56 protein-coding genes and 3 pseudogenes (1 of these 59 cut by a window edge) are annotated in these 55,801 nt (G+C 57.0%); 22 read left to right on the top strand and 37 right to left on the bottom strand.

The features are described from left to right. Positions 1-860 carry the 5' portion of a LysR family transcriptional regulator gene (locus KGB23_RS23580; RefSeq protein ID WP_223432801.1) on the bottom strand. The gene continues 34 nt to the left of window position 1, outside the view, so only the first 860 of its 894 coding nucleotides appear in the window; its start codon is at positions 858-860; the stop codon falls past the left edge of the window. A 102-nt stretch (positions 861-962) separates the two neighbouring features. Between KGB23_RS23580 and KGB23_RS23575 the strand changes: the two genes are divergently transcribed. Then, the gene (locus KGB23_RS23575; protein WP_223432800.1) at positions 963-2,054 is read left to right on the top strand and encodes a polyamine ABC transporter substrate-binding protein; all 1,092 of its coding nucleotides are present in this window, start codon (positions 963-965) and stop codon (positions 2,052-2,054) included. A gap of 13 nt (positions 2,055-2,067) precedes the next feature. Then, complete coding sequence (speB, locus tag KGB23_RS23570; protein ID WP_223432799.1) at positions 2,068-3,027, top strand: agmatinase; 960 nt, start codon at positions 2,068-2,070, stop codon at positions 3,025-3,027. 115 nt (positions 3,028-3,142) lie between these two features. Here the strand turns inward: speB and KGB23_RS23565 are convergent, their stop codons facing one another. Further along, positions 3,143-4,195, bottom strand: coding sequence for an aldo/keto reductase (locus tag KGB23_RS23565; RefSeq protein WP_223432798.1), 1,053 nt, complete (start codon positions 4,193-4,195; stop codon positions 3,143-3,145). Positions 4,196-4,399: 204 nt separating this feature from the next. On the opposite strand from KGB23_RS23565, the gene KGB23_RS23560 reads away from it, so the two are divergent. The 5 genes from KGB23_RS23560 (at position 4,400) to KGB23_RS23540 (ending at position 7,858) form a co-directional block, all read left to right on the top strand. Continuing rightward, complete coding sequence (locus tag KGB23_RS23560; protein ID WP_223432797.1) at positions 4,400-5,116, top strand: helix-turn-helix transcriptional regulator; 717 nt, start codon at positions 4,400-4,402, stop codon at positions 5,114-5,116. A 52-nt stretch (positions 5,117-5,168) separates the two neighbouring features. Continuing rightward, positions 5,169-5,510: a nuclear transport factor 2 family protein gene (locus tag KGB23_RS23555; protein WP_008069241.1), complete on the top strand. Its 342-nt coding sequence runs from the start codon at positions 5,169-5,171 to the stop codon at positions 5,508-5,510. A gap of 26 nt (positions 5,511-5,536) precedes the next feature. After that, a complete protein-coding gene (zapE, locus tag KGB23_RS23550) occupies positions 5,537-6,655 on the top strand; it encodes a cell division protein ZapE (RefSeq protein WP_223432796.1) in 1,119 nt (372 codons plus the stop codon). A 16-nt stretch (positions 6,656-6,671) separates the two neighbouring features. After that, positions 6,672-7,253, top strand: a complete 582-nt coding sequence (locus KGB23_RS23545) for a DinB family protein (RefSeq protein WP_223432795.1) — start codon at positions 6,672-6,674, stop codon at positions 7,251-7,253. A gap of 113 nt (positions 7,254-7,366) precedes the next feature. Then, on the top strand, positions 7,367-7,858 hold the full coding sequence (locus KGB23_RS23540) for a GNAT family N-acetyltransferase (protein ID WP_223432794.1): 492 nt from the start codon (positions 7,367-7,369) through the stop codon (positions 7,856-7,858). A 48-nt stretch (positions 7,859-7,906) separates the two neighbouring features. On the opposite strand, the gene KGB23_RS23535 is transcribed toward KGB23_RS23540, so the two are convergent. The 4 genes from KGB23_RS23535 to KGB23_RS23520 all read right to left on the bottom strand — a co-directional run bounded on the left by KGB23_RS23535 (position 7,907) and on the right by KGB23_RS23520 (position 12,731). Next, positions 7,907-8,113 carry a hypothetical protein gene (locus tag KGB23_RS23535; RefSeq protein ID WP_223432793.1) on the bottom strand — a complete coding sequence of 69 codons (207 nt, stop codon included), beginning with the start codon at positions 8,111-8,113 and terminating at the stop codon, positions 7,907-7,909. A gap of 94 nt (positions 8,114-8,207) precedes the next feature. Continuing rightward, a complete protein-coding gene (locus KGB23_RS23530; RefSeq protein WP_223432792.1) occupies positions 8,208-10,445 on the bottom strand; it encodes a TonB-dependent siderophore receptor in 2,238 nt (745 codons plus the stop codon). Positions 10,446-10,613: 168 nt separating this feature from the next. Continuing rightward, complete coding sequence (locus tag KGB23_RS23525) at positions 10,614-12,347, bottom strand: phosphoethanolamine transferase CptA (RefSeq protein ID WP_223432791.1); 1,734 nt, start codon at positions 12,345-12,347, stop codon at positions 10,614-10,616. A 201-nt stretch (positions 12,348-12,548) separates the two neighbouring features. Further along, on the bottom strand, positions 12,549-12,731 hold the full coding sequence (locus KGB23_RS23520) for a DUF6026 family protein (protein ID WP_033055075.1): 183 nt from the start codon (positions 12,729-12,731) through the stop codon (positions 12,549-12,551). A gap of 272 nt (positions 12,732-13,003) precedes the next feature. Between KGB23_RS23520 and gnd the strand changes: the two genes are divergently transcribed. From gnd to KGB23_RS23505, 3 genes are read left to right on the top strand one after another with little or no spacing between them, the layout of a single operon-like run. Continuing rightward, complete coding sequence (gene gnd / locus KGB23_RS23515) at positions 13,004-13,984, top strand: phosphogluconate dehydrogenase (NAD(+)-dependent, decarboxylating) (RefSeq protein ID WP_223432790.1); 981 nt, start codon at positions 13,004-13,006, stop codon at positions 13,982-13,984. Further along, positions 13,981-15,504: a glucose-6-phosphate dehydrogenase gene (zwf, locus tag KGB23_RS23510; protein ID WP_223432789.1), complete on the top strand. Its 1,524-nt coding sequence runs from the start codon at positions 13,981-13,983 to the stop codon at positions 15,502-15,504. Before gnd ends, zwf begins: the two co-directional genes overlap by 4 nt. Beyond that, entirely contained in the window at positions 15,501-16,322 is an 822-nt protein-coding gene (locus tag KGB23_RS23505) for an HAD family hydrolase (RefSeq protein ID WP_223432788.1), read from the top strand. Before zwf ends, KGB23_RS23505 begins: the two co-directional genes overlap by 4 nt. Positions 16,323-16,360: 38 nt before the next feature. On the opposite strand, the gene nhaB is transcribed toward KGB23_RS23505, so the two are convergent. From nhaB to KGB23_RS23490, 3 genes are all read right to left on the bottom strand, one after another. Beyond that, entirely contained in the window at positions 16,361-17,863 is a 1,503-nt protein-coding gene (nhaB, locus tag KGB23_RS23500; RefSeq protein WP_223432787.1) for a sodium/proton antiporter NhaB, read from the bottom strand. Positions 17,864-17,941: 78 nt separating this feature from the next. After that, positions 17,942-19,231 carry a hypothetical protein gene (locus KGB23_RS23495; protein WP_223432786.1) on the bottom strand — a complete coding sequence of 430 codons (1,290 nt, stop codon included), beginning with the start codon at positions 19,229-19,231 and terminating at the stop codon, positions 17,942-17,944. A 237-nt stretch (positions 19,232-19,468) separates the two neighbouring features. Next, positions 19,469-19,738, bottom strand: coding sequence for a hypothetical protein (locus tag KGB23_RS23490; RefSeq protein ID WP_223432785.1), 270 nt, complete (start codon positions 19,736-19,738; stop codon positions 19,469-19,471). Between the two features lie 342 nt (positions 19,739-20,080). Here KGB23_RS23490 and KGB23_RS23485 point away from each other — a divergent pair, with 342 nt between their 5' ends. After that, entirely contained in the window at positions 20,081-21,406 is a 1,326-nt protein-coding gene (locus KGB23_RS23485) for a sigma-54 dependent transcriptional regulator (protein ID WP_223432784.1), read from the top strand. Between the two features lie 67 nt (positions 21,407-21,473). On the opposite strand, the gene KGB23_RS23480 is transcribed toward KGB23_RS23485, so the two are convergent. From KGB23_RS23480 to KGB23_RS23440, 9 genes are all read right to left on the bottom strand, one after another. Beyond that, entirely contained in the window at positions 21,474-22,754 is a 1,281-nt protein-coding gene (locus tag KGB23_RS23480) for a hypothetical protein (protein ID WP_223432783.1), read from the bottom strand. 46 nt (positions 22,755-22,800) lie between these two features. Further along, positions 22,801-23,541 carry a hypothetical protein gene (locus tag KGB23_RS23475; RefSeq protein WP_223432782.1) on the bottom strand — a complete coding sequence of 247 codons (741 nt, stop codon included), beginning with the start codon at positions 23,539-23,541 and terminating at the stop codon, positions 22,801-22,803. 34 nt (positions 23,542-23,575) lie between these two features. Continuing rightward, positions 23,576-24,256 (bottom strand): C39 family peptidase, encoded by a 681-nt coding sequence (locus KGB23_RS23470; RefSeq protein WP_223432781.1) that lies wholly within the window; start codon positions 24,254-24,256, stop codon positions 23,576-23,578. Positions 24,257-24,318: 62 nt separating this feature from the next. Further along, entirely contained in the window at positions 24,319-25,644 is a 1,326-nt protein-coding gene (locus KGB23_RS23465) for a heme utilization protein (protein WP_223432780.1), read from the bottom strand. Between the two features lie 51 nt (positions 25,645-25,695). Further along, the gene (locus KGB23_RS23460) at positions 25,696-26,268 is read right to left on the bottom strand and encodes an adhesin (protein ID WP_223432779.1); all 573 of its coding nucleotides are present in this window, start codon (positions 26,266-26,268) and stop codon (positions 25,696-25,698) included. Between the two features lies 1 nt (position 26,269). Continuing rightward, positions 26,270-26,707, bottom strand: coding sequence for a hypothetical protein (locus KGB23_RS23455; protein WP_223432778.1), 438 nt, complete (start codon positions 26,705-26,707; stop codon positions 26,270-26,272). Positions 26,708-27,039: 332 nt separating this feature from the next. After that, a complete protein-coding gene (locus KGB23_RS23450) occupies positions 27,040-27,564 on the bottom strand; it encodes an AAA family ATPase (protein ID WP_223432777.1) in 525 nt (174 codons plus the stop codon). Beyond that, on the bottom strand, positions 27,561-28,124 hold the full coding sequence (gene pnuC, locus KGB23_RS23445) for a nicotinamide riboside transporter PnuC (protein WP_223432776.1): 564 nt from the start codon (positions 28,122-28,124) through the stop codon (positions 27,561-27,563). Before pnuC ends, KGB23_RS23450 begins: the two co-directional genes overlap by 4 nt. A 236-nt stretch (positions 28,125-28,360) precedes the next feature. After that, complete coding sequence (locus tag KGB23_RS23440; protein WP_223432775.1) at positions 28,361-29,995, bottom strand: methyl-accepting chemotaxis protein; 1,635 nt, start codon at positions 29,993-29,995, stop codon at positions 28,361-28,363. Between the two features lie 295 nt (positions 29,996-30,290). Between KGB23_RS23440 and KGB23_RS23435 the strand changes: the two genes are divergently transcribed. Both KGB23_RS23435 and KGB23_RS23430 read left to right on the top strand, forming a co-directional pair. After that, positions 30,291-31,121, top strand: a complete 831-nt coding sequence (locus KGB23_RS23435) for an undecaprenyl-diphosphate phosphatase (protein WP_223432774.1) — start codon at positions 30,291-30,293, stop codon at positions 31,119-31,121. Beyond that, a complete protein-coding gene (locus tag KGB23_RS23430) occupies positions 31,118-31,546 on the top strand; it encodes a DUF1294 domain-containing protein (RefSeq protein WP_223432773.1) in 429 nt (142 codons plus the stop codon). The genes KGB23_RS23435 and KGB23_RS23430 overlap by 4 nt, the downstream gene beginning before the upstream one ends. Here the strand turns inward: KGB23_RS23430 and KGB23_RS23425 are convergent. Both KGB23_RS23425 and KGB23_RS23420 read right to left on the bottom strand, forming a co-directional pair. Further along, entirely contained in the window at positions 31,543-31,902 is a 360-nt protein-coding gene (locus tag KGB23_RS23425) for an MmcQ/YjbR family DNA-binding protein (RefSeq protein ID WP_008149946.1), read from the bottom strand. The genes KGB23_RS23430 and KGB23_RS23425 overlap by 4 nt on opposite strands. Continuing rightward, positions 31,899-32,807, bottom strand: coding sequence for a LysR substrate-binding domain-containing protein (locus KGB23_RS23420; RefSeq protein WP_223432772.1), 909 nt, complete (start codon positions 32,805-32,807; stop codon positions 31,899-31,901). The genes KGB23_RS23425 and KGB23_RS23420 overlap by 4 nt, the downstream gene beginning before the upstream one ends. A gap of 129 nt (positions 32,808-32,936) precedes the next feature. Between KGB23_RS23420 and KGB23_RS23415 the strand changes: the two genes are divergently transcribed. After that, a complete protein-coding gene (locus KGB23_RS23415) occupies positions 32,937-33,548 on the top strand; it encodes an FMN-dependent NADH-azoreductase (RefSeq protein ID WP_223432771.1) in 612 nt (203 codons plus the stop codon). 179 nt (positions 33,549-33,727) lie between these two features. Further along, entirely contained in the window at positions 33,728-34,765 is a 1,038-nt protein-coding gene (locus KGB23_RS23410; RefSeq protein WP_150655937.1) for an alpha/beta hydrolase family protein, read from the top strand. A 22-nt stretch (positions 34,766-34,787) separates the two neighbouring features. Here KGB23_RS23410 and KGB23_RS23405 read toward each other — a convergent pair whose 3' ends face one another. Both KGB23_RS23405 and KGB23_RS23400 read right to left on the bottom strand, forming a co-directional pair. Continuing rightward, on the bottom strand, positions 34,788-35,975 hold the full coding sequence (locus tag KGB23_RS23405; RefSeq protein WP_223432770.1) for an MFS transporter: 1,188 nt from the start codon (positions 35,973-35,975) through the stop codon (positions 34,788-34,790). A 247-nt stretch (positions 35,976-36,222) separates the two neighbouring features. Continuing rightward, entirely contained in the window at positions 36,223-37,812 is a 1,590-nt protein-coding gene (locus tag KGB23_RS23400) for an ABC-F family ATPase (RefSeq protein WP_008149954.1), read from the bottom strand. A gap of 496 nt (positions 37,813-38,308) precedes the next feature. On the opposite strand from KGB23_RS23400, the gene lpxO reads away from it, so the two are divergent. Further along, on the top strand, positions 38,309-39,208 hold the full coding sequence (gene lpxO, locus KGB23_RS23395) for a lipid A hydroxylase LpxO (protein ID WP_223432769.1): 900 nt from the start codon (positions 38,309-38,311) through the stop codon (positions 39,206-39,208). 119 nt (positions 39,209-39,327) lie between these two features. Here lpxO and KGB23_RS23390 read toward each other — a convergent pair whose 3' ends face one another. Beyond that, a complete protein-coding gene (locus tag KGB23_RS23390; RefSeq protein ID WP_223432768.1) occupies positions 39,328-40,188 on the bottom strand; it encodes a Ku protein in 861 nt (286 codons plus the stop codon). Between the two features lie 203 nt (positions 40,189-40,391). Between KGB23_RS23390 and KGB23_RS23385 the strand changes: the two genes are divergently transcribed. Together KGB23_RS23385 and KGB23_RS23380 are read left to right on the top strand one after the other, a co-directional pair. Next, positions 40,392-40,748 (top strand): hypothetical protein, encoded by a 357-nt coding sequence (locus KGB23_RS23385; protein WP_223432767.1) that lies wholly within the window; start codon positions 40,392-40,394, stop codon positions 40,746-40,748. Positions 40,749-40,799: 51 nt separating this feature from the next. Next, on the top strand, positions 40,800-41,951 hold the full coding sequence (locus KGB23_RS23380; protein WP_223432766.1) for a PQQ-dependent sugar dehydrogenase: 1,152 nt from the start codon (positions 40,800-40,802) through the stop codon (positions 41,949-41,951). A 164-nt stretch (positions 41,952-42,115) separates the two neighbouring features. Here KGB23_RS23380 and KGB23_RS23375 read toward each other — a convergent pair whose 3' ends face one another. Then, positions 42,116-42,448 carry a DUF2834 domain-containing protein gene (locus KGB23_RS23375; RefSeq protein ID WP_223432765.1) on the bottom strand — a complete coding sequence of 111 codons (333 nt, stop codon included), beginning with the start codon at positions 42,446-42,448 and terminating at the stop codon, positions 42,116-42,118. Positions 42,449-42,696: 248 nt separating this feature from the next. On the opposite strand from KGB23_RS23375, the pseudogene ilvA reads away from it, so the two are divergent. Beyond that, positions 42,697-43,692, top strand: a pseudogene (gene ilvA, locus KGB23_RS23370) (threonine ammonia-lyase, biosynthetic); the annotation flags it as partial. 24 nt (positions 43,693-43,716) lie between these two features. On the opposite strand, the gene KGB23_RS23365 reads toward ilvA, so the two are convergent. Next, positions 43,717-44,022, bottom strand: a complete 306-nt coding sequence (locus tag KGB23_RS23365) for an NIPSNAP family protein (RefSeq protein WP_149631950.1) — start codon at positions 44,020-44,022, stop codon at positions 43,717-43,719. A 29-nt stretch (positions 44,023-44,051) separates the two neighbouring features. Then, positions 44,052-44,534 carry a serine protease inhibitor ecotin gene (gene eco, locus KGB23_RS23360; RefSeq protein ID WP_223432763.1) on the bottom strand — a complete coding sequence of 161 codons (483 nt, stop codon included), beginning with the start codon at positions 44,532-44,534 and terminating at the stop codon, positions 44,052-44,054. A gap of 306 nt (positions 44,535-44,840) precedes the next feature. Between eco and KGB23_RS23355 the strand changes: the two genes are divergently transcribed. Beyond that, entirely contained in the window at positions 44,841-45,110 is a 270-nt protein-coding gene (locus tag KGB23_RS23355) for a DUF1652 domain-containing protein (protein ID WP_223432762.1), read from the top strand. Here the strand turns inward: KGB23_RS23355 and KGB23_RS23350 are convergent. After that, positions 45,107-45,502, bottom strand: a complete 396-nt coding sequence (locus KGB23_RS23350; protein ID WP_150655948.1) for a hypothetical protein — start codon at positions 45,500-45,502, stop codon at positions 45,107-45,109. The genes KGB23_RS23355 and KGB23_RS23350 overlap by 4 nt on opposite strands. A gap of 91 nt (positions 45,503-45,593) precedes the next feature. Further along, positions 45,594-45,863, bottom strand: coding sequence for a DUF2790 domain-containing protein (locus KGB23_RS23345; RefSeq protein WP_046047138.1), 270 nt, complete (start codon positions 45,861-45,863; stop codon positions 45,594-45,596). A gap of 505 nt (positions 45,864-46,368) precedes the next feature. Between KGB23_RS23345 and KGB23_RS23340 the strand changes: the two genes are divergently transcribed. Next, the gene (locus KGB23_RS23340; RefSeq protein ID WP_223432761.1) at positions 46,369-46,665 is read left to right on the top strand and encodes a hypothetical protein; all 297 of its coding nucleotides are present in this window, start codon (positions 46,369-46,371) and stop codon (positions 46,663-46,665) included. 186 nt (positions 46,666-46,851) lie between these two features. Here KGB23_RS23340 and KGB23_RS23335 read toward each other — a convergent pair whose 3' ends face one another. The 9 genes and pseudogenes from KGB23_RS23335 to KGB23_RS30265 all read right to left on the bottom strand — a co-directional run. Beyond that, positions 46,852-47,730 (bottom strand): tetratricopeptide repeat protein, encoded by an 879-nt coding sequence (locus tag KGB23_RS23335; RefSeq protein WP_223432760.1) that lies wholly within the window; start codon positions 47,728-47,730, stop codon positions 46,852-46,854. Between the two features lie 102 nt (positions 47,731-47,832). Then, positions 47,833-48,801 carry a tetratricopeptide repeat protein gene (locus KGB23_RS23330; RefSeq protein WP_223432759.1) on the bottom strand — a complete coding sequence of 323 codons (969 nt, stop codon included), beginning with the start codon at positions 48,799-48,801 and terminating at the stop codon, positions 47,833-47,835. Between the two features lie 5 nt (positions 48,802-48,806). After that, positions 48,807-49,265 (bottom strand): sel1 repeat family protein, encoded by a 459-nt coding sequence (locus tag KGB23_RS23325; RefSeq protein WP_223432758.1) that lies wholly within the window; start codon positions 49,263-49,265, stop codon positions 48,807-48,809. Further along, positions 49,258-49,653 carry a tetratricopeptide repeat protein gene (locus KGB23_RS23320; RefSeq protein ID WP_223432757.1) on the bottom strand — a complete coding sequence of 132 codons (396 nt, stop codon included), beginning with the start codon at positions 49,651-49,653 and terminating at the stop codon, positions 49,258-49,260. Before KGB23_RS23320 ends, KGB23_RS23325 begins: the two co-directional genes overlap by 8 nt. Next, entirely contained in the window at positions 49,635-50,114 is a 480-nt protein-coding gene (locus KGB23_RS23315; protein ID WP_223432756.1) for a hypothetical protein, read from the bottom strand. The genes KGB23_RS23320 and KGB23_RS23315 overlap by 19 nt, the downstream gene beginning before the upstream one ends. A gap of 2 nt (positions 50,115-50,116) precedes the next feature. After that, entirely contained in the window at positions 50,117-51,094 is a 978-nt protein-coding gene (locus tag KGB23_RS23310) for a sel1 repeat family protein (RefSeq protein ID WP_317851630.1), read from the bottom strand. Between the two features lie 19 nt (positions 51,095-51,113). After that, on the bottom strand, positions 51,114-54,659 hold the full coding sequence (locus KGB23_RS23305; RefSeq protein WP_223432755.1) for a LysM peptidoglycan-binding domain-containing protein: 3,546 nt from the start codon (positions 54,657-54,659) through the stop codon (positions 51,114-51,116). Positions 54,660-54,688: 29 nt separating this feature from the next. Continuing rightward, positions 54,689-55,555 carry a DUF4123 domain-containing protein gene (locus tag KGB23_RS23300; RefSeq protein ID WP_223432754.1) on the bottom strand — a complete coding sequence of 289 codons (867 nt, stop codon included), beginning with the start codon at positions 55,553-55,555 and terminating at the stop codon, positions 54,689-54,691. Next, positions 55,546-55,725 (bottom strand): annotated as a pseudogene (locus KGB23_RS30265) (type VI secretion system tip protein VgrG); the annotation flags it as partial. The pseudogene KGB23_RS30265 and the gene KGB23_RS23300, both read right to left, overlap by 10 nt. Between KGB23_RS30265 and KGB23_RS30505 the strand changes: the two are divergent. After that, positions 55,712-55,801, top strand: a pseudogene (locus KGB23_RS30505) (hypothetical protein); the annotation flags it as partial. The pseudogenes KGB23_RS30265 and KGB23_RS30505 sit on opposite strands and share 14 nt — an antisense overlap.

The raw sequence follows: 55,801 nt of genomic DNA, 5'->3' as shown, positions 1-55,801 counted from the left end.
GCTTTCTGCGCATCCCCCGGCACTTGCGCGCGATGCCGGGCCAGGTGGAATGCCACGTCGAAACTCATGTCCTCTCGACGCACGGCGCGCAGCAATCCTTTGTCTTCCCAGCTGCGGGCAAAGTGGCTGGGCAAATAACCGACATGCTTACCGGAAAGAATGAAGGCGAGGGTGCCTTCAACCTGCTCCGAGCGCGCCGAACACATCTTCCCCTGGAAGGGTTCGTCGCTGCGCAGGAAGCGGTAAGGGTGATCGACCCGATCGCAAGCCTGTAGCGCTTGATCGTCAGGCGCATCATTGGTGAACAACGGATGGCCGGCGGCGCAATACAGGTGCTGGGTTTCGGTAAACAGTTCGCGGTAGTCAAAAGCGCTTTGCACTTGTGAGAAATAGCCGATCGCCAGGTCCAGTCGTTGTTGCAGCAGCAAGCGTTCCATTTCGCCGGGCATGGCGCTGATCAATTCGATGCGGACCGATTCGTCCCGTTCACGAAAGCGCCGGATCGCATCGGCCACCCGTTGCAGCACGGATTGATCGAGTGCTTCGGACAGCCCCAGACGAACCTCGCCGATCAAACGCCCGGCCACACCATTGGATTGGTGGCGGAAGGCTTCGATGGACTCGAACAGGCTGCGAGTCGCACTCAGCAGTTGCTCGCCCTTGGGCGTGATCTTGAAACCACCCTTGCCACGACTGCACAGGCGATAGCCGAGTCGGGTTTCCAGTTTGGCCATTTGCTGGCTGATGCTCGACTGGCTCAGGCCCAGCTCGCCCTGAGCCGCGCTGAAGCCGCCGCACTCCACCACGTTGACGAACAGGCGCAGCAGTTGCAGATCGAGATCGTGGAGTTGGCCGAGCATCAAACATTACTCCGGGATAAAGTCAGGATAACTAACTTGGTATTTTTCCAATGTATCCGACGACGCATTCTGCATCCACTTCATCTGGTCAGGTGTTTCGTCATGGCTCCCATGTTCAAGCTGTGTTTACCCGCACTGTTCCTCGCCATGGCCGTATCGGCCCAGGCCGAGGAAAAAGTCCTGAATCTCTACAGTTGGTCCGATTACGTAGCGCCTGAAACCTTGCAGCGTTTCGAGCAGGAAACCGGTATCCACGTGCGCTACGACACCTTCGATTCTTCGGAAGTGCTCGAAACCAAATTGCTCACTGGTGGCAGCGGTTATGACGTGGTCGTGCCGTCTTCCAGCGTGCTGGCCCGCGGACTGGCAGCCGGTGCGTTGAAAGAGATTCCCCACGAAGGCCTCAAGGGTTACGCCAACCTCGATCCTGATTTGCTGGAAAAACTCGCCGCCGTCGACCCCGGTAACCGTTATGGCGTGCCTTACACGTGGGGCACCCTGGGATTGGGGATGAATGTGGAAGCGGTAAAACAGCGCTTGCCAGACGTGCCGCTCAACAGCCTGGACCTGCTGTTCAAGCCTGAGTACGCCAGCAAACTGAAAGATTGCGGCATCGCCATTCTTGATTCGCCTCAGGAAGTGATCGGCCTGGCGCTGCATTACCTGGGCAAAAATCCCTACAGCACTGACAAGGCTGATCTGTCAGCCGCCGAGGCGCTGTTGCATCAGCTGCAACCCCATGTGCTGTACGTCGCGACCGGTCGGCAGATCAGCGATCTGGCCAACGGCAGCGTATGCCTGGCGTTGACCTACAACGGCGATGCCAGCATGGCCGCCGATCAGGCGCGCAAGGCCAACAAGCCGTTTGACGTGGCGTACCGGATTCCGAAAGAGGGCACGCTGGTCTGGCAGGACAATCTGGCGATCCCCAAGGACGCGCCTCACCCCGAAGCGGCTCGCGCCTTTATCGAGTTCATGTTGCGCCCGGAATCCGTCGCGGCACTGACTAACGAACTGTTCTTCGCGACGGCCAACCAGGCCGCAACACCGCTGGTGGATGAGGCGGTGCGTACCGACCCGGACATCTACCCGCTGGCTGATGTGCGTAGCCGGTTGTACGCCGACCGCAGCATGAGCCTCAAGGACCTGCGTCAACGCACGCGCTTGTGGACCACTTTCCGTAGCCGCCAATAATAAGGAACCCGAGATGGACGTCCCGATGCAAAACGATCAGGCCATGACCCGCGACAGCCTCTACGGCACTGCCGCCGAAAGTACCTACGCCGGTATCACCAGTTTCATGCGTCGACGCTACAGTCGCGACTTGCGCGGCGTCGACGTAGCGGTCAGCGGTGTCCCGTTCGACACCGCCACCAGCAACCGCCCCGGTGCGCGTTTCGGACCACGGGGCATTCGTGCCGCATCCACCGGGATTGCCTGGGAACGCCATTGGCCATGGGCCTTCGACCCGTTCGACCATCTGGCGGTCATCGACTTCGGCGATTGCGACTTCGATTACGGCACACCGCAGTCGGTGCCGGAAAGCATCGAAGCCCATGCCGAACACATACTCAATGCCGGTAGCGCGATGCTGACCTTCGGCGGGGATCACTTCATCACGTATCCGCTGCTCAAGGCTCATGCGCGTAAACATGGTCCGCTGTCGTTGATCCACTTCGACGCCCACAGCGACACCTGGCCGGACGAAGACGGCAAGCGCGTCGATCACGGCACGATGTTCTGGCACGCGGCCAAGGAAGGTTTGGTGGATCCGTCGCGTTCGGTGCAGATCGGCTTGCGCACCACCAATGACGATCACCAGGGTTTCCAGGTGCTGGATGCGCGACAAGTGCATCGACGTGGTGTTGATGAGATTGTCGAGGCCATTCGGGCACGGGTCGGTGATCACTCGGTGTACCTGACTTTCGACATCGACTGCCTCGATCCGGCCTTCGCTCCAGGCACCGGAACACCGGTGTGCGGTGGCTTGAGCACGGTGCAGGCGCTGGAAATTCTCGGCGGCTTGCGCGGGATTAATCTGGTGGGGATGGACGTCGTGGAAGTGGCGCCGGCCTACGACAGTGCGGACATTACCTCGCTGGCAGCGGCGACGTTGGCGATGGAAATGCTGTGCCTCTATGCGGCTAAACACAAAGTCGACCGGTAACACACGGTCAAAACTGTGGGAGCGGGCTTGCTCGCGAAGGCGCCGTGTCAGCCAACATCAATGTCAAATGATACACCGCTTTCGCGAGCAAGCCCGCTCCCACACTCGATCTGTGTCAGGCGACGGGGATGATCGGCAGATCCAGGGTTTCAGCCCCGGTGAATCGCGCCATCGACCCGGCAATGGATTCATGGGGCACGCCCATCTCCACACCACTGACCCCATCAAGCCGCGACAGTTGATCCCCACTCAATTGCACATCCAAAGCACCCAAGCTCGCATCCAGTTGTTCACGGGTGCGCGAGCCGAGAATCGGAATCAGCGCCGTGGTCGAACGCTTGGCTTTTTCCCGCAGCCAGGCAATGGCCACGTGCGTCGGGCTGGCGCCCAGTTCTGCGGCGACGGCCAGCAAGGTGTCGAGCAGGGCGGTTTCACGGGCGCTTTTCTCGGCGTGAATCAGCATGCCAAGTTTGGCGGCGCGGTTGTCGCCATCGTTGGTGCGGTACTTGCCGGTGAGGAACCCGCCACCCAACGGTGACCATAACGTAGCGGCCAGGCCCAAGGCTTCGGCCATCGGCAGCTGTTCACGTTCGGCCGTGCGTTCGGCGAGGCTGTATTCCACCTGAATCGCAGCAATCGGAGAGAACCCGCGAATCTCGGCCAGCAAATCGGCCCGAGCGATGCGCCACGCCGGGAAGTTCGAAAGCCCGGCGTAATGAATCTTGCCGGCGCGCACCAAATCGTCAAAACCACGCAGGATTTCTTCCATCGGCGTCACGCCATCGCTCATGTGGGCCCAGAACAGGTCGATGTGGTCGGTGTTGAGTCGTTTCAGGCTTTCTTCCACGGCGCGAACCATGTTCTTGCGGTTGTTGCCCGTGTGGGAAATGCCCGCAGCCGGCGTGGTCCCCAGGGTGTATTTGGTGGCGATGACCAGGCGATCCCGTTCCGCTGCGATGAACTCGCCGAGCATGGTTTCCGACTGGCCCGCCTGGTAGCCGTTGGCGGTGTCGATGAAATTGCCGCCGGCCTCCAGGTAGCCATCAAAGATGCGTTTGGCTTCGTCGCGTTCGGCACCATGGCCCCAACCGGTGCCGAAGTTACCGGCGCCCAGCGCCAGTTCCGAGACCCGCAAGCCGGTTTTGCGGCCGAAGACTTTGTAATGCATGGGATGACTCCTGAAGGAAAAGACGTTGGGGGCGAATATAAATGTCTAGCGACATGTATTTAATATGATGTCGGTAATATTGAGCGTCAAGGTACTTTTCCATTCGCAAGAAAAGGGCCGACCACCGGCCATAACGCTACTGCCACTTTCTGACAGGGTCCTCTGCTAAGCTCCGACAACTTTTACGGACAGAGCCTGCCGATCGTGTCGCGTACCACTCGTTTACTGACCTTGTTGCAAGTGCTGCGCGGCAAAAGTCGTCCGGTGACCGCGGCGACGCTTGCCGGCGAATTGGAGATTTCCGAACGCACGCTGTACCGCGACATCGCCGAACTCACCGCCCTTGGCGCGCCAATCTACGGCGAAGCGGGGGTCGGCTATGTACTGCGCAGCGGTTTGTTTCTGCCGCCGTTGATGCTCAACGCCGATGAAACCGAAGCCATCGTGCTCGGGTTGCGCTATGTGGATCAGCGCGGGGATGAGGTGTTGAGCAAGGCGGCGGCGGATGCGCTGGCCAAGATTGCGGCGGTGTTGGCGCCTGAAGCACTGGACGCGTTACGCAACCCGACGGTGTTGCCGGGGCCGCCCGGTTATGGCTTCGCGCCCAACGCCGTGCCACTGAATGTGTTTCGCCAGGCCATCCGCGATCAGGTCAAGCTGCACATCGATTACGCGGACGCCAACCAGGTGCCGAGTCAGCGGCTGATCTGGCCGCTGGCCCTGGGGTTTCTGAACGAGGTGCGAATCATCGTCGCCTGGTGTGAATTGCGCAGCGCCTATCGCACCTTTCGCACTGACCGGATCTCGGCTGCCAGCGAGCAGGGCGAGCGTTATCCGGGGCGGCGCAGCGACCTGTTGCGCACCTGGCGCAAACAGATGCAACTGGATGAAGCAGGGCGCTTCACTCCTGACAAGAACTGACACAGGCTTGTTTTAGCATGGCTCCAGAATCAACAAACAAGGAGCCGTAACCATGTCCAATCCCGCCTCTTCACTGGCACCCGCTATCGCCGCCTACATTGCTGCCGCCAATGCCCGCGACACCTCGCGGGTCGCCAGTTTTTTCGCTGAGGATGCCAATGTGTTCGATGAAGGCCAGCACCAGGTCGGTACTCACGCCATCGCGCAATGGATGCAAGACACTGCCCAGCGTTACCAGCCACGGGTTGAAGTGCTCGACGTGCAACTGCGCACCGGCAAAGTGTTGGTGCATAACCTGATCTCCGGAACGTTTCCCGGCAGCCCGCTGGAATTGCGCTACATGTTTCGCCTGAATGAACAGGGCAAGATTGCCCGGCTAGACATCTCGCTCTAACCATGACGCATGGCATACTGCCGCGCATGAATGTCGACTCCCCCTTAAGCGCCTGGCAACACGCCATCGAACAGAAGGGCTTCGTCCAGGACGAAGCCCAGGAACATGCCGTGTGGGCGCTGCAGAAATGCTACGAAGCGCTGCATGAAGGGCGCACGCCGATCACTGGCGTGTACCTCTGGGGGCCGGTCGGGCGCGGCAAAACCTGGTTGATGGACCAGTTTTACCAAAGCCTGAAGGTCCCGGCCCGTCGCCAACATTTCCACCACTTTATGGGCTGGGTCCATCAGCGTTCGTTTCAGCTGACCGGCACCGCCGACCCGTTGAAGGCGCTGGCTCGCGAATTGAGCGAGGAAGTGCGGGTCCTGTGCTTCGACGAACTGTTCGTCAACGACATTGGCGACGCCATCATTCTCGGGCGTTTGTTTCAGGTGATGTTTGAGCAGGGCGTGGTGGTGGTTTGCACCTCTAATCAACCACCGGATCAGCTGTACGCCGATGGCTTCAACCGCGACCGGTTCGTGCCCGCCATCGAAGCCATCAAGAAACATATGCAGGTGATTGCGGTGGATGGCGGCGAAGATCATCGCCTGCACCCAGGCAAAGGTTTGCAACGTTACTGGGTGGCCGCGCCCGGGCAGCCCAGCGCTCTGGGTGAAGTGTTCAAGGCATTGACCGTCGGCCAGTCGGTGTCCAGTGACCCGATCAAGGTGGGCTACCGCTCACTCGATGTCGTGCAGGCCAGTCAAACCGTACTCTGGACTCGTTACGCCGACCTCTGCGAACAGCCTTTTGCCGCCATGGATTTCATCGTCCTGTGCGACACCTTCAGCGCTATTCTGTTGAGTGACGTGCCCAACCTCAGCGCGCAAAAGCGCGAAGGGCGCATCGCACGAGGCACTGAAGACGGCGTCGAACGGGTGGTGGCGGGCGATCGCGAGTTGCCGCAATTGTCGGTGCATGACGACGGCGTACGGCGTTTCATCGCCTTGGTGGACGAGTGCTACGACCGCAAGGTGCCGCTGTGCCTCGAAGCGCAGGTGCCCATGGAATCGTTGTACACCGAGGGTTATCTGGAGTTTCCGTTCCGCCGCACCCTCAGCCGTTTACAGGAAATGCAGCTGCAACGTTTCGCCGAAGCTTGAACAAGGAGCCGCGAACATGAATCAGCCTCTGTCGCACCATTTGCTGACCATGGCCTATCAGAACGCCTGGGCCAATCATCGCCTCGCCAAAGCCTGGAGCCAGTTGAGCCCGGTCGATCTGGCGGCGCCGCGGGTCAGCTTCTTTCCCAGTCTGCGCGCTACCCTCAATCACATCCTGACCTGCGACTGGTTTTACCTGGATGCACTGGAGCGAGAGTTGCGCAGCGACGATCCGCATCCCGATTGCTACGTGTTTTTCAATCAGGACGAGCCGTTTACGCACGCAGTAGACCTCAAGCGCGAACAAGCACTGGTGGACCTCCGACTGATCGCCTATTGCGAGCAAATGCGCGATGCAGACCTCGGGAAGACCGTGACCATCGCCCGGGACACGCCGCAACATGACAGCCGCTTGCGCCTGCTGTCCCATCTGTTCGAGCACCAGATCCATCATCGCGGGCAGGTTCACGCCATGCTCAGCGGCACCCCGGTCAAACCACCGCAACTGGACGAGTTTTTCTGTGCCGGTGAGTCAGGCCTGAGGGCCGAGGATTTTGCCGAACTGGGGTGGACCGAGGCGCTGATCTGGGGCGCTTGAGCGAAAAATTACAGCAGGATCCGGTTGTCGACACGGCTGTGCCCGCGATATTGTCGGTCGGCCTTTCAGTGCGAGATGCGCTGGGGCAACTTAATGTGCGAACGAGGGTGGAAATGGAATCCGCAGAAATTCTTGTACTTCAGGCCAGCTATACCAATCCGGTGCATGCCGAGGCTATTGGACTGGTGCTAAATGCTTACGCCGAAGACCCGATGGGTGGAGGCCACTCGTTGCCCGCCGACTTGTTGAAGCAACTGCCGGCGGAACTGGCCAAACGTCCCCACGCGTTTAGCGTTCTGGCCTTTGTCGGTGGCGAGCCGGCCGGGCTGGTCAATTGCTTTGAAGGTTTCTCGACCTTCGCCTGTCGGCCGTTGGTCAACGTGCACGATGTGTGTGTGGTGTCGAAATTCCGTGGCTTGGGGTTGAGCCAGAAGTTGCTGCAAAAGGTCGAGGACATCGCTCGCCAACGCGGATGCTGCAAAATCACGCTGGAGGTGCTGGAAGGTAATGCAGTCGCCCAGGCTTCCTATGGCAAGTTCGGTTTTGCCGCAGGCATGTTCGACCCGGCGCACGGTCGGATGCTGTTCTGGACCAAAGCGCTTTAAGGTATTACGAGCAAAGAAAAAGGGCGTCCATCAGGACGCCCTTTGTCGTTACGGTTTGTAGTGCTCTGTCACTTGCGCGGTTTGATCATTCGGAACCCTGATTTCATTGGTGTTGCTGGCGATACTTTGATTCGCCTCCTGGCTCAGCCGCAGGCTCTCAAAGTAGTACCGCATGCGTTCAGCACCACCTTCGGCAAATGCAGCTGTTGAACTGAACATCATCAGGCCGGCGAGGATCATGGTTGTACGTTTCATGGTGTGCCCCTACGAGTTGTCGGGTCCTTTCGTCCATGAAGCAATGTCGAAAGGACATTATCCGCCGATTCCGTTAAATGGGAATTGCCTGCGCCTAGAGCTTCCAGTCCAGGCTCAGGGTCACCGTGCGCGGGTCACCCCAGAACACACCGTTATAGAACCCGACGTTGTCGTAGTACTTCTTGTCGAACAGGTTATCGACGTTCAGCGAGGCCGACAGGTGTTTGTCGAACTCATACCGCGACATCAGTTTGACCACGGTGTAGGCCTCCTGCCGGATGTTGGTGCTTTCGGTGATCAGCGCACCGTCGGCACTACGTCCCACCGGGCGGCTGGCGGCGCGGAACACATCGCTCTGCCAGTTCACCGCGCCACCCACGGTCAGTGCCTGCCAGTCGCCGGGCAGGCGATAGGCCGTGGATAGCCGGAACATGTTCAGCGGCTGGTTGGTATTGGCGCGTTTCTTTTCGCCATTGGCCGAGTGGGTGTAGGTGTAGCCGGCCGTCATGTTCCAGCCGGCCATGACCTCGCCCGAGAGCTCGGCTTCGAAGCCCTGAACCTTGTTGCCTTTACCGCCTGACTTGAAGAACTCGTCGCCGGTCACTGGGTCCGGTGGCACCGAGTCGTCGAGTTCGGCAACGTTGTCCTGTTTGCTCCAGAACAGCGCGGTAGCCACGTTGAGGCGTTCTTCCAGCAGGCTGCCCTTGAGCCCCAGTTCATAGTTGCTGCCCACTACCGGCTCGAGGTATTTGCGATGGCTGTCGCGGTTGTCTTGCGGCTTGAAGATGTCGGTGTAGCTGACGTAGGCCGTGTATTCGGGGGTGAGGTCGTAGAGGAGCCCGGCGTAGGGCGTCCACATGTCGTTGTGTTCCTGGCTGCTGGCATCAACGCTGCTCAGTTGCAGGTTGTCGTCGTACTTGTTGGTCTTGGTCGACACTTTCCAGCTGCCATAACGACTGCCGAGTACGGCGTGCAGGTCATCCGTCAGACTCAGGCGAGTGGCCAGGTAACCGGCCTTCTGGCGGGTGCTGTCTTTTGAACCTGAAAGGCTGGTGACGGTGTCGGGAAACTTGGCGATGTCACCCATGTATTTCCAGTCGCGGATGCTTTCGTAATCCGCGGCTCTGGGGCCGTCCACCATGTAGGGGGAATCTTCCCGGCGTTCGGCCTCGCCATAGCCGATCATCATTTCGTGTTCCCGTCCGAACAGCGAGTAAGGGCCAGCCACGTTGAAGTCATAGGCCTTCATTTTTTGCGTACTGAGCATGTGGCTGACGTTGGCGCTCATGCCACTGCGATCAGCCTCGGGGAACCCCCCGCCGCCGTAGTAGATCTTGCCGTCGGTGTCGCTCTCGCGATGGGTGTAGGCGGCCTTGGCGTGCCAGCCGGCACCCAACTGGTGTTCCAGTGTGGCGAACGCGGTTTTGTCCTTGAGCGGCCAGGAACTCCACGACGTGGCCATGTTGGTGGAGCGTCCGAGGTTGGCCTTGCCACCGTCGGCGTTCCAGTACGGCACCGTGCCCCAGGATGTGCCCTGGACGTGTTTGTTCTGATAGTCGTAACCCACGGCCAACACGGTGTCATCGGTCAAATCGGCTTCGAGAATGCCGTAACCGACCTCCCGTTGTTGCTGGTACTTGTCGCGGAACGAATCGCTGTCGCGATAGGCCAGCACGCTGCGTCCGCGCAAGCGGCCGTCGAAAGCCAGCGGGCCACTGACATCCAGATAACTGTAGTAGTCGTCATAACTGCCGCCGCTGACACCGGTCTGGACCTGCCACTGCGCCGTCGGCCGTTTACGCACCATGTTGATGGTGGCCGACGGGTCGCCCGCGCCGGTGGTCAGGCCGGTGGCACCGCGAACCACTTCGATGCGGTCGTAGATGATGGTGTCGGAATCGGACTTCATGTAGCTGAAGGTGTTCAGCATGCCGTCGATCTGGAAATTGGTGATCGAGTAACCCCGGGACGAATAGCTGACCCGGTCCGAATCGTTGTGCTGAACGACCACGCCGGTGGTCTGGCTCATGGCTTCGGACAGCGTGCCGAGTTTGAAATCGTCCATTTGCTGGCGCGTGACCACGGACACCGATTGCGGCGTTTCCTTGATCGACAGGTTCAAGCGCGTGGCGGTACTCATGGCGCCGGTGGTGTACGACTCGGTGTTTTCGGTGGTGCTGCCCAAACCCTGGGCGGTGACATGGGTGGCGCCCAGTTCGAGGGTGCGGCCGGGCTCTTTCTCAGGGCCGGTTTCAGCCAGTAAATCGGAGCACAGGGCGGCACTGCACAGGCCCAGGGTAAAGGTCATGGAACGGGTGATAGGCGCGAACATCGCAGCCAACTCCTTGTCGTCGATGGAAAAATTCCGTTTGTTCAAAGACGAAGAGGGAAGGAGGGATTTAGCGATTAACGAGAATTATTGTTATTTGTAAATGTTTCGGACAACGCAATCGCGCCATTGGCGCAGTGAAAAAGGGGCCGGAACCGGCCCCTGAAAGGATTACTGCTGAATGACTGCCACCGCCTTGGGTTTCATCAGGCTGAAGTCGATCAATGCCTTTTGCTCGCGCTCATAAGGATTGCCGATCATCAATGGCCTTGGCTTGAAACTGTCGCTGACCAGGCTCTTGCTGCGATCCAGTTCATCGAAGCTCAGACCCGCCAGATCAGCCCAGGTGTGGATCAGGTGCGAGCTGCTGTAAGGCCGCCCCAGATCACCGGCAAAGCTCCAGTCATGGTTTTCGCGCCATTTCGGCGAGGCCCAGGCCATGAACGGAATGGTGTACATCGGCGCCGTCGGTTTGCTTTCGTTGCGGCCAAGGGTGCTGTGGCCAGGAGAATCGAAAACATCTTCACCATGGTCGGAGAGGTACAGCAGGAACCCGTTCGGATCAGATTTGGCGTAGTCCTTGATCAGGCTCGAGACCACGAAGTCGTTGTACAGCACCGCGTTGTCATAGCTGTTGTACGTCGGCAACTGATCGTCGCGCACACCGTCCGGAACGCCTTTGCGGTCCTTGAACTTATCGAAGGACGACGGATAACGGTATTGATAGCTCATGTGCGTGCCGAGCAAATGCACGACGATCAGCTTGCGCGGCGCAGCGTCGGCCAAGGCCTTGTTGAACGGCTCGATCACGTCGCCATCGTACTGGGCGGCATTCTGGTTGCGGTTGTTGTTCAGGTACACCTGCTCGTCGGCCTGCTGGGAGAAGGTCGTCAGCATGGTGTTGCGCTTGGTCATGGTCTGCTGGTTGGTGATCCAGAAGGTCTTGTAGCCTGCCTGTTTCATCATGCTGACCAGCGATGGGGTCGACAGGTACAGGTCCGGGCTTTCTTCGTCGGCGAAGGTCAGAACCTGCTGCAACGCCTCGATGGTGTAAGGGCGCGGGGTGATGACGTTATCGAAGACCGCCAGTTGATCCTTGAGCTTGTCCAGTTCCGGGGTGGTTTCCCGAGGGTAGCCGTAGAGGCTCATGCGCTGACGGTTGGTGGACTCACCGATCACCAGCACCAGGGTCGCCGGCTGATTGGCCGCCGAATCCTTGAGATTGTGCAGCGGTGGGATCTTGCTGGCGCTGTTGAGCATGTCTTGCATGCCGGCCAGGGTCTCGAGGTAGCGGTGATAGGCAACGGCCATCTGCCAAGGCACCGCGGGCTCGATGCGGGTTTCGAATTTATCGAAGCCACCGGCAAGGCTGCCGGTACGCGCGGTTTGCTTGATCAGCGGGTAGCCGACGACAGCGACCACAATTGCCGTTGCAGCCACCAGCGCCCGACCGCGAGGCATGTACACCGGGCGCAAGCGAGTCCAGAGGAAGTAAGCGAAAGCGGTGTGAGCGAGGAACGCCGCCACCATCCACCAGGCAAAGTATTGAGTCATGTACTCGCCGGCTTCAGAGATGTTCGACTCGAACATAATGAAGATGACGCTTTGGGAAAACTCCTGCTGATAGATGAAGAAGTAACCCAGGCTGGCCATTGAGCAGGCCCACAGCACCACACCGATCAGTGCAGCCATGACACGTGTTTGTTTGGGGAACAGCAGCATCGGCGCAAGCCAGATGGCGCTCATCACAAAGGCCTGGCGGAACCCGGTAAAACCGGAGGTGCCTGTCAGTTGGATCAGTAGTTGGGTAATGCCGGAAAAATACCAGAAGAACAGGAACAGCCAGAGAAATCCTGTCCAGTCGAAACCTTTCGCAGACATACTGCTGCGTTTAAACAAAGCCATTCAGCGCTCCAGCCAGTAATCACTTCCATCGTCAGGACATCAATGTCACCGACGAACGGGCACCGCACGGATACCGAACGGCCATAATGAGCCGGAGTATCAACAAGCGGGCGTGAAAACTTCGTGAGTTGCCGGGGGGTGTAAAAAGGGGGACGGCAGGTCGGAAACAGCAGTGGGCTGCTTCCGAATCAAGCGAGGGGATCAGGCGTGAGGCACACGGTGAGTGACGGGCAAAGGCTGGGCCTGATTGCTTTGTGTCAACAAGCGCAATTGCGCGAGCTCCTGTTTCAACTGGTCGCGCTCGTCTTTCAACTGGCGTAATTCATCGCGACGGATCGTGACGTAAAGGGTTTGTGCTGGCCGTGCTGCGTGTACTGTGCCCATTGCTCACCTCGCAAATGGCTGCCTCAACTGTAAACCTGCCCCGCAATCGGGTGCTGACTTACTATCGGCGCTGATTTTGATTTCTTTTGCCCCGGAATGGAACTTTTTTATTTTTCATGGTCGTTGTGTCTTCGGCGCGATTAACGACGTTATCAATATGGATCGGGCACAATGCCCGGAAACTATGTGCCAGCGCTCTGGACTAACCCTCAATAGTCGCGTTGGGCTATAACCTTTGACACACATTTATTTGTAGTAGGGAGCATCAGCACATGCAACTCGGGATTATTGGACTGGGCCGCATGGGCGGCAATATTGCGCGGCGCCTGATGCTCAACGGTCATACCACCGTTGTTTACGACCGCAATACCGCCTTTGTCGACGCCTTGACCGCAGAAGGCGCCTCTGGTGTCATCGACCTGCCGGCGCTGGTCGCTGGCCTGGCCAAGCCACGTGCGGTGTGGGTCATGCTGCCGGCCGGCGCACCGACCGAAGACACCATCGACACCCTGAGCACCTTGCTCGAACCTGGCGATACCATCATCGACGGCGGCAACACCTTCTATAAGGACGACATCCGCCGGGCGAAAACCCTGTCAGAGAAAGGCCTGCACTACGTCGACGTCGGCACCTCCGGCGGCGTCTGGGGCCTGGAGCGTGGTTATTGCATGATGATCGGTGGCGAAGCCGAGGTGGTTAAACGCCTTGATCCGCTGTTCGAGAGCCTTGCACCGGGCCTGGGCGACATTCCTCGCACCAAGGACCGCAAGTCCGAAGACGATCGTGCCGAGCGCGGTTACATCCACGCAGGCCCGGCCGGTTCGGGCCATTTCGTGAAAATGATCCACAACGGCATCGAATACGGAATGATGCAGGCCTTCGCCGAAGGCTTCGACATCCTCAAGACCAAGGCCAGCACCAATCTGCCGGAAGATCAGCGTTTTGACCTGAACGTAGGCGACATCGCCGAAGTCTGGCGTCGTGGCAGCGTCGTGTCGTCCTGGTTGCTCGACCTGACCGCCGACGCGCTGGCCAGCGATCCGAAACTCGACGGTTACTCAGGCTCGGTGGCTGACAGCGGTGAAGGTCGCTGGACCATCGAAGCCGCCATGGAGCAATCGGTGCCTGTACCGGTGTTGTCGAACTCACTGTTCTCCCGCTACCGTTCGCGCGGGCAAGGCACCTTTGGCGACAAGATTCTCTCGGCCCAGCGCTTCGGCTTCGGCGGCCACGTGGAGACTTCGAAAAAATGACCCGTCTGATTCGCAATAAATCCAAGGCAGAACCCGCACCACCGACCACGCTGTTTCTGTTCGGTGCCCATGGTGATCTGGTCAAGCGTCTGCTGATGCCGGCGCTGTACAACCTGAGTCGTGACGGACTGCTTGGGGATGGATTGCGGATCATCGGCGTTGATCACAACGCCATCACCGATGAAGCCTTTGCAAAAAAACTCGAAGACTTCATTCGGGCCGAAGTGGCCGCCAAGGTCGGCAAGGGCGATCAAGCCCTTGACCCGGACTTGTGGGCCAAGCTGGCCAAAGGCATCAGCTACGTCCAGGGCGACTTCCTGGACGACAGCACCTATCAAGCCCTGGCGGCGAAAATCGCCGCCAGCGGCACCGGCAACGCCGTCTTTTACCTGGCCACCGCGCCACGTTTCTTCAGCGAGGTGGTGCGTCGTCTCGGCGCCGCCGGCTTGCTGCAAGAGTCGCCAGAAGCGTTCAGAAGGGTGGTGATCGAAAAACCCTTCGGTTCCGATCTGCATACTGCCGAAGCCTTGAACGCTTGCTTGCTCAAGGTGATGACGGAAAACCAGATCTACCGGATCGATCACTATCTGGGCAAGGAAACCGTGCAGAACATTTTGATCAGCCGATTCTCCAACAGCCTGTTCGAAGCGTTCTGGAACAACCACTACATCGATCACGTACAAATCACCGCCGCCGAAACCGTTGGCGTGGAAACCCGTGGCAGTTTTTATGAACACACCGGCGCCTTGCGGGACATGGTGCCCAATCACCTGTTCCAATTGCTGGCGATGGTCGCAATGGAACCGCCGGCCGCCTTTGGCGCCGATGCAGTACGCGGCGAGAAAGCCAAGGTGGTCGGTGCGATTCGTCCCTGGTCGGTCGAGGAAGCGTTGGCCAACTCGGTGCGCGGCCAATACGCGCCCGGCGAAATCGACGGCAAGGAGTTGCCGGGGTATCGCCAGGAAAACAACGTGGCGCCCGACAGCAACACCGAAACCTACGTCGCGCTGAAAGTCATGATCGACAACTGGCGCTGGGTCGGCGTGCCGTTTTACCTGCGCACCGGCAAGCGCATGAGCGTGCGCGACACCGAGATTGTCATCTGCTTCAAACCGGCGCCGTATGCGCAGTTCCGCGATACCGAGGTCGATGAGCTGCAGCCGACCTATCTGCGAATCCAGATTCAACCCAACGAAGGCATGTGGTTCGACCTGCTGGCCAAACGGCCCGGCCCGGCCTTGAAGATGGCCAATATCGAACTGGGCTTTGCCTACAAGGATTTCTTTGAAATGCAGCCGTCCACCGGCTATGAAACGCTGATCTACGATTGCCTGACCGGCGATCAGACGCTGTTCCAGCGCGCCGACAACATCGAGAATGGCTGGCGCGCCGTGCAGCCTTTCCTCGATGCCTGGCAGCAGGACGCGAGCGTGCAGAGCTATGCCGCTGGCGAAGACGGCCCGCAGGCTGCAGAAGATCTCCTGACCCGCGACGGTCGCGTCTGGCACGGTCTCGGATGATCGACGCACCGCAGCCTCCCATCCATTTTCTGCTCAGTGATATGGACGGCACCTTGTTGCTGCCCGATCACAGCCTCAGCCAGCGCACCCTCTCAGCCGTCCGCTCCTTGCGCGAAGCAGGCGTGCTGTTCAGCCTGGCCACCGGCCGTCCGCCCAAAGCCATGTTGCAGCAGATTGAAGCCTTGGGCGTCGACCTGCCAACGGCAGCGTTCAATGGCGGCACCATCGTCAACCCGGACGGCAGTTTGCTGGTCGCGCATTACGTGCCGGCAACGGCGGCGCTGACGGCATTGACGCTGTTTGCCGACCGGCCGGACATCGAAATCTGGGTGTTCAGTGGTGGCGACTGGTTGCTGAAAGATCCGAACGGCCCAATGGTGCCTCGTGAACAGCACGCCCTGGGTTATCCGCCAGTGGCGGTCGAGAGTTTTGAGCCGTACCTGGAACGCATCGACAAGATCGTCGCCACCAGCAGCAACACGCAGTTGTTGATTGAGCTGGAAGCGCTCCTGCTGCCCAAAGTGGAAGGCCAGGCACAAGTCTCCCGTTCACAGCCGATTTATCTGGACGTGACCGCGATGCAAGCCAACAAGGGTGCAGCGCTGGCGACACTGGCCGAATTTCTCGGTGTGCCGCTGGAGCAGACCGCGGCGCTGGGCGATGGCGGCAACGACCCGGCGATGTTTCACCGCGCAGGCTTGTCGATTGCCATGGGGCAGTCGGAAGAGGCGGTGAAGCGCCAGGCCGATGTTGTCACTGGAACCAACACCGAAGACGGTGCGGCTCAGGCAATCGAACGCTACATCCTGAAACGCTGAAACCTTTGTACTCGACAGCTCCTACAGGTTGATTGGTGTTACAGCCAGAAACTCACTGCATACCAGCCAAGAACACCCATCACCACGGTGTACGGCAACGCCATCCACACCATCCGTCCGTACGACAGGCGAATCAGCGGTGCAATCGCCGAGGTCAGCAGGAACAGAAACGCAGCCTGACCATTGGGCGTCGCCACGCTCGGCAGGTTGGTGCCGGTGTTGATCGCAATCGCCAGCGTCTCGAAATGCTCACGGCTCATGTGGCCGGAGATGAAGGCCTGTTTGACCTCGGTGATGTAAATGGTCGCGACGAACACGTTATCGCTGATGGCCGACAGCAAGCCGTTGGCAATAAACAGCATGCCCGGCTGTTGATCCGCTGGCAGCGCCAGCACCCACTGGATCAAAGGCGTGAACAGCTGCTGATCGTGAATCACCGCCACCACTGCGAAAAACACCACCAGCAGCGCTGTGAATGGCATGGCGTCCTTGAACGCGTTGCCGATGCGGTGCTCGTCAGTGATGCCAGTGAATGCGGTGATCAGCACGATCACCATCAAGCCGATCAGGCCGACCTCAGCAATGTGGAACGCCAACCCCGCAATCAGAATCAGCGCTGCCAATCCCTGCACGATAAGCGCTGCACGTTGGCGTGAGGTGCGTTCGGCATTGTCTTCGGCGGCGTAATTGGCCAGAACTGCACGCACGTTGTCCGGTAACAGCGTGCCGTAACCGAACCAGCGAAGTTTCTCCAGCAGGACGCAGGTCACCAGGCCTGCCACCAGGACCGGCAATGAAACCGGGGCGACTTTCAGAAAGAACTCAGAGAAGTGCCAGCCCATCTCGTGGCCGATCAGAAGGTTCTGCGGCTCACCGACCAATGTGCAAACACCGCCCAGTGCGGTACCCACGGCACCGTGCATCAGCAGGCTGCGCAGAAAGGCGCGGAATTGTTCGAGGTCGGCGTGATGAAGGGTGGGCAGGTGCTGGTCATCGCCAAACTCGCTGTCCTGACGCGGATCGTTGCCGGAGGCGACGCGGTGATACACCGAGTAAAACCCGACGGCTGCACTGATGATTACGGCGGTCACGGTCAAGGCATCGAGAAACGCCGACAGAAACGCCGACAGGAAGCAGAACATCAACGCCAGCAGTGGCTTGGAGCGAACCCCGAGCAGCAGTCGTGAGAACAGGAACAGCAGCAGGTCTTTCATGAAGTAGATGCCGGCCACCATGAACATCAGCAGCAGGATCACCGGGAAGTTGTGCACCAGCTCGTCGTAGAGTGCCTGGGGCGTGGTCATCTTCAGCAACAGTGCTTCGATCAACAGCAAGCCACCGGGCATTAACGGATAACACTTGAGCGCCATGGCCAGGGTGAAGATGAACTCCAGCACCAGCAGCCAGCCAGCCGCCACCGGGCCGACGGTCCACAACACCAGTGCGTTGAGAATCAGGAAACCGACAATGCTTGCCTTGTACCAGCGGGGTGAATGCCCGAGAAAATTGTGTGCGAACGCCTGAGCCATTGAACCGGGCATTGGCTACTCCTTGTATTAAGAAGCGCGCAACTTGCCGTAAGCAGGAGGGAAGATCAAGTGTAGGAAAACTGTGCAGGCCTATCCCAGATAGCGTGCGACGATCGCCCGATAGTTGCCATCCAGTGAATAGCCTCCGACGACAATGTTTCCATCGGCCTGCATGACCACTGAAGTCGCGGTATCCAGACTGCGGCCAAGGCGTGTACGAACCCAGCCGGCGCCTTTACCGAAGCTGCGATCGAGCTGCCCGTTGGGCAGATACCGCGCCAGAATGAAATCCGCCTCGACACCACCAATCGTGGCCCCGACCGTCACCACGCAGCCGTCCGGCAGTGCCTGTGCGTCGGTCCACTGGCAGCCGCGGTGACCGATCTCCAGCAATCGGGCCTGGCCTCCATTGCAATGAATGTCCGGGCGACCGTTGCTGTGTACTTTCAGTGCCAGGCAATGCATCGGGTCGCGGCTGCTGCCAAAACACTGCACATCGCCATTTTCCTGTTGGACGACCTGGCTGACCTGAGCGCTATACCTCCGTGCCTTGAAGGTCATGAAACCATCCACGGCGAAACAATCGTCGAGCCTGCCGTCGGTGTGATAGCGGGCCAGCAGACCTTCTTCAGGGAAATTGATCGACCCGCCCACCAGGATCCGGCCGTCTCGTTGCACCATCAGGCTGCTGAGCCAGGTGTTCATCAACAAGTGCCTGACAATCACGAAGCCACGACCGTTGAAGGTGTCGTCCAGTGAGCCGTCGGTGTTGAGGCGTATCAGCATGCCGACATGATCGGACAGTTCGAAGTGATGATTGGCCTGCAGCAGGATTCGACCATCCTCCTGCACGCAGATATCACAACCTTCTGCGCCCGATACGCCGGGGGGGAGCCAGGTGTCACGCACGCCTTGGGAAAGACCGCCCGGCAGACGCACGACGCAGCGGCCATTGTCGCCAAAACATTGAACCGGCCGACCATGCTGATCAAACAGGGCGAGGGCGGGTAGTGTCCAGTGAGCATTTTCGTAGTGCAGGCCGGCCACCAGAATGTGCCCATCGGGCAGTACGTGGACTTTGCCGGCCATGGCCTCGAAGCCGTGTTGAAATTGCCCGATGACGCTGCCTTGATTGCCGAACGCCAGATCTGCCGAGCCGTCCTCGAGCAAGCGAGCCAGGCCGAAGCGGCTACCGCCTGGCGTTCCGACCTTCGCCGCCACCAGCAACCTGCCACGTGAATCAATCGCGACCCCGTTGGCCATGCTTGAGAGGCTGCCAGCGAAATACACCTGGGTTTTGCCAGACGAGGCAAAGGTTGTATCAAGTTTGCCGGCGTTGTTCAGGGTTGCCGGTAATGCAAACGCGGTCTGGATTGACATGCACGCAGCTCCTTGCAAGTCGTCCTGAACCGGGAGTTTGGGTGGCGACTGTAAGGAAACATTCAATCCCTGAACGGCTGGATGCACAACTGTCATAACTAACAGGCGGAGGGTCACTGTGTGCCAGAACAGTGTCTTTTCGAACCACTGACAAGCCTGCCAAGTAGTTAGGCGCGTGCAAGTTCGAATAATAATCGGGGGAGGGCGCGGGTTACCGTTGGGTAACCCGCAAAACGCTTAGTGTGGCATCGACCACGATTGGAGTTTGTAACCCCCTTCGCTCAATTCCGCACGTGCCGCTTCAAGCAGGCATTCAAGTTGCGCTGGATCGGTATAGGCACTGCTTGGGATCTGCTTGCGGCCGATGCTGCGGGTGTTGGTGCGATCGATAACGGTAAGGCTGAGTTCGCCATTGCCGTCTTGTGGGGCCCAGGCCACGCATTGGAACGGTTGGAATGCGCGGTCGGCAATCAAAAGAGCTTCGTTGATGCGGAGCGGGGCGTTCATGGGTTTTTCTCTCTGTATGCCCAATCAAGTGATGTGCCGTCGGTTGGGCTTACCGTTCGGCTGGTTACTTGTACTGATGCCCGCAACCGGGGGGCGGGTCACATACAAGTAAAAGAAATATCAACTTTCTTTCATTGGCTCAAGGTGTGGACAGGATTTGAAAGCTGAATGAAAGGAAGGACTCGTTAGGTAACTGACTAAATTGCTTCTTATAACTAATAACGCAACCGCTCTATAGTCAAACGGTACAAGGTCGCGTCAAATTATTGCTATTGTTACAGCCAGGTCCGCCAAACGACTGTTTTTGATAATGTTTCATAAATTTGGCGCCAAGGAACAGTCATGATCGAAGTGCCTGCCTTACGACGTCTGTTAGTAGTGGACCCGTGCGACGACTGTTATCGTCTGTTGCCGGGTTTGCGCTCTGTCGGTTGGGACGTTGACAGCTGCACCCTGGAAAACGTTGCCGACAAAACCTGCGATGTCGGCCTGTTGCGTTTGCAGCCTTTTCAACTCGAACGCCCGGAAGCCGTCAAAGAGCTCATCAGCCGTAGCGGTACCGAGTGGATCGCCGTACTCAACCAGGAAGTCCTGCGATTGCAAAATGTCGGGGACTTTGTCTGCGAATGGTTCTTCGATTTCCATACCTTGCCATTCGATGTGTCCCGGGTTCAGGTGACGCTGGGCCGAGCGTTCGGGATGGCGCGCCTGCGTGGGCAGGGCACGGTTCACATTGATCAGCCTGAACACGAACTGCTTGGCGACAGCAAACCCATTCGCGAACTGCGCAAGTTGCTGAGCAAGCTGGCGCCCACCGAGTCTCCGGTATTGATCCGTGGTGAAAGCGGTACCGGTAAAGAACTGGTCGCCCGCACGCTCCATCGACAATCCCAACGTCACAGCAAACCCTTTGTCGCGATCAATTGCGGCGCAATTCCCGAACACTTGATCCAGTCCGAACTGTTTGGCCACGAGAAGGGGGCTTTTACTGGCGCCCATCAACGTAAGATCGGGCGGATCGAAGCGGCTAACGGTGGCACGTTGTTTCTCGACGAAATCGGTGATCTGCCCCTGGAGCTGCAGGCGAACCTGTTGCGTTTCCTCCAGGAAAAGCACATCGAGCGGGTGGGCGGCAGCCAGCCGATTCCCGTGGATGTGCGGGTGTTGGCCGCGACCCATGTCGACCTTGAGGCCGCGATCGAGAAGAAACGCTTTCGTGAAGATCTGTATTACCGCCTGAACGTGTTGCAGGTCGCGACCGCGCCCCTGCGTGAGCGCAATGGTGATCTGTCGATGCTGGCCAACCACTTTTCCCATTTCTACAGCCATGAAACCGGCCGCCGTCCGCGCAGCTTCAGTGAAGACGCCTTGGTTGCCATGGGTAAGCATGACTGGCCGGGCAATGTGCGCGAGCTGGCCAACCGGGTACGTCGCGGGTTGGTACTGGCCGAAGGCCGGCAGATCGAAGCGCGAGACCTGGGGCTGATCAGACCGCAGGCCGTTGCCGCGCCGATAGGCACACTGGAAGACTACAAGCACCGGGCAGAGCGCCAGGCCTTGTACGATGTACTTAACCGCCACAGCGATAATTTGAGCACCGCCGCCAAGGTGCTGGGGATATCCAGGCCTACCTTCTACCGTTTGTTGCACAAGCATCAGATACGTTAGACGCAAGATCTACTACAAAAAAAGCCCCGCTGGGATTGAAGTCGCAGCGGGGCTTTGTTGTTGTGGATTAGAAGTAGTACGGGAATTTCAGGCTGAAGGAAAAGTCTGGCGAGTCGTCGGTCAGGCCGATGGCCAGGTTGGGAACGATCGTCAGGTTATCGGTTGCTGCCAGGGTCATGCCGATGTTGAAGTTAGCCGAGTTGTAATCGCTGTTCGTAATCGATTGCCAATCGCCACCGTCCGGCTTGATCTTGCTCTTGCGGGCGAACTGATCGGTGAACGAGAACGACATACTCATCTTCTCGTTCAAGGCGAATGCAATGCCGGCGCCGACCTGCCAGGAGTTGCCCAGTTTCACGTCCCCGGGCACCTTGGAGTTGACCTGAGGGCTGATGTCGCTGAAAGAGTCTTCCATGTTGTAGGTGTAGGCCAGGCTGCCGAATAGCACGGCCGGATCGAAGGTCTTGACCAGCGAGATACCCGGGGTGATCGACCAGACACCATTGCCGGTAGGCAAGTCTTCGGGTACCGCGAGGTTATCGTTGTTCGGCTCTTGGACCAGCTTGATGCCGTATGGATCCTTACCGGTAGGCGCCTTGACGCGCAGTGTAACGACCGCATCGGGCAGGTTGACCGACTCATCCAGAAACTTGTAAGCAACGCCAACGTTCACATCGCCGATGGTCGGGTCGCGGGTAACGGTGGCGTCCGACGTCACCGGGCCTGCGCCACCGGCGCCACCGGAGGAGTACGTTGATTCGCGATAAACCACGGGGACGTTAATGTCGAACTGCCAGCGTTGTCCCGTGTTGTAGCGGGCGGTCAGGTCCAGGGTCCAGTTATCCGACTTGATGCGGTCAATGTCGATGTTGCCGAGAAAAATCGAGTCCAGTGCCAGAAAGCCATTGAGCGTCAGCGCACGGGTATCGTAGTGCGTGTAGGTCACGCCAGTTTCGAAACTGAACTTGCCACCACCGAAGAAGCCGCTGGCTTCGTCATACAGGTTGGAAACGCTTTGCGCAGGCTCCGAATCATCCTTGAGCGATTGGCCGTATGAGCTGCCTGTGGTTCCCGGCGCACCGGCGGCCACCGTCTGGCCACCCCTGGTCGTTTCGGCAGGGGATTTGGTCAGGCGTTTGGGAGCCGGTGTCGCAGGTGCTTCTTCGACTTGGCGAACGCGTTGCTCGAGTACCATCAGCGCGTTCTGTTGTGCTTCGTAACGTTGTTTCAACTCCATGAGTTCTTGTTTTAGCATCTCGACCTGGGGGTCCGGTGCTGCGTATAGCAGTGTCGCCGGGGCCAGGCTACTCAAACAAACGATGGCTCTGAACGTCAACGATCGGTGCATGGGTTAGCCGTCCCTACTGACTTCATCTGATGAGACTGAGCGTAGATCAGAATCCTTGAGTGCGAAGACCTTTGAGCTGGTCCAGGTTGCCGTTCAGCGACCCGCCTGTCGCCACGTTGTCACGCAGCACGACATGGAGGGACGTGAGGTTGCTGACCTGGTTACCACCGCCGAGCAACGTCGTGTTCTGCATCAGTCCACCCTGGCCCAGGCGTTGTACGGTACTGCCCTGATTGTTGTTGGCCACGATGTTGAGTTGCACACCCGTACCGGCCGAGGAAATGCTCAGTGAGCCCGCGCCATTGGCGCCGACCAACGTCGAGCCTGCGGCCAGTGCCTGGCCCTGCTGTTGTGTTGTTGGCGCTTGGTTAGCCTTCGTGACGGTGATATCAACGTTGTTGTAGGCAGTGTTATGGTCGCCGGCAGCACGCACGACCTGAGTGACGCCTTCGGTGCTGTTGAGGCCGCTGCCGCCAGTGACGATGCCGGTGCCTTGCGAACTCGCTGAGCCATTACCTTTTTCGTTGATTATCGACACATAGAACTGTGGCGTGATGGTCGATTGTTGAATTTGCATCGAGGAAGTTGCCCCGATCACTTCACCGTTGGCATTTTGCCAGGTGGTGGTCATGACAATGCCGAAACTGATGATCCGTCCCGGCATGACATAGCGGCCTCGCAGGCTCGCCAATTCCTGATCGTTCAGTTCAATGGGTTTGAATACCTGCGCCTGGGTCGGCAGGCTGGCGGCCAGGCAAACCATCGCCAGCCAGATTGGAGTCTTCATTGGAATGCTCCCGGAGCGTCGTGCTCCCTTGTTATTAGAAGAAGTCGCTTTGGATGAATCCGAAATCCATCAACTCTGTGTCTTGCACCGGGCTGAAGGTGTTGATGCGGTTCTTGGCGGTCAGTGGCAGGGGTGGGTCGAGCAACGCATTGGCTTTGTCGTAGCCCTGGCCGATGACGGCAAAGATGATGCCGTTCCAGCCTTTTACAAAGTCTTCTACTTTGTAACGTTTATGACCGAGTACCGGATCGCCGATATAGACCCAGCCCTGATGGACTCTTTGCATGACCACAAAATGTTTGTAGCCACGGATATCCATGAGTACCACAACCGGAATTCTGATCTCGCTCAACGTTTCCGTCGCTACCCGGTAACCACGGGCCCGCATGCCGAGACTTTCCACGTAGCGCTTCATGTCGAGCATGGAAAAGCCCTGGACGCGGACAAGATCCTGATCGGAGTGTGCCAGCATGCCTTCGATGATTTGTTCTTCATTCACGTCCAGCCAATAGGCCTGGCGCAATATCGTCGCCAGCGCAGCTGCGCCACAACTGAAGTCGGTTTTCTGTTGGACCAGGTCGGCAAACTTGCGCTCGCGTATGCTTTGGATCGGCTTGAACACCACCGCGCCGCCCGGCAGGACGGAAAGTGGTAGTTGCGCAGCCTCGATCACACTGGCTACGCAAAGCAAAAATGCCAAGGCGATAATGCGCATAGTGGGACGCCTTCTGGTTGTGTTGAAAAAGGCCCCCATAAGGGGGCCTCCAGAGACAACAATTAGAACGACTGGTTGGAGATAGCCAGCGAGTTGCTTTGTTGGTTACCCACACCGGCAGCCACGTTGACGCCCAGGTTGCCACTGCCGCCATTCACCGAACCACTCAGGGTTGCAGTGTTGGTCACAGGGTTGGCCCAGCCAGTTGGAGTCAGCACTTGATAGGAGTAGGTGTTACTCAAATCATATGAGCTGCTTTCACTGTAGCTTTTCGCTTTTGCGTACTCAGATTCGGACGACTTGCTGCCCGATTTTTCGTACGAGGAGGCGGACGATTTTTCCCACGATTTATCGAAGGATTTTTCGAACGAGGAGTCGGTGGAATGTGATTTCGATTTATCGATCGATACATCGAGCGATGCGTCAAGCGATGCGTCAAGCGATGCTTCGACACTCACACTGCGGCTTTGCTCGCGACGACCGTTATCCCAAGTAACAGTCTTGGACGCATCAAAATCAGCGTTCACATCAGCGTTCACATCAACGTTCAAGTCAAAACTGCTGCTAGAGCTCCTATCCGTACTCCTGGAGCCGCTCACATCTACGCTTTTGGAACCGCTGGCCTCAGAGCTCCTGGATCCGGCCGCGGCCCAGCTCGAAGAAGCGCTTTGACTGCCGCTAGCCTCGAATGACTTCTCTTTAGAGAAACTACCGCTGGCCGTTTTGGTAAACGTCAGCGTATCTATGGTGTACGTCCGATCAGCGTTGTTATTCACTGTCAGGCCAGGACCGCTTTGATTGGCAGAGGCGCTGGCTGATGCGTTACCCAGCGGGGCATTGGAGTTGGCAATTGCCATAGTGTTTTTCTGTTGGTTGAGGTCGCCGCCAGCAATGTTGATCCCCATATTGCCGCTGCTGCCATCGCCAGATCCGCTCATCACGGCAGAGTTTTGGGTGCCGTAGTTGTAGACCTTGTTGTTGTTGCTGTATTGCGTGACTCGAGCGGTGGCTTCGGAATTGCCGAACACGAAGCTGTTATCGAGGCTGGAGGTGGAACCAGCGTTTGCGATGGCGGCCGCGTTGTCTTGTTGGTTGCCGGCGCCTGCTGCCACGTTGATGCCGACGTTGCCGCTCGCGCCTGAGCCAGAGCTGCTCATCTCGGCGGAGTTCTCAGTCCCTTCGTTGAGGATGCGGTTGCCGGTACTGGACTGCCTGTCGTTCGCATTGGCGGTCGCGTCGGTATGGATCCATGTTGGAGGAGGAGTGTGGTGATTGTTGTGATGACCATTATGGTGACCACGCCGATCGTTCTGTCCAGCTTGTGCAGCAACAGCCAAGACCGCAGCGATTGCAAAAACCAGAGGTTTTATTGCCATCGAAGGTTTCATGGTGGTTCTCCGTACTTATTTTAGGTTAAGTGTTGTACCTACCTGTTTGGGTCAATCCGTGACCCGTACGCTCAGGGTGTTGGCCGTTCGGTTTCCCACCCCGGCGCTCTGATTCAACTGGATCACCCCACGGCTACCGGTGAAGGCCTGATCGCTGGTAGCGACCTGGCGATAGCCTGGTGCAGAGTCAGTTGGATCGGAGTTGGTGATCAGCGCCACGTTCTGTTGCCTGAGGACGCTGTCGTCGATACTTTGCGGCTGTGTGCTGATGCTTATCCGCAGGGCATTAGCTTGCTGGTTGCTGGCGCCCGCGCTCTGGTTGACGCCCAGTACGCCGTTGCCGTGGCTGAAAGAATCGCCTTGAATGCTGGATCGAGCATCGATACTGGGGTCGACCACCGTCCGCAGCCGTTGGCGAATCTGTGTGGTCGCGCTGGCTCCATGGCCAACGGCGATGGCCCGGGCGTTAGCCTGTTGCTGTAGATCGCCGGCAGCCTGGTTGACGGCGAGGTTGCCCTGGTACTGCATGCCCGAACCGTCGATTTCGGCGTTATTGATGACGGGAGGTTGGGCAAAGGTCGATGCACTGCAAAACATGGCGATAATCAGCAGCGTACGATTCATCTTAACGGTCTCCCGTCATGACTTTCATAGCACCCAGGCCTTGCTGGACGCTTGAATTGACCATGTTGGCAATACCGTTGCCGGCATTTCCCGAACGTCCAGCGGGGAGGTTGGAAAGCTGGCTCTGGTTGCTGATATTGCCGCCCAGGTTGCTGGAACCTTGAGCGACCAGGCGTGTGATGCCTGCACCACTGGCGACACCGGCAAAGTCTCCGTCGCTCAACTCGTTCGTTTGACTGTGGATAGTTTTGGACGGGTTGGCATTGGCGGTCGTGGGGCTGGGGTCGGGCATCACCGGCGCACGCGTTGCCATGCGCGGTTGGACATCGCGTTTGATAATGATGATGCCGTTGTCAGCGTGTACAGGCAGGCAGACACTTGAGCCCAGTGCGCATCCGATCAGCAGGAGGCTATAGATGTTGTTTTCAAGTTTCCCCACGGCGGCAATTCCTTCTGTAAGTGGAACGCTGGCCCTTATCAGCGTTGCGAGGTAGAGAGCAGAAGGTGTGCCGGTTTTTTTTTATCTTTTAAAAACAGTTGGTTGGCTTTAATTGTCGAGGTGGTCAAAAAATTTAGTAACGCCATTGAGACAGAGCCACGCAAAAACGCCGTCCAAGCTGGCGGTTTTGCTCGCTAAGGGCGCTGAAGGCGGGTTGTATCAGTGGTTTAACATTTTCTTGCTGGAGTGCTCGAGTCGCTCTAGCTCGCTGGTTTTAGCAAGGATGGGTGTTTCAGGAATGGACATTGGCGGCAGGGCGGGGAGTCCGCTGGTCAGGCCTTGAGCAAGCGCGTCACAGCCTCGAATGCTGCGTCCTTGCGCTGTTGCCAATCACCTTGCAGTACCTGGCAAGGCTGGCGGTGCAGGTCAAGCCATTGGCGGCTGGCCTGGAAAAACGCCTGGCGTTCTGCCAGTTGCGGTTGGCAACGCTGCCCGTCGTCATGCCAGGTCACGGTTTCAGGGCTCAGCAGCAAATGCAGGTCGTAGTGCCGTGCCAGCAATGCTTGTTCGATCCACGTCGGGCAAGCGCCAAACAAAGTCTGGCTCCAAAGGATATTGCTTAATAGGTGTGTATCGAGAATCAACAGGGATGGTTGTCTGGCGCGTGCTTCATCTTCCCATCTCAGCTGGCCATGTGCTATGCGTGCAATGTCATCGTAGCAGGTTTCCCGGGCTTCGCTTTCGATGAAGCGCCGAACGTACTCGCCGACCAATATGCCGCCAAAATTGGCGTGAATCTCACTCGAAAGCCAGCTTTTGCCACTGGACTCGGGGCCTGTGAGTACCAGAACTTTCATGTGCGCAACGCCGGATCGGCCCGCCATTCCCGCCAGCCTTGCACGGCAATCAGGGCGAACAGCGCGTAGAGCCCGGCGGTCAGGTACAGGTCTTTGTAGATAAACAGCCCGACGAAGATCACATCCAAGGTGAACCACAGCGGCCAGCATTGAATGCGTTTTTGCGCCATCCATAACTGCGCCACCAGGCTGAAGCCAGTCAGTGCCGCATCGAGCCAGGGTTGTGCGGCATCGGTCCAGTTCGCCATTGCAGCGCCCAGCAACAGACTGCCGATCGCGCCAATGAGCAGACTCAAAGCGACCGATTTACCGTCGAGCAGGCTGACCTGCCGACCATGGTGCGCGCCCCTCGCATGCGTCCACTGCCACCAGCCATAGAGCTGCAATGCGGCGTAGATCACCTGCAGGAGCATGTCCGAGTAGAGCTTCACCTCAAAAAAGATCCAGCTATAAAGCAGCACCATGACCAGGCCGATCGGCCAGCACCAGGGGTTCTGTTTGACCGTCAACCAGACGGCAATGACACCGAGGGCAGCGGCAAACAGTTCAAGCCCGGACATGGAGGTTCCTTGGGGGAAGTCGAAGAGGAGCGGATTGTAACGGCAGGCGCTGCCAAGTAGAACCGGCGTGCGCCGCCCTGTGTAGCAGCTGTCGAGCTCGCGAGGCTGCGTTCGGCTGCGTAGCAGTCGTGAAATCAGACACCGCAGTGTGTCAGAAAAAACTTGCAGGCAGGATTGACGACTGCTCCGCAGCCGAAGGCAGCCTCGCAAGCCCGGCAGCTGCTACAGGGCTGTCGTTACACCCGGAACTGCTTGAGCAGCCCGTTCAACTGCTCACTCAATTCCTTCAGATGAACGCTGGCCACGCTCGACTGTTCAGCCGCCAGCGCCGTGCTGTGAGACAAACCGGCCGCCTGGGTAACGTTCTGGTTGATGTCCTCGACCACATGCGCCTGTTGCAAGGTTGCGCTGGCGATGGAAGCGTTCAACCCGTTGAGGTTGCGCAGCGCCTGGGCAATGGCATTCAGGCTTGCACCGGCCAGGCCGGCCTGCTCGATGGTCAACTGCGATGCGCGGCTGCTGTCGCCGATCACTTTGACCGCCGCTTCGGAGTGGCTTTGCAGGCGTTCGATCATCGACTGGATCTCGGCCGTGGACTTCTGGGTACGCTGGGCCAGCAGTCGCACTTCATCGGCCACCACCGCAAAACCGCGACCTTGCTCGCCGGCCCGGGCGGCTTCGATGGCCGCATTGAGGGCCAGCAGGTTGGTTTGCTCGGCGATGGAGCGGATCACTTCGAGGACGCTGCCGATCTGCGTGCTTTCGGCGGCCAGGGTACGAATCACCTCCACCGCCTGGTCGATGGTGGACGACAGCTTGTCGATCTGTTGCAGGCTGCCATCGATATTGACCTGACCTTGCTGCGCCTGAGACTCGGCGTCGCGCATTTCGCTGGCGGCGTGCTCGGCGTTTTTCGCGACGTCGTGTACGCCATACGTCACTTCATTGATTGCTGTGGCCACCAGTTCCATTTGCTGGGACTGTTGCTGACTGCGTTGCTGGGCCTGGGCGGCGTCGTTGCCCAGTTCGCTGGAAGACTGGCCCAGGGCACTGGCAGACACTTGCAGTTCCCTGATCACCAGTCGCAGCTTGGCGGTGAAGGCGTTGAAGTGACGTGCCAATTGCGTGACTTCATCCTGGCCATGGGTGTCGAGGCTGTGGGTCAGGTCGCTCTCGCCGCTGGCGATGTTGGCCATGGCGTTCACGGTTTCCTGCAGTGGACGCACGATGCTGCGGGCAATCAGGATGACCAGCAGCGCCATGATCAGGGCAATCACCAGCCCCACGAACGAAGCCTTCCAGACCTGGCCATAGAACTCGGCCTGCATGTCATCGATATACACGCCCGAACCGATCACCCAACCCCAGGGTTCGAAGAGTTTGATGTAGGAAGTTTTTTCTACCGGAGCGCTGGCGCCCGGTTTCGGCCAGCGATAGTCGACGGTGCCGGCACCCTTGGTCTTGGCGACGGCGACCATTTCGTTAAACAGGGCAAAACCGTCCGGGTCGCGGATCGCCGAGAGGTTCTGGCCATCGAGTTTCGGGTTGGCCGGGTGCATGATCATCACCGGCGTCAGATCATTGATCCAGAAGTAGTCGTTCTGGTCATAGCGCAGACCGCGAACGGCGCTCAGAGCTTGCTTCTGTGCAGCATCGCGGGTGAGTGTGCCGGCGGTTTCGAGGTCGTGGTAATAGGTCAGAATGCCACTGGCGGTTTGCACCACATGCTGGGTTTTCTGAGCCTTGGCGTGGTACAGGTCATCGTGAATCTGCTTGAGCATCAAGACGCCCAACGTCATTAGCATCAGGACGGCCACGATCAAGATGAGCCACAAACGTCGGCTGATCGACATACTGCGCAAGCTGTTCATAACGCTGTCACTCCGGTTTCTTTTTCTTGTAATAAATGATCGCCAGCATCCAACCACACTTTGCCAATCGGTCATATCCGACCCAAGTCCAATAACGCGGCAGCGTTAATCAGACTTGTCTGATAGGATTTCGGCCCCGCACGGAAAAACCTGAATCCAAGTTGATTTTTCACGGAATTTTTATGGTTTCGGCTGGATTCTATGCGCGCGGTGCAGCAGCGACGCTGACCGCAGTCAACGTTCTGAAAAAAATATTTACGGGGCATGCCGTAGCGCATCGCTTCTTGGGGGATTGATGGATCTTTGGACTGCCTTTTCGGCATTGATTCTTGGGGTTGTAGAAGGGCTGACGGAGTTTTTGCCGATTTCCAGTACCGGGCACCAGATCATTGTGGCTGACCTGCTCGACTTCGGTGGCGAGCGGGCCATGGCCTTCAACATCATTATTCAGTTGGGGGCGATTCTGGCGGTGGTGTGGGAGTTTCGCCGCAAGATATTCGATGTGGTTATCGGTTTGCCGACGCAGCCGAACGCTCGACGCTTTACCGCGAACCTGCTGATCGCCTTTCTGCCGGCTGTGGTATTGGGGGTGATTTTCGCTGATCTGATCCACGAGTATCTGTTCAACCCGATCACCGTGGCCACGGCGTTGGTCGTGGGCGGTATCGTCATGCTGTGGGCTGAGCAGCGTCAGCATGAAGTGCATGCCCAAACCGTTGACGAAATCACCTGGAAAGACGCGCTGAAAGTTGGCTTTGCCCAGTGCCTGGCAATGATTCCCGGGACCTCGCGCTCCGGCTCGACGATCATTGGCGGTTTGCTGTTCGGCTTGTCGCGCAAGACCGCCACCGAGTTTTCTTTCTTTCTGGCGATGCCGACCATGGTCGGCGCGGCGGTGTACTCGGGCTACAAGTATCGCGACCTGTTCGTGCCGTCTGATTTTCCGGTGTTCGCGATCGGTTTCGTCACGGCGTTCATCTTCGCGATGATTGCCGTCAGAGCCTTGCTCAAGTTCATCGCCAGCCACAGCTACGCAGCGTTCGCCTGGTATCGCATCGCATTCGGCCTGGTCATCCTGGCCACCTGGCAGTTTGGCTGGGTCGACTGGACCGCGGTCAAGCCATGAATGACGCCAGCGCGCGCAACAAACCCGGACGCAAGCCCGCAGGAGAGCTTCGCAATCTCCAGCTGAAACTGTTGGTGTTTGCGGTCCTGTGCGCGCTGCCGCTGTACGGCTCGATGTCGTTGTGGTTGCGTGGGGTTTCCGTGATTCCCTTGGCGGCGTACGGAGTGGTCAGCCTGCTGGCGTTCTTGCTGTACTGGAGCGACAAGCGCAAGGCGCGCGCCGACCATTGGCGCACACCTGAGAACGTGTTGCATGCGGTGGAGCTCGCCGGTGGCTGGCCGGGCGCCTTGCTGGCGCAGCAGCTGTTTCGGCACAAGACGCGCAAGCTCTCGTTTCAGCTGGTGTTCTGGATCATCGTGCTGATGCATCAGGTGTTCTGGATCGATCAGCTGTTTCTCGGCGCCCATCTGTTCGCGCTGCTTTAAAGCAGCAGTCCGACCTGGGTGCGCTTGGGCAACTTGCTCACCACCAATTGATGGGAACGCTGCAACAAGCCTTGCAGCTCTTCAGGGCCCAACGGGTAGGGCGTTTCCATGATGATCCACTGAGCCCGCGCCAGATACGGCGCCGGGCGGATTCCCGGGCGGTCGCAATGACCGAGAAACAAGTCCTTGTCGACCTTGAAGGCCAAGGATTCGCCCCGCAGATTCTGCAAGGCAAACATCTTGTTCCCCGCAATCGAAAACACCCGTACGCCACCCCACTTGTAGTCTTCCCGCGCACCCGGCAGCGCGAGACAGAATTGCGCGACATCCTCTTCGCTCATACGTCCAGCCTTCATATCAGTCGGTCCCCACAGGCATTGAATGATTCGATCAAATGGTCGAGCCAGGCGCGTACGGCCGGCATCACCCCGCGCCGATGAGGGTAGACCGCTTGCAGCCAGCCGCCAGGCAGCGACCAATCAGGCAGCAACTGCACCAGCGAGCCGTTTTCCAGTTCCTGCTCGCAATACATCATCGGCAGCATGGTAAAACCCTGGCCGGCGAGGGTGCAGGCCTTGCGCACGATAAAGTCATCGATGCCCAATCGCGCTTCGAGAGTGAAATCGCAGCTTTTGCCCTGTTGGTCGAGCAGGCGGATATGCACCATGCGGTCGGCCTCCAGGGCGCCGAGCACGGGCAGGTTTTTCAGGTCTTCGGGGTGGTTGATTTCACGCCCGTGCAAAAAACCGGGGCTGGCGACCATCGCCATCTGCGCCTGACGCAAACGTCGGGTGACCAGCAGCGGATCCTCATCGCCCAACTCACGTACTCGCAGCGCCACGTCGACGCCCTCGGTCACTAGGTCGACGCGGCGGTTGAGCAACATGACCTCCAGTTGAACCTGAGGATACTTCTCAAGGAAATCGCTGATTACTGGCGGCAGAATTTCGTGGGCCAATCCGACGGGGCAGGACACTCGTAAACGCCCGCGAGGTTCGCTGGACATGCTGGCGACGGCTTCATCGGCCATTTCAGCTTCCAGCAGCATCGCCTGACAGTGCCGCAGGTAACGTTCGCCCACGGCGGTCAGCTTGAGTTGTCGGGTGGTGCGTTGCAGCAGGCGCGCGCCAAGGCGCTCTTCCAGCTCGGCGATGCGCCGCGACAATCGCGACTTGGGAATTCCGAGCAAACGCCCGGCTGCCGCGAAGCCACCGGCTTCAACCACCTTGGCGAAGTAGTAGAGATCATTGAGGTCTTGCATGGTGGGAGCTCTATTGTTCTATCAGTGGGACGAACTATCGCATTGTCGCAGTCTAATCAGCTATTGGTTTCGTCTGTAGGATTCTCCCCATCAGATCGCCTCGTAGCGATCCTCACCTGGAGATCCCACATGAAACTGCTGCATATCGATTCGAGCATTCTTGGTGACAACTCGGCTTCCCGTCAGCTGAGCAGCGAAGTCGTTAAAGCCTGGCAAATCGCCGAGCCGACTGCCGTGGTGACCTATCGCGACCTGGCCGCCGATGCCATCAGCCATTTCTCCGCCACGACCCTGGTTGCCGCCGGTACCACCGCTGAACTGCGCAACGCCGCCCAACAGCACGAAGCCGAGCTGAGCGCCACCACCCTGGCCGAATTCCTCGCCGCCGATGCCGTGGTGATTGCAGCTCCGATGTACAACTTCACCATCCCGACCCAACTCAAGGCCTGGATCGACCGCATCGCCGTTGCCGGTCAGACCTTCCGTTACACCGAAGCCGGCCCTGAAGGCCTGTGCGGTGGCAAGAAAGTCGTGATCGTATCGACTTCCGGCGGTCTGCATGCGGGCCAGGCGACTGGTGTTGCTCACGAAGAGTACTTGAAGGTGCTGTTCGGCTTCATCGGTATCACTGACCTCGAGTTCGTCCGTGCCCATGGCCTGGCCTACGGTGACGAAGTCCGCACCAAAGCCATGAGCGACGCTCACACGCAAATCAGCGAGCAGTTGTTCGCCGCTGCGTAAGGCTTCTGTAAAGAAAATCAAACAGCTCGAGCAATACCCAAAAAACTCTGTATTCTGACCACGCAAGTGCCAGATGCGGAGTTTTTTGTTTCTGGCTGTTTCGGAATTTCATTAAATAGTGGCCCGAGTTATGCAGTCGAGGATTAACGTCCCCGGTCAGTAGCCAGGTGGAGCCTCCCATGGTGCGTCTTTGTGCAACCTTGCTGATTTGCCTGCTCAGCAGCCTGAACTCAGTGCACGCCGCGCCTGCGCCGCATCCTCACTGGAGCGTCGGTTTCCATGAGATGAGCTTTCTCGACCCTCTGGACTTGCAGCCGATGCGCGCCATCGCTTTCTACCCCTCCAGCGACAAGGAACACTCCAGCATCCTCGAGGGCTACACGGTCGAAGCGGGCGAAGATACCCGAGTCGCCATCGGCCGTTTCCCGATGCTGATGCTGTCCCACGGCAACACCGGAACCCCGCTGGCCTTAAACGACCTCGCCACATCGCTGGCACGCAAAGGGTTTGTGGTGGTGGCGGTGATCCATCCCGGTGACAACTCCAAAGACCACAGCCGCCTCGGTACGTTGAGTAACCTTTACGGTCGGCCCATCCAGATTTCCGAAGCCATTACCGCGACGCTGGGCGATCGAATGCTCGCGCCCTTCGTCAATGCCGATCAGGTGGGTGTGATCGGTTATTCGGCGGGCGGGGAGACGGCGCTGATTCTGTCCGGCGCTACACCAGACCTGGACCGTCTGCGCCGCTATTGTCAGGAGCGCCCGGACGACCGCGATGCCTGCAACACCCAAGGCGAATTGATTGCTGACCGTGATGACTTGCAACCGGTGGCCGACCCTCGGGTTCGCGCCTTGTTGCTCATGGCGCCGCTGAGCCTGAAGTTTGGTCGCCATACCCTGGCCGACGTGCATGTGCCTGTCCTGCTCTACAGCGGCGACGGCGACAAACTGGTGGCGTTCGACAAGAATGCCGCGGCGCTTGCGCGCAAACTGCCGATCGCACCGGACTTCAAGTTGCTGGCCGGGGCAGGGCACTTTGTGTTCCTGGCGCCGTGCAATGAAGAGCAGATCATCGCCATGCCGGCGCTGTGTACCGATGCCGATGGCGTAGACCGCAAAGACATCCATCGCACCATGGTGTCCGAAGCGGGGCGTTTCTTCTCTCACGCGCTTGGCAAACCGACCCGGGCCGGAATGCAGACGGCGGATCAGTGAAATTCACACCATTCGCGGCCGATCAGGCCATGGCGCGGCGTTTCAGTAACAGGGTCAAACCGAGTCCTGCCACCGACAACAACGCCGCGCTGAAGAAAATCCATGTGTACCCGAGGTTCAACGCCACGGCGCCCATCAACGGCCCGGCAATCGCCAGCGCCAGATCGAAAAACACCGCGTAAGCACTCAGTCCCGCCCCGCGACTGGAGTTGGGCACTTGCTTGATCGCTTCGACCCCCAGCGCCGGATATACCAGCGACAGACCGAACCCGGTCAGGCCTGCGCCGATCAGCGCATAACCGGTCGAAGGCGCGAACCACAGCAACACCAGGCCCACCGTTTCAATGCTCATACAGGCAATGGCCGAGGTGAATCCACCGAAACGGCTAATGCTGGAGATGAACAACAGTCGCGCCAGAATGAAACAAACGCCGAACACCGTCAGGCAATAAGCCGCGCCGGCCCAGCCACGGCTGACGTAATAAAGGGTAATAAAAGTGGTCAGCGTGCCATAACCGATGGAGGCGAGGCTCAGGCTCGCACCGAACGGCGCAATGCGCCCGAACACCGCCCAGAACGGCAGGCGTTCGCCGCGAATCACCGGCACCGAGGGTTTGTTGCGGATCAGCAACAACGCCGCCAGCGCCAGCACCGACAGCGCGATCCCAAGACTGGCGAACCCCAGTTCGCCGACCATCACTACCCCCAGCGGCGCGCCAATGGCGATGGCACCGTAGGAGGCGATGCCGTTCCAGGAGATCGATCGCGCGGTATGTTCAGCGCCCACCTGACCCATGCACCAACTGATGGTCCCGACCCCGATCAAGCCTTGGGCGATCCCCAGCAACAAACGGCCAGCGATCAGAATCAACAGACTCAGCAACGGAAGACTTTGCAGCAGCGTTGAAATCAACGTCAGCACGCCGCTCAACACAATCCCCGATAACCCGTAAACAATCGCCCGTTTCGTGCCGATGCTGTCCGACAGGCGCCCGGCCATCGGGCGGCTGAGCAGGGTGGCCAGGTACTGCGAGCCGATGGTCAGCCCCGCGATGATCGCGCTGAAACCCAGCTGCTCATGGACATACCCCGGCAACACCGCAATCGGCAGGCCGATGCAGAGGAAGGCAATAAAGGTATAAAAGACAATGGAGACGATCTGCAGGGTGATCGCCATGGAGCTTTGCGGGGGTAGTTGCTGCACAGACATGAGGGCTCGTTCGCGGGCGGCGGTAGGAGACCTGCATCATGGCGCGGGCTGCAAATAAAAGGAAGCAGGCTAACTATGTTCGTAGGCTTTGAGGGCCTCTTCGCGAGCAAGCCCGCTCCCACAGGGGAACGCCTTTCACATGTGGGAGCGGGCTTGCTCGCGAAGGTCTCGGCACCAAAACATCCCATGTCCCTGAAATGCAAAAAGCCCCGTCACAAGGACAGGGCTTTTTATTTATAGCGAACGCTTAGAACACAACGCCCTGGCTACGCAGGTAGTCGTCATAGGTGCCACTGAAGTCGATCACGCCGCTAGGGCTGAGTTCGATAATGCGGGTGGCCAACGACGATACGAACTCACGGTCGTGGCTGACGAAGATCAGCGTGCCCGGGTAGTTCTCCAGCGCCAGGTTCAGCGCCTCGATGGATTCCATGTCCAAGTGGTTGGTCGGTTCGTCCATGATCAGCACGTTCGGCTTTTGCAGGATCAGCTTGCCGAACAGCATGCGACCTTGCTCACCACCGGAGATGACCTTGACCGACTTGAGGATCTCGTCGTTGGAGAACAGCATACGGCCGAGGGTACCGCGAACGATTTGCTCGCCGCCCTGGGTCCATTGGCCCATCCAGTCGAACAGGTTGCAGTCGTCTTCGAAGTCGTGCGCGTGGTCCTGGGCGTAGTAGCCCAGTTCCGCGGCGTCGGTCCACTTCACAGTACCGGCATCCGGGGTCAGTTCGTTGACCAGGGTGCGCAGCAGGGTGGTTTTACCGATACCGTTCGGGCCGATGATCGCGACGCGCTCGCCAGCTTCAACCTGGAAGCTGAAGTCCTTGAACAGTGTCTTGCCATCGAAGCCTTTGGCCATGCGCTCGACGATGACCGCCTGACGGTGCAGCTTCTTGGTTTGTTCGAAACGGATGAACGGGCTCACACGGCTCGAAGGCTTGACCTCGGCCAGCTGGATCTTGTCGATCGCCTTGGCGCGGGAGGTTGCTTGCTTGGCTTTCGAGGCGTTGGCCGAGAAGCGGCTGACGAACGATTGCAGTTCCGATATCTGCGCTTTCTTCTTGGCGTTGTCCGACAGCAGTTGCTCGCGGGACTGGGTCGCCACGGTCATGTATTCGTCGTAGTTGCCCGGGAACAGGCGCAGCTCGCCGTAGTCCAGGTCAGCCATGTGGGTGCACACGCTGTTCAGGAAGTGACGGTCGTGAGAGATGATGATCATCAGGCTGGAGCGCTGGGTCAGGATGTTTTCCAGCCAGCGGATGGTGTTGATGTCCAGGTGGTTGGTCGGTTCGTCGAGCAACAACACTTCAGGATCGGAGAACAGCGCCTGAGCCAGCAATACGCGCAGTTTCCAGCCTGGGGACACTTCACTCATCGGGCCGAAGTGCTGCTCGATGCCGATACCCAGGCCCAGCAGCAATTCGCCAGCACGGGATTCGGCGGTGTAGCCGTCCATCTCAGCGAACTCGGTTTCCAGTTCAGCAACGGCCATGCCGTCTTCTTCGGTCATTTCCGGCAGCGAGTAGATGCGGTCGCGCTCGGCCTTGACCTTCCACAGCTCTTCGTGACCCATGATCACGGTATCGATCACGGTGAATTCTTCGTAGGCGAACTGGTCCTGGCGTAATTTACCCAGACGCACGTTCGGCTCGAGCATGACCTGGCCGCCGGACGGCTCGAGGTCGTCGCCGAGGATTTTCATGAAAGTCGACTTGCCGCAACCGTTGGCGCCGATCAAGCCGTAGCGGTTGCCCGCGGCGAATTTGACCGAAACGTTTTCGAATAGCGGCTTGGCGCCGAACTGCATCGTGATGTTAGCTGTAGAGATCAAAGGTTTTTCCTGCGAAGCATTCAGAGTAGCTAGGGTTGCGGCAGTACCGATTCAGTACCCGTTTCCGGTTTTCGAACCACAGGAAATGCATCCCGGTCAGAAGCGGAAGGTCCATCTGGCAATAAGTGGACAGCAGCATATGGAGCGCTTGGCCCGAGTCGAAGTGCGCTGAGACGGGGTTCATTCCCGTCATCAACCAAGGGGGGCGCGTAATGTTTGGCGGCGATTGTACTGGTCTGGCTCTTTAAACGATAGGGCGTTAAGGCCGCACGGCCACTTTGGCAGCATCAGTGGACAGATTTTCACATCTGAAGGTTAACTATTGGTTACAAACTGTGGCTAAAATGCCATCTATCACCTGATGCCGACAGGCGGCACAGGCTCAAGGACGCGCCAGTCGGGTCCGCTATCTCGTATTCAGACGCTGCACAAGTCCCTCGTGCCGATGGGCCGGCAAGGGACGCAGTTTGTTCACTTCTGACGTGTGACGATTTTTGTGAAATTGATCATTGCCGCTGTTTACGTTGCATCCATTGCGTACGTCCACTTGCGCGGACGCGTGCGCCACAAGCTGGGCCGCCAACTGAGCGACCACTCGACGTTTCTGGCGCCGATCAACTGCTTCCTTTATATGTTCTCGAAAATCCCCAACAAGCCTTATCTGAACCCGGCCGACTTTCCCGATCTGAGTCCCTTGCAGGAACATTGGGAAGAAATTCGCGCCGAGGGCCAGAACCTGCTCAGGGCCGGGGAGATCAAGCGCTCGAATCAATACGACGACGTCGGCTTCAACTCGTTCTTCAAGACGGGCTGGAAACGTTTCTACCTGAAGTGGTACGGCGACAGCCATCCTTCGGCGATGAAACTATGCCCGCGCACTACTGAACTGGTGCAAAGCATCGGCTCGATCAAGGCTGCGATGTTCGCCGAGCTGCCACCGGGTTCGAAACTGGTCCGTCACCGCGATCCGTATGCCGGTTCCTATCGCTATCACCTGGGTCTGGAAACACCGAACGATGCCGGTTGCTACATCAACGTCGATGGCGAGAACTACCACTGGCGCGACGGTGAAGCGGTCATGTTCGATGAGACCTTCATTCATTACGCCGAAAACACCACCGAGCAGAACCGCATCATTCTGTTCTGCGACGTAGAGCGGCCGATGAAGTATCGCTGGGCGGCGGCGTTCAATGGCTGGTTCAGCCGTAATGTGATGTCGGCGGCGGGCGCACCGAACGATGCGGGTGACAAGACCGGCGGTATCAACCGCTTGTTCGCCAAAATCTACAAGATTCGCCTTCGCGGCAAAGCGCTCAAGAAGCGCAACCGCAAGCTCTATTACCTCGAAAAGTGGGCGATTTTTGGTGGTTTGCTGGCGATTTTCGTTCTGATCTGAAGATTGTTTCACGGCGTATGGCCTCTTCGCGAGCAAGCCCGCTCCCACAGTTGACCGCGATCTAATGTGGGAGCGGGCTTGCTCGCGAAGAGGTCATAACATTCACCGCAAACCTTCAATCAGCCACGAGAAGTCTTCGTGGCTTTTTTCTGCGCGGCGGGTTTTGCGGCCGGCTTCGTTTTGCCCGTGCTCTTGCCCCCAAGACTACGTTTAAGCAGCTCGGTCAGATCGATAACGTCTGCGGTTTTGCGTTCCTCTTCGCCAGTCGCCGTTTCGACATCTTCGATTTTTCCTTCGTTGGCCTTTTTCTCCACCAACGCCATGATCTTGTCTTCAAAACTGTCGCGATAATCCTCGGGTTTCCAGTCTGCGCTCATGTCCTGAACCAGTCGTTTGGCCATGTCGAGTTCACCCTTGGCCAGTTCGGGCTTGGTGACTTCGCTGCCCAGCTCGAGGGTGTCCAGACTTCGCACTTCGGCGGGCCAGCGTAGCATCACCAATACCATCGCCGATTCCAGCGGCATCAGCGCGGCGAGGTGCTGGCGCGTGTGCAGCACAACATGGGCGAGGGCGACTTTGTTGGTTTTGCTTAGTGTTTCGCGCAACAGCGCATAGACCTTGCCACCGCGTTTATCCGGCGCGAGGTAGTAGGGCGTATCGATGTTTTGCAGGGGAATCTGCTCGCTGTCGACAAAGGAAAAGATGTCGATGGTTTGAGTGGACAACGGGTGCGCCGACTTGATTTCCTCTTCGCTGAGGATCACATACCGACCCTTTTCATACTGCACACCTTTAACGATGTGTTCCTTGGTCACTTCCTTGCCGGTGACCTTATTGACGCGCTTGTAGCCCACCGGGTCCATGCTGCGACTGTCGAGCCAGTCGAAATCCACCCCGTGCGAGGATGTCGCCGAGACCAGCGCCACAGGGATATGCACCAGACCGAAACTGATCGCGCCTTTCCAGATTGCCCGTGCCATGGTCGTCTTCTCGCGTGTGATGTTCAGGTGACCTGTGGCCTGGCGCAAAAGTTTCAGTGGCTTGCAGCCCGGTCTTGTGGGGGATCAGGGGCGTACTCAACTTCGTGTTACATCTTGCCGGGGAGGTTTTAGTTAACAAATTCGAACCCCGGGCGTAGCGTGATATCGAAGTTCCTATCCACGCTGATGTCGAGAGGCTCGTCATGAACAGATTTGTGCTCGGCTGCACCGCGTTGGCGTTGAGTGGCTGGCTGAGCAATCTGGCCCAGGCCGACACCGCGCCGCCACCTTCTTCACTGCTGTTGGCCCAGAGCCCGACAGGCAACGCCAGCAATCCTTACAACAGCCCGATTCGCCGGGCCAATCCCAACAGCATGCAAGGCACGCAACCCAGCGCGCCGGTCATCCGTGGGCCGAACACAGTGCCCGTGCCGCGGCCACCGACGCTTGATAATGGTGGCATCGGCAACCGCTATCCCCAAGGTCGGGAGCCTCCCGCCACTCCACCGAAATTCATTCCCAATCCACCTCATCGAGACGCAGACACCAACTACCGTTGAACGGCACGGCAGCGTTCTTGCCAGCCATTCGAACGACAAAAGGAATCGTGCATGTCGCGTAAAACCCTTCTGGCCACACTGTGTGCCAGCGCACTGATCACCGCCGCGGCGCCCGTTTTCGCGGCGCCGACCCAGAACCTGAAAAGCGAACAGGGCACCCTTGAGGTGACGACAATGACCAAGGGGCTCGAACATCCCTGGGCCTTGGCGTTTCTTCCCGATCGCCAAGGGATGCTGGTGACCGAACGGCCCGGCAACCTGCGGGTTGTCAGCGCCGACGGTAAACTTTCCGCACCGCTCAGTGGCGTGCCGAAGGTCTGGGCCAAGGGGCAGGGCGGCTTGCTGGATGTGGTGTTGTCGCCCGACTTCAGGCAAGACCGCACGGTCTATCTGTCGTATGCCGAAGGCGGTGGTGAGGGCGGCAAGGCCGGGACGGCGGTTGGTCGCGGACGTCTGTCTGACGACCTGACGGGCATAAAGGATTTCAAAGTGATCTTTCGCCAGGAGCCCAAGCTTTCGGTCGGTAACCACTTTGGTTCGCGCCTGGTGTTCGACCGTGACGGCTACCTGTTCATCACCCTTGGCGAGAACAACGACCGGCCGACTGCCCAAGACCTCGACAAGCTGCAAGGCAAGGTGGTGCGGATCTACCCGGACGGCAAGGTGCCGGACGACAACCCCTTTGTCGGTCAGGCCGGCGTACGCCCGGAAATCTGGTCCTACGGCCAGCGCAATCCACAAGGCGCGGCGCTCAATCCCTGGACCGGCACCCTTTGGGAAAACGAACACGGTCCCCTGGGTGGCGATGAAATCAACATCATCGAACGTGGCAAGAACTACGGCTGGCCGATGGCAACCCATGGCATCAACTATTCCGGCCAGCCGATTCCGGAAGCCAAGGGCAAGACCGCCGAAGGCACCGTCGCCCCGCGCCACGTCTGGGAAAAGTCCCCCGGCCTCAGCGGCATGGCGTTCTACGACGCTGACCGCTTCAAGGCCTGGCAGCACAACGTGTTTATCGGCGCGTTAGTGAGCCAGGAGTTGATCCGCTTGCAGTTCGATGGCGACAAGGTCGTTCACGAAGAGCGATTGCTGGGCGAACTCAACAAGCGCATTCGCGATGTGCGGCAAGGCCCGGACGGGTACTTGTATGTGCTGACCGATGAGGACGATGGAGCCCTGTACAAGATTGGACTGAAGTAACCGACACCTGTAGCAGCTGCCGAAGGCTGCGTCCGGCTGCGTAGCAGTCGTAAATCCAGACACCTCGGTCTGACTGAGCTGCCGCATTGGATGATTTTACGACTGCTACGCAGCCGGACGCAGCCTTCGGCAGCTGCTACATCTATGGGGGCTCGGGCTCGGGCTCAGGCGGTTGGCAAATTGACTGCCTTTCTCCGATCCTGCAACCCACGCACCACCAAGTACAACAGTGGCCCGATGGAGACGAAAACTGCGGTGATCAAAAGGTAGGGAACCACCGACCACCCCGACTGCCCCCGCTTGCGCGCATCGGTGTACATCCAGATGCCCGCGAGCGTCGCCAGCAGGTACAAATCAATCACCACCTGCGCCGTGTCGGGGCGCGACATCAGGCTGATGCCGAAGTCGATCAATGACTGTTCGGCCTGAAGCATCACCGAAACGGTGTAGCCGGCGAACGCAATCAGGGTAATGAGGGGCAGGGCGACAGACTTCATGGTTTCCTTCCTTGGGACGATGAGCGTAGTCGTCAGCCTACAGAGGTCGAGGAAAATTGGCCATTGACTTGCCATCAGCGTCCGGCTAATTTCCGGACATGACTTCCACTGTATTGCGCTGCCAGCCAAGCATTATTACCGCCATTCCTTATTTGGCGGGCTAGCTCACGACTGCAGCACCCAACCCGCCCTAGAGGCGGGTTTTTACTTTCTGCCTCCTGGGCTCCGATCAACGTCAGGAGACGACCATGAGCACGACCACCGCCCAGCAGACCTTGCTTGAGCACTACGTGAAAAAGATCCTCGCCGCGCCGGTGTATGAGCTCGCGGTGCGTACGCCGTTGCAACCGGCGCCAGCATTGTCCGAGGCGCTCGGCAATCAGATCCTGCTCAAACGCGAAGACCTGCAACCGACCTTTTCCTTCAAGATCCGCGGTGCCTACAACAAACTGGTGCAACTGAGCGATGAGCAAAAGGCTCGCGGGGTGATCACCGCTTCGGCGGGCAATCATGCTCAGGGCGTGGCGCTGGCGGCGCGTGAACTGGGCATTGCGGCGACCATCGTCATGCCGCGTACGACGCCAGAACTGAAGGTGCATGGCGTACGCAGTCGGGGCGCCGACGCTGTGCTGCATGGTGAGAGCTTTCCGTTTGCCCTGGACTATGCGCTGAACCTGGCGCGGCAAACCGGTCGCACCTTTGTCTCGCCCTTCGACGACCCGGACGTGATCGCGGGGCAGGGCACCGTCGCCATGGAAATCCTGCGTCAGCATCAAGGTCCGCTGGACGCGATCTTCGTCCCGGTGGGAGGTGGCGGCCTGATCGCCGGCATCGCGGCGTACGTCAAATACCTGCGACCTGAAGTCCGCATCATCGGCGTCGAGTCGGAGCATTCCGCCTGTTTGTATGCGGCATTACAGGCCGACGAGCGAGTTGTCCTGCCGAACGTAGGCACTTTCGCCGACGGTGTCGCCGTCGCCCAGATCGGTGCTTATGGTTTCGAGGTCTGCCAGTTTTGTGTCGATGAGGTGTTGACGGTCAGCAACGACGAGCTCTGCGCCGCCATCAAGAATATCTACGACGATACCCGCTCGATCACAGAACCTTCCGGCGCCTTGGCCGTGGCCGGAATCAAAAAATACGTGGCGCAAACCGATGCCCGTGGTCAGACACTGGTAGCGATCGACTCGGGCGCCAACATCAATTTCGACAGTTTGCGCCATGTGGCCGAGCGCGCCGCATTGAGCGGCGCCCCGGCGTGAGCGGTATCAGGCCAGCAGCGGGCGCAGGAAGGTCCGCTCGTAACTGACGATAAACTTCTTCTCGACCAGCGAAGCTACGAGCGCGGCGCTTTCGGCGTCAGTCATCGCGACATGCCGGTAGCTTTCGTAGTCCGCCAGCGAAGGAAAGCTGAACAGGCAGTAGGCGATATTGCTCGCACCCTCGGAAGGCAGGAAATACCCGTGGTGCGTGCCGCCCAAACGCTCGACGATGCCGAGCCAGGCTTTGGCGTAGGCTTCGAATTCGCTGAGTTGATACGGATCGATCACATATTTGACGTGGCAGGTAATCAAAGTGGCGCTCCTGTAGAGGGACAGAACGGTTATTCCTGGGCGGTTTTCTCGACCTTGCCCGACGCCGACCAGATCCGGTAGCGAACTTCGACGTCTTTCGGTACATAGAGCACGATCGGCAGTTTGCTGTTGTAGCGCAGCATGAAACCGTCACCGACCACCGGCACAAAGTCCTTTTTACTCTTGCCGTCCGGGCAGGCCATCATCGTACTCATCGGACCGATGACTTTTTCCAGTCGGTAGAACGGGTAACCCCAGCCTTCGAGGTTTTTCTCCTCGAGAATGCCGCCCAGGCGTTGGCGATTACAGTCAACGGTCAGGGTTTTGCCGGCGAGGATTTCGACCTGGTAGCCGTCTTCCTGAGTCTGTGGGGCAAGGTGAATGACCTGACGGGTGAAACCGCTTTCGGGCTTCGGAAACGGCGCAACCTCTTCGAGTTTCGCGGCGTGAGCGATGGTCGACAGCCCGGCAAAAATCAGCCCGACGGTAGTGATACAGGTCAAAGAACCCATGATGCCTCCTTGCGTGCGAGTGGGGTCAGCGGAAACTGATTTGATTGGCCGCATTCTTACTGGCGTCGTCGGCCAATGCAAACGTGTCGCTGGATGTATGCACATTGCAGGGGCACCACAGCGCCTTTCTTGCAGAGTGCATGAGGCCATTTAGCAGTCGTTTGGCTAAATCCTTGATTTACCGATGAGCTGCAGGGCGAAATTCTGGGCATGTTTTATGCTGTAGCTGGTCTTGAGCTGACCGGAGATTTCATTGAGTCAGTATCGATAGTTGATTGGCAGTCTCATATTAAGGAGAGGGTCGCCATGTTTCTTTCTGCCTTGGAGCTTCGCAATATCATTGAAAGCAGTTTTTTGCCGAAACGTTGTCAATGCACGCTGTCGCCGGACCTGTCGATGACCGTCAAGGTGTATTCCGATCGTCAAACCGATCACCTCGATCTCATGGTGACTGGAATAAATGCCAAACAGCTAAATGGTTGCCGAGAAATCAATAACCTGATCGCTGGACTGCGCTCTGACATGCAGCACCAGACCATTGCCCAGACGCTGCATCCAGACAGAAAATCGCTTTAACCCACGGTTTCGAGTTCCATCGACACGCGCTTGGTCTGGAGAAACGCCAGACCCAGTGCCAGTTCGACCACCACCGCCAGCAAAATGCCTGGACCGGCATGGCCATTGAGCCATTCGCCGAAGCCCAGTGCTGCCAGCCCCCAGCAGCCGACCATGAAACCATTGCTCAGCGCATGGCGGGTGATCGAAGGCGATTCGTTTCGAACCAGATAAAACATCACACCCAGCGCCGCGAACAGCATTGCACTGCGCCGCGCGACAACGCCGACCGCCAACGAGTATTCGATGCTCCAGATTGACAGCAACCTGTCCGGCATCAAACCCCAGACCAAGGCCAACAGAAAACACAGCGCGGCGGTAAAAGTCGATAAGGTACGAAACGATAACTGCATGGCGAATCCTTGCGGCAGTGGGGGGAGGCGCAGAGCATAGCGCCAGAACCCCTCACAGGAATACCGCAAAGTGTTGAATCAGACCTTTCAGTCAGTTCTGATAACTGCAGGCGTCGGAAAGTTTACGGTAGGAGATTTCCGCGGGCTTGCCCGAGGTGCTATCGATGTACTTCATGTCGGCTGTGACCACTTTGCAGTCCAGCGTCGACGGTTCGGTCAAGGTAATGACCTTGCCCACGTGCAGCGGCATACCGTAGTGGTACGGCACCGCCTGGGAGCTCGAAGTGTCATTGGCCTGGGCCAGGCCGGCAAACGCGGTGCAGGCGAGGGCGGTGGTGATCAGCAAGGTGCGCATGTTCATGAACGTTCTCCGATGCAGGCTTAAAGTCAGCTCGACGTTTAGTCGTCGAACCTGCCGCACTGGGCGTCAGAGAACTCTGAGGGCGTGCGGTCCAGTAAAGTTTTGGACCGCGGGGTTAAGCGATGGTTAACCCGACTCAATGCCGCCTGTCGTGAGGAGGTTTCTGACAGAGGTTTCATGTGGGTAAAAAAACTGAGGGAGGTTCGGCCCGTTCCTACACGGTCGGACTCTTTGTCGTCTTTCGCCGGCAAGCTGCCAGCGTTTACTGTTTGGCCTCGCTGCAAAATCAGCGAGCAGGTTTGGTCACCTGATTAACACTGCACATATGTGCCATCATTCGCGCTGCGGACTTCTACGTCTCGTAGTACGTTGCAATGGTGGCTGTGTGCAGGACGCTTTCGGGCGAGCCGTTTTGAGTGTTAGCGGTTGACCAAGCCTGTACACAGCCGCCTCCATCGTTTGGTCACGGTGCTGGCGATTACTAATTAATGCTCGAGTAATTACTATGCCAACGCTAAATGCATTCCCTGATCGCTATCACTCAATCAAAAGCAGCGTTACCGACACAAACCCAATGGTCATCGATACCGAGGCCAATCCCCAAGACATTCTCGAAGCCGCTTTACAGCGTGTCCGAGCCGCCAGCCAGTTACTCGAAACGCTACATTGCCAATGCTTCAAGAACGGTGATGTTCAAGATATTCCGCACATTACCCACGCGCTTTATCTGCTGACGCAAGATGGGTGCGATTTGCTGCTGGTTGCGCAGCAGCAGATGATGGGGTGGAAGGCGCCGGTCTGACGCTATACCTCAACGAACAAGCCAAGCTCCTTAGGAGCTGGCTTGTCTGGGAGGATTGAGTTATCAAGAGACTTTATCATTGGCCAAAAATTAATAGAAAAATCAGTATCCAAGTTTGTCAGGATAAATAGATATTCCGATCACGAAGATGGCTATGAAAAAATAAGCTCTCATAGTGTTAATAGTTCATAGCTTGTCAGGGAAAAACGACAGCGGAGGGTGGCTGGATTTCCAGTTCTCCAAAAAAACTTTAGCTTCTTTTATTTGCTCAGGTGACATTTTTTTCGCGATGTCGGGTAGCACGTCCTCAATATCTCGTCGAACATGTCCTCCGCCGTCAAGTTCATAAATGAGAGAAAGCAGAGCGTATGATTTAACAAGGTCTAACTTGAATCCATAATTAGACGGATCCTCTCCCAAATAAGAGCCATATCCAAACACTCCCTCGACATATCCTGAGGCAGCAGCTTTTTCGTTCCAGAGTCTGAAACTTTCCAGATCATTTTTTTCAACTGAAACTGCTGCTAGCCCCATCATCCCTGGTGGATAGCCACCTTCCGCTGAAGCTTTCATCCAGCGCTCCACAGCCGCTAACCGACTTGCAGGGAGTAGAAAAAATCCGCCTCCTTCTTGATATTTCGTTGCTAGGCTAAATTGTGCGAGAGAAAATCCGTTTTTTGCTGATTTTTCAAGCCATTTATCATCGCCGGTAACTCTAAACATCAAATACATCGATTCTGCGTTTCCTTTCGCAGCTTCTACACTAGCGGTATCTAAAGCCATTTTTCGCCACTCACCAGGCTCCTTTCTATCTTTTGGGCAGTTACCCATAGCGACGCAGAGATCATTTGTATCTCCCGCGAGCCTTATCATTGAGTAGATATCGCCTTGAAGGGCTGACGCCTCATAGGCGTTCTTAGCTTCAGGAGTCATGTATCGTTTGCTTTTACGAATGGCCTCACCCAAATAATATTGGGCTTCGTGATCACCTGCTTGGGCCGCTAATTCAAGGAATGGCACTGCCGAGGTCGCTTTGAACTGATTGTAAAGCGTAATGCCCTGCATCTTGGCGGACTTCAGGTCCGAAGTAGGCTGCGCGTTAACTTCGAAAGATATTACGATCGCGAAGAGGGCTATGAAAAAATAAGCTCTCATAGTGTTAATAGTTCATAGCTTGTCAGGGAAGAAGGATAGTGGTGGGCGGGTTGCTTTCCATTCCGTCAGGGTTTTTTTTGATTTTTCGATCTGTTCAACAGTCATTTTTGCCGCGATTTCGGGAAGTTCGTCTTGTGCAAATTCTCGCATGCCGCCCCCACCGTCTAGTTCAAGTACCCAGGAAATGGATGCATAGGCAGTTACTAGGTCCTCCTTAAAGCCATATTCCGGCGATTGACCTGCTAAGTAAGACCCATAACCATATACAGCGCTGACATATCCAGTCATTGCAGCTTTTTCGTTCCACGACCTTAATTGCTCCCAGTCCTTTTTTCGACCCTGAATCGCGGCATACGCCAACATACCTTGAGGGTTGCCACCTTCCGCAGATGCCTTCATCCAACGTTCGACCATATCCGCGCGTTTTGACGGTGTCAGGAAGAAACCTTTACCTTCACGGTATTCCGCCGCTAGATAGTACTGCGCTAGCGCAAAACCTCCGTCTGCGGATTTTTCAAACCATTTGTCGTCTCCGGTTATCCGGTACATCAAATACATAGCCTCAGCGTCGCCTTTTTCAGCTTCTTTCGTAGCAGCCTCAAAAGCACTTTTGGACCACTCGCTTGGCGATTTTTTTTCACCTGAGCAATTGTTCATCTTAACGCAGAGATCGTTATTGCGTTGAGACAATCTTATCATTGCATATATATCACCTTGGCGAGCAGAGGCTTCATATGCGCTCTGGGCTTCTGGCGTCATATATTTGTTGTTTTTGCGTAAAGCTTCGCCCAAGTAGTACTGAGCCTCACGATCGCCAGCTTCCGAGGCAATTACCAGGAAGGGGATAGCAGTAACAGCTTTGTGCTGATTGTAGAAAGTTATCCCCTGTGTTTTTGCTGCTTGCTGTATCGAGGAAAGTTCGGCGGCTGCTGGATTCGCAAACGCAATAATCAACAGTGCGGTAAATAGACTTTTCTTCATCAATGTTAACGGCTCAATTTTTCTGGGAAAAACGACAGGGGTGGATGAGTCGCTTTCCAGTTTTTTGCAAATTCGTTAGCTTCTGAAATTTGTTCCGGTGTCATTTTTTCCGCAATTTCCGGCAGGGTTTCTTTTACGTAGACCTGTACATCTCCGCCACCGTCAAGTTCAGATAGTAGCGAGGTCAGTGCATAACCTTTAACCCTATCTAATGGGAAGTCAAAAAGCGATGGTGAATGGGCTGAATATGCGCCGTAACTGCTGACGCCTGACTTGTACCCTTTTTTAGCTGCTTCGACAATCCAATGGCGAGCGACTGTTAAATCACCTTGGTCTTCATAAATAAACGCAGCGTATTCCATCATTGCAGGGGGGTAACCTCCTTCTGCAGATAGTTTCAGCCAATTTTCAATTGCCTCATGCCGCTTCCACGGCAAGAAGAAACCGTCTCCTTGCCTAGCCATAGTTATAAACACCGGCTTCATATCCAGAAGAAGCCGCTTGCTCTACCCAATATCGGGCCTGCTCTAGATCTCCTTTTTCTCGGTATATTCCAAAGAGCTGCATCATTGCTTTAGGGTTTCCGCCTTTTGCGGAGGCCAAAAACCAAGTCTCAACCGATTGCTGGCGCTTCCAAGGTAGCAAAAAACCTTCTCCTTGACGGTCGCCGATAGCCATCCGATATTGCGCGACGGGGCTTCCAGCATTAGCAGATTTTTCTAACAATTCGGGTGTCATCTTTTCCGAGATAAGAGGAAGTTTTCCTTCGACATAAACTTTGACGTTTCCACCTCCGTCTAGCTCTTTCAGTAACGATACCAGTGCATAGCCTTTTATGAGGTCGATAACCAAGCCCGATCCAGAGAGATTTCATACATCAGATACATGGACTCAGGGTCGCCTTTTTCCACGCCGAGCAAAGCTGTTTTGTTGGCTTGTACCAACCATTCGGCGGGTGTCTTTTGTCCTGCTGGGCAGTTTTTTAATTGTTGGCAAAGGTCGCTGTTACTGCGACCTAACCGAATCATTGCGTAAATATCACCATGCGCTCCCGAAGCCTCATACCACTTCAGTGCTTCAGCATCCATGTAGCGGCTTTTCTTTCTGAGTGACTCAGCCAAATAATATTGCGCTTCGTGATCTCCCGCCTCAGCAGCAACGGCTAGAAAAGGAGTAGCAGAAATAGCTTTATATTGATTGTAAAGTATCAAGCCTTGCTTCTTGGCCAATCCTTGGGGCTGTGTAAGTTCAGTTTGGGCGTTAGCTGCAAGTGTCAGGGCTAATAGTCCAAATACAAGAAATACTTTTCCCAATGCTAACGACTCAACTTGTCAGGAAAAAACGAGAGCGGAGGGTGTGAATTCTTCCATTCAACAGCAAATTTATTTGCTTCCTTGAGTTGCTCGGGAGTCATTTTTTCTGCGATTTCTGGAAGAACTTCTTCAACATAGGTTTGAATATTTCCGCCTCCGTCTAGCTCTTTGAGCAGGGAAGTGATTGCGTAACCTTTGATCAGGTCAAGTTCGAAATCAAATAGAGAAGGAGCGTGAGCCAAATAAGCGCCGTAACTGCTCACGCCGCTTTCATATCCATGTTCGGCGGCTGCTTTGATCCAATGGCGAGCGACCGTAAGATCACCCTGGTTTTCATGAAGATAGACTGCATACTCCATCATCGCGCGTGGGTTTCCGCCCTCAGCAGATGCTTTAAACCAGTTGCCAACAGCCTCTTTGCGCTTCCAGGGAAGCAAAAATCCTTCCCCTTGTTTATCGCCAATGGCCATCCAGAATTGGGCTGTGGCATCCCCGGCATTAGCAGATTTTTCAAGCCAAGCTCGGTCCAAAGATAGTTCGTACATAATGTACATCGCTTCCGCATCACCTTGCTCTGCCTTGGGTTTCGCGAGATTAGTTGCTTCAGTCAGCCACGCTGCGGGATTTTTCTTTGCTGCAGGGCAGTTCTCCATAGTTTTGCAAATATCATTTCCGATCCGCCCTAGTTGGATCATTGCATAGAGATTACCTTTGTCAGCGGCCGCTTCGTACCATCTCTGAGCCTCAGAAGTCATGTAGCGGTTTTTTTTTCTCAGCGCTTCACCTAAATAATATTGAGACTCTGAGTCATCGGCTTCAGAGGCGGCAAGTAAATAAGGAATTGCTAGGGTGGTTTTATATTGATTATAAAGGATGATCCCTTTTTCTTTTGCCGTAATCTGCTCTGATGTCATAGCTGCAAAAGCTTGAAGCGACATAAATGATAAGAAAAAAATAAAAAAAACTTTGAGTTTTGTCACGGTGAAGACATCCTTTTTTCTATTGGGAAGGCCCGGTGTATGTTGCCAATCCTGTTGGGATATAATTACGTCCATGAAATTTAGTGCGTTGACAAAAATTATCAAGATTTGCACCTAGGATGGAAACATGTTTTGTATAGCGTTCGCGCATTCTGTTGTTTTCAGGTTTGGCTAAGCTCAATACAGCCTCCGCCATGAAGTTATCCAAGTTAAGGCGGTTGACGCAGTAATCCTGTCCGCTTTTCGGAGCTTTCACACCAAAGCCGTTCATTCGCATGCATATTTTTTCAAACTGACTTTGCGCTTGATCGATTGTATTTTGTTGCGTGGCATTCTTAACTATCCAGCCAAGTATGAGTTCAATTGCTTTTTGCTGAAGCAAATGCGCTTGATCCCGGTTGTATGTGCGCGTGCCTTGCGTCGATCCGTCGGAAGAAGAATTATTGGTAGTGACCGTGAATGAGCTCGCACGGCTAGTCAGGGTCATTAGCAACGGCCCTAGAGCCTCAGGAATTGCATTGATGCACCAGCTTTCCATTTCTGATGGGTTATCGTACTCGACAATTGCATCAGCAATCGGTCCGCCCTTGCCACCGCGAGTCATCGCCTCGTAGAGATTCATTACGATATCCCAGCCCATCAGGTAGACCATTTGTACGTCTAGTCCGGCAACGCCCAGCAGGTTTAGTGTGGACGCATAATCTGCTGCATCCGGTGCCATCCATAGAATCCGTTTGCCTCGCGTCTTATGCAGTTCGCGACGATACAAGTTGAGGATATCCACGACGGCCTCATAGCCAATTTCGAGCTTAAAACTGCCACTGGCCCCAGGCCCAAGCACGACCGCGGCCTTGAGATTGAGGATAAACCGTCCTTTATCCAAGGAAATTTGGGCATTCCCTTGAAAGCCTGCACCGAGTGCAGCGCCTACGGATCCATTCAGTTTGGCTAGTGTTAACCATTGGCTGGCACTCTTGGCATCTTTGCTGCTGTTGATTCCGGTCGTAGGCGCGGTGCGCAGCGCTGCGAGCTCTTTCGGGGGGGCCCAGTTCAGGGCGCCGGTGAGCTCGATTGCGGCTTGTATGCCGCCGAAGATGTTGAAACTGGCCTTGGCGCCATTTTCAATTTGTACGTTGGCAGCACGTCCACTGACCATTTGCCCTGAGGTTTTTGTCTCTGTGTAGGTGCCAGACTTGGATTTGTACTCGAGATCGGGGGTAGGGCTGGTATCCCCACTTTCGGCTTTGGCTTTTTTCATCTCCTCGTGATCTTTGCGCTCAGCTTTGGCTGAAGCATCTTCACGTTGTGCTGGTTTTACCGGGCTGAGTGTTGCGCCATATTTCATATTGCCCAGGATAGGGTTTAGCTCAACGCTACCGGCCAGCATCAATGACGCTCCCGCATACCCCCAGGCTCTTACGCCGAAATGGAAAGAGAAGCGTCCGAAATTCATGCTTTGAACTTGAGAATTGCCTTCCAGGTAGTATTCAAGGGTGGTGTCTTTGGCTTTTTCTCGCGATGGCATGTCGATTTTCATCAACTCTACCTCGCCACGCGCCAGATCAAGGCTCAAGGCGACGCTTGCAGACACTTGAAAACCTTCTGCGGCAGTAAATTTGGGGCCTTCCAGTTTTACCTCACCATGAAGCTTGGACTGTGGTGGCGTCAAGCAACGAACAAATTGCGCTTGAGGACTTTTGTCGAACAACCTCACTTCACCACGAATGCTTTTCTTGAATACCAACTGCTTGAGGTGGTCGCCCCAATCGTTAAGCGTTGCACTGTCTTCAAGTTCGGTAACCGTCCAGCCCTGTTTTTTCAGAGAGTCGTGGAATCGTTTTACTTCGAACCAGCCTTTGGCATCAAACCAGTCACCTTGGTCATCGACACAACGAGCGCCTTGAGCGATCAGCCACTGGCGAAACACTCCGCGGGCGGAATTTTTGTCGGCACCGTCGGCGCCGTTTTTGGGAAGGCTTTCGAGAACTTTTTTCGGTTGTCCCTTAGCCTTATCCAGATCCTCTTTCATGATTGTTGGTGCATCTTTGAGGTTCATCAAACTGAACCAACCTAAAGGGGTACCTTTAGTGTCAGAGCGACTGACCTCGCGCAGGGGAAAGCCGGCGTTGACCAAACGGTCTACCGGTTGCGGTTGAAATTGCTCCGGATCCCAAAGCAGATGGCGTCGAATAGGCGCAGCTGCGACGTTATTTTGGGCTTGCTCCCGCAACTTATCCTTAACTGTTTGCAAGCGGTCCCATTCTGCGCGCTCTGTGTCCACCAGACCTGCTGGTGCCTGTGCGTTCTGGCCTGTTGCTTCGATCCAGTTTTTATATTTTTCCTGCAGTCGGGAGGTGACTTCCGTTTGTTTCTTTTCTGTCTCTACGTACAACTTGAATTGCGAAATGCCTGACGGAAGATCATCCGAAATTAACGCGAACTCTGGGAGGGCGATACCGTATTCGGAAGCTTTGATAATGGCATTAGTGTATTCGTGGTAATCAAGCTTATCGGCGTTCTGATAGTACTCGACGACGTAGCCGACGAGATCCGCCGAGCAGGTGACCATGCAACTGCGCAGGTTTTCAATTTGTTGCTTATGTGCGGTAAGCGCTTTTTCGACTTCATCCACCGGGAACTGTGTGAAATCCTTATTGCTGAATAACGCCTTGCGAGCTTTCAGGTAGCTCTGGACGCGAGAGCGTGCCTCTATGGCATTTTCCGAAAACAAGGTGCCACTTTCGTAGGTGTAGCCTTGAAGCTCCGCTTCGGTAATAGCAACTCGCTTGAGTGCAGACCATTCGGCACGCAACTTATGAAAGGCGTTCACTTCATCGTTGATGTGATCTTGGGCGTCGACATCAGCGATAAGTCTTTCCATGCGCGAGTTCGCCGTTTCATCCTGGGGAATCGCTTTAGGTGCAGCTTTTTGTGATTTGGCATTGGCCTCGATCTTGCTGCGCCGAGCCATCCCAGGATCCATCTCGATGTTCTGAGCCTCTATTTCCTCCATCCGTTGGCGCTGCTCGCCCTTGAGGAAATTACTCAGCTTTGGTTCGAGGAAGTACTCAAGCAGTCCTGTGTCCTGAAGTCCCTTGATCCGCTCTTCACGGGACTTGGTCGGTGCAATTTGCTTTTCCAGCGCATGCATGGCCTCTTTCATTGACGCAGCCGCGCGCTCGGGCAACAACCAAAACTGTTGTTCATCTGTTGCATAGATAGCAGTGGCGTAGGTATCGGAACAAGGCTTTGGATGTGGCTTGAAAGTCGTTGTGCAGGACTCCGAAAAGTCCTTGGGCGGGTTCAGTGTGGTGACTTCTTTTGTTGAAGTTGGAGCGTCCGCCTTTGCGGTTGGTGTCGCAGACGCCGCTGGAGCCGCTGTCGATTGCGCGGCAGAACCCACCTGAGCACTCTTGGGAACACTAAGATTCCAACCCGGCTTAATCGCATTCGGGTTGGTAATGAAGGGATTCATCTGGCGCAGTTGCGCAACATTGGTGTTGTAGCGAGTAGCAATCTGGTTGAGTGTTTCACCAGGATTGACTGAATGATTGGTAATTTCCATGATGCTTCCGTTCTGTTGTTGCGTCGGGTTCATTGGGGATTGGCGGATGCTGTTTGCATCAGCTGCTCAACCTTGATGAACGACTCTTCCCTGGATTGCAGGATGGCCATTGCTTCTGGCCGTGTTTCAAGCAGCGGTCCGTCGACGACAGAGGCGAGCTTGAGCAAATGGTCACCTTCGTAGATGTTGTTTTTGAGCAAAAGGTCCAGGTTCTCGGCAATTTCATTGATCCGATCATCAGCGGGCTCACCGAACGCGGCATATTGCTCATCGACCCAATACAACCACCCCAGTCGCGCTTGAATCTTTGCTGCGTTGTCGGGAAGGTTGAACGCCGGGCCATCGCCACGCCACTTCAGTTCCGATTTCGCCGTCCACGACAGCCACGCGCCACGCTCTTTGCCGAAGTGGCTCGGGGCAGGGCTGTACACCGCTTGCCAAGGACCGAACAATTGAATGGACGCGTCACCTGCGGTGTAGGCCAACGCAGCCCAGAGGCTCGGTTTGTGATAGCTCAGCAGGCTTTGGCCGCCGGAACCGTCGTTGGCTCGTAGCAACCAGCGCGCGTGTGCGAGGGCCTGAGTGGCGTCTTCTGCGACCAGGGCAATGCCCGAGTGGTTTTCTTCGCACAATCGCGTGGCTTCGACTGCCAACCGGCTGCCCCAAGGTGCTGTGAGCCAGAGTGGACCTTCATTGGCGATTTCCGCAAAGTCAGTGCTGCTGAACAAGGCTTGTGCATTCATCGGTTCGCCGATGCGATACAGACGCGACATCGCCTCGGGTTGGCGTGCGCGATCGATGATGAAACACAGGACCTGACTGGACTGTTCCCTGGGCAGCGACTCGAATCCATAACGAGGTGCGGCCAGCAGGGTGTTCATGGCGGTTACATGCATGTGCAATCCTTACGGCTGCAGGCGCCGTTGCTCTGTTTGCCGCACAACGGCGTAATGCCCGACTCATTGAGACGACTGGGGAGAGGCGCTTTGCCCGCGACATCCGCATCCGCGACCTTCATCGGCCCCGGCAACAATGGCGCAGCAGGCGTCCCCGACCCCGACCAACCGCTGATCACCGGCTGCCTGTACCACAAGGAAAACATCGTCCCGTACGACCTGCCGGCGAACAAGACCCGCAGCACC

The sequence above is a fragment of the Pseudomonas sp. GL-B-26 genome, from assembly GCF_019947405.1.
In the GTDB taxonomy this organism is placed as follows: domain Bacteria; phylum Pseudomonadota; class Gammaproteobacteria; order Pseudomonadales; family Pseudomonadaceae; genus Aquipseudomonas.
Note: the sequence above shows the minus strand (reverse complement) of the source record. Positions and strands in the feature narration are given on the sequence as shown.

Excerpts from the sequence above, each read along its gene's own strand:
- KGB23_RS23435 (WP_223432774.1), top strand. The coding sequence starts at position 30,291 with ATGGATCTTTGGACTGCCTTTTCGGCATTGATTCTTGGGGTTGTAGAA.
- KGB23_RS23425 (WP_008149946.1), bottom strand. The coding sequence starts at position 31,902 with ATGAAGGCTGGACGTATGAGCGAAGAGGATGTCGCGCAATTCTGTCTC.
- KGB23_RS23345 (WP_046047138.1), bottom strand. The coding sequence starts at position 45,863 with ATGAACATGCGCACCTTGCTGATCACCACCGCCCTCGCCTGCACCGCG.
- KGB23_RS23575 (WP_223432800.1), top strand. The coding sequence starts at position 963 with ATGGCTCCCATGTTCAAGCTGTGTTTACCCGCACTGTTCCTCGCCATG.
- KGB23_RS23350 (WP_150655948.1), bottom strand. The coding sequence starts at position 45,502 with ATGCAGTTATCGTTTCGTACCTTATCGACTTTTACCGCCGCGCTGTGT.
- KGB23_RS23525 (WP_223432791.1), bottom strand. The coding sequence starts at position 12,347 with ATGGCTTTGTTTAAACGCAGCAGTATGTCTGCGAAAGGTTTCGACTGG.
- KGB23_RS23535 (WP_223432793.1), bottom strand. The coding sequence starts at position 8,113 with ATGAAACGTACAACCATGATCCTCGCCGGCCTGATGATGTTCAGTTCA.
- KGB23_RS23495 (WP_223432786.1), bottom strand. The coding sequence starts at position 19,231 with ATGTCAATCCAGACCGCGTTTGCATTACCGGCAACCCTGAACAACGCC.
- KGB23_RS23490 (WP_223432785.1), bottom strand. The coding sequence starts at position 19,738 with ATGAACGCCCCGCTCCGCATCAACGAAGCTCTTTTGATTGCCGACCGC.
- KGB23_RS23520 (WP_033055075.1), bottom strand. The coding sequence starts at position 12,731 with ATGGGCACAGTACACGCAGCACGGCCAGCACAAACCCTTTACGTCACG.
- KGB23_RS23545 (WP_223432795.1), top strand. The coding sequence starts at position 6,672 with ATGAATCAGCCTCTGTCGCACCATTTGCTGACCATGGCCTATCAGAAC.
- KGB23_RS23480 (WP_223432783.1), bottom strand. The coding sequence starts at position 22,754 with ATGCACCGATCGTTGACGTTCAGAGCCATCGTTTGTTTGAGTAGCCTG.
- KGB23_RS23410 (WP_150655937.1), top strand. The coding sequence starts at position 33,728 with ATGGTGCGTCTTTGTGCAACCTTGCTGATTTGCCTGCTCAGCAGCCTG.
- KGB23_RS23380 (WP_223432766.1), top strand. The coding sequence starts at position 40,800 with ATGTCGCGTAAAACCCTTCTGGCCACACTGTGTGCCAGCGCACTGATC.
- KGB23_RS23385 (WP_223432767.1), top strand. The coding sequence starts at position 40,392 with ATGAACAGATTTGTGCTCGGCTGCACCGCGTTGGCGTTGAGTGGCTGG.
- KGB23_RS23375 (WP_223432765.1), bottom strand. The coding sequence starts at position 42,448 with ATGAAGTCTGTCGCCCTGCCCCTCATTACCCTGATTGCGTTCGCCGGC.
- KGB23_RS23355 (WP_223432762.1), top strand. The coding sequence starts at position 44,841 with ATGTTTCTTTCTGCCTTGGAGCTTCGCAATATCATTGAAAGCAGTTTT.
- zapE (WP_223432796.1), top strand. The coding sequence starts at position 5,537 with ATGAATGTCGACTCCCCCTTAAGCGCCTGGCAACACGCCATCGAACAG.
- KGB23_RS23505 (WP_223432788.1), top strand. The coding sequence starts at position 15,501 with ATGATCGACGCACCGCAGCCTCCCATCCATTTTCTGCTCAGTGATATG.
- KGB23_RS23440 (WP_223432775.1), bottom strand. The coding sequence starts at position 29,995 with ATGAACAGCTTGCGCAGTATGTCGATCAGCCGACGTTTGTGGCTCATC.
- zwf (WP_223432789.1), top strand. The coding sequence starts at position 13,981 with ATGACCCGTCTGATTCGCAATAAATCCAAGGCAGAACCCGCACCACCG.
- KGB23_RS23340 (WP_223432761.1), top strand. The coding sequence starts at position 46,369 with ATGCCAACGCTAAATGCATTCCCTGATCGCTATCACTCAATCAAAAGC.
- KGB23_RS23460 (WP_223432779.1), bottom strand. The coding sequence starts at position 26,268 with ATGAATCGTACGCTGCTGATTATCGCCATGTTTTGCAGTGCATCGACC.
- nhaB (WP_223432787.1), bottom strand. The coding sequence starts at position 17,863 with ATGCCCGGTTCAATGGCTCAGGCGTTCGCACACAATTTTCTCGGGCAT.
- KGB23_RS23430 (WP_223432773.1), top strand. The coding sequence starts at position 31,118 with ATGAATGACGCCAGCGCGCGCAACAAACCCGGACGCAAGCCCGCAGGA.
- KGB23_RS23325 (WP_223432758.1), bottom strand. The coding sequence starts at position 49,265 with ATGGCTAGGCAAGGAGACGGTTTCTTCTTGCCGTGGAAGCGGCATGAG.
- KGB23_RS23335 (WP_223432760.1), bottom strand. The coding sequence starts at position 47,730 with ATGCAGGGCATTACGCTTTACAATCAGTTCAAAGCGACCTCGGCAGTG.
- KGB23_RS23485 (WP_223432784.1), top strand. The coding sequence starts at position 20,081 with ATGATCGAAGTGCCTGCCTTACGACGTCTGTTAGTAGTGGACCCGTGC.
- KGB23_RS23465 (WP_223432780.1), bottom strand. The coding sequence starts at position 25,644 with ATGAAACCTTCGATGGCAATAAAACCTCTGGTTTTTGCAATCGCTGCG.
- KGB23_RS23565 (WP_223432798.1), bottom strand. The coding sequence starts at position 4,195 with ATGCATTACAAAGTCTTCGGCCGCAAAACCGGCTTGCGGGTCTCGGAA.
- pnuC (WP_223432776.1), bottom strand. The coding sequence starts at position 28,124 with ATGTCCGGGCTTGAACTGTTTGCCGCTGCCCTCGGTGTCATTGCCGTC.
- KGB23_RS23300 (WP_223432754.1), bottom strand. The coding sequence starts at position 55,555 with ATGCATGTAACCGCCATGAACACCCTGCTGGCCGCACCTCGTTATGGA.
- KGB23_RS23390 (WP_223432768.1), bottom strand. The coding sequence starts at position 40,188 with ATGGCACGGGCAATCTGGAAAGGCGCGATCAGTTTCGGTCTGGTGCAT.
- speB (WP_223432799.1), top strand. The coding sequence starts at position 2,068 with ATGGACGTCCCGATGCAAAACGATCAGGCCATGACCCGCGACAGCCTC.
- KGB23_RS23305 (WP_223432755.1), bottom strand. The coding sequence starts at position 54,659 with ATGGAAATTACCAATCATTCAGTCAATCCTGGTGAAACACTCAACCAG.
- eco (WP_223432763.1), bottom strand. The coding sequence starts at position 44,534 with ATGGGTTCTTTGACCTGTATCACTACCGTCGGGCTGATTTTTGCCGGG.
- KGB23_RS23530 (WP_223432792.1), bottom strand. The coding sequence starts at position 10,445 with ATGTTCGCGCCTATCACCCGTTCCATGACCTTTACCCTGGGCCTGTGC.
- KGB23_RS23415 (WP_223432771.1), top strand. The coding sequence starts at position 32,937 with ATGAAACTGCTGCATATCGATTCGAGCATTCTTGGTGACAACTCGGCT.
- KGB23_RS23540 (WP_223432794.1), top strand. The coding sequence starts at position 7,367 with ATGGAATCCGCAGAAATTCTTGTACTTCAGGCCAGCTATACCAATCCG.
- gnd (WP_223432790.1), top strand. The coding sequence starts at position 13,004 with ATGCAACTCGGGATTATTGGACTGGGCCGCATGGGCGGCAATATTGCG.
- KGB23_RS23450 (WP_223432777.1), bottom strand. The coding sequence starts at position 27,564 with ATGAAAGTTCTGGTACTCACAGGCCCCGAGTCCAGTGGCAAAAGCTGG.
- KGB23_RS23475 (WP_223432782.1), bottom strand. The coding sequence starts at position 23,541 with ATGAAGACTCCAATCTGGCTGGCGATGGTTTGCCTGGCCGCCAGCCTG.
- KGB23_RS23405 (WP_223432770.1), bottom strand. The coding sequence starts at position 35,975 with ATGTCTGTGCAGCAACTACCCCCGCAAAGCTCCATGGCGATCACCCTG.
- KGB23_RS23420 (WP_223432772.1), bottom strand. The coding sequence starts at position 32,807 with ATGCAAGACCTCAATGATCTCTACTACTTCGCCAAGGTGGTTGAAGCC.
- KGB23_RS23555 (WP_008069241.1), top strand. The coding sequence starts at position 5,169 with ATGTCCAATCCCGCCTCTTCACTGGCACCCGCTATCGCCGCCTACATT.
- KGB23_RS23330 (WP_223432759.1), bottom strand. The coding sequence starts at position 48,801 with ATGAAGAAAAGTCTATTTACCGCACTGTTGATTATTGCGTTTGCGAAT.
- KGB23_RS23470 (WP_223432781.1), bottom strand. The coding sequence starts at position 24,256 with ATGCGCATTATCGCCTTGGCATTTTTGCTTTGCGTAGCCAGTGTGATC.